General features: G+C 69.3%; 50 protein-coding genes. 23 read left to right on the forward strand and 27 right to left on the reverse strand.

Features of this window, described 5'->3' with window-relative positions; genetic code table 11:
• Positions 1 to 41: 41 nt before the first annotated feature.
• The 4 genes from acnB to BGO22_RS19420 are packed head-to-tail and all read right to left on the reverse strand — an operon-like array spanning position 42 to position 5,429.
• Positions 42 to 2,642 carry a bifunctional aconitate hydratase 2/2-methylisocitrate dehydratase gene (gene acnB, locus BGO22_RS19405; RefSeq protein ID WP_070397555.1) on the reverse strand — a complete coding sequence of 867 codons (2,601 nt, stop codon included), beginning with the start codon at positions 2,640 to 2,642 and terminating at the stop codon, positions 42 to 44.
• A gap of 34 nt (positions 2,643 to 2,676) precedes the next feature.
• Entirely contained in the window at positions 2,677 to 3,654 is a 978-nt protein-coding gene (locus BGO22_RS19410) for an HpcH/HpaI aldolase/citrate lyase family protein (protein WP_070397554.1), read from the reverse strand.
• Positions 3,651 to 4,427: a trans-aconitate 2-methyltransferase gene (tam, locus tag BGO22_RS19415; RefSeq protein ID WP_070397553.1), complete on the reverse strand. Its 777-nt coding sequence runs from the start codon at positions 4,425 to 4,427 to the stop codon at positions 3,651 to 3,653. Before tam ends, BGO22_RS19410 begins: the two co-directional genes overlap by 4 nt.
• Positions 4,428 to 4,442: 15 nt before the next feature.
• Positions 4,443 to 5,429, reverse strand: a complete 987-nt coding sequence (locus BGO22_RS19420; protein WP_070397552.1) for a malate dehydrogenase — start codon at positions 5,427 to 5,429, stop codon at positions 4,443 to 4,445.
• A 198-nt stretch (positions 5,430 to 5,627) separates the two neighbouring features.
• On the opposite strand from BGO22_RS19420, the gene BGO22_RS19425 reads away from it, so the two are divergent.
• The 19 genes from BGO22_RS19425 to BGO22_RS19515 all read left to right on the forward strand — a co-directional run bounded on the left by BGO22_RS19425 (position 5,628) and on the right by BGO22_RS19515 (position 24,575).
• A complete protein-coding gene (locus BGO22_RS19425; RefSeq protein ID WP_070397551.1) occupies positions 5,628 to 6,404 on the forward strand; it encodes a GntR family transcriptional regulator in 777 nt (258 codons plus the stop codon).
• A gap of 159 nt (positions 6,405 to 6,563) precedes the next feature.
• Positions 6,564 to 6,995 (forward strand): succinate dehydrogenase, cytochrome b556 subunit, encoded by a 432-nt coding sequence (gene sdhC, locus BGO22_RS19430; RefSeq protein ID WP_070397550.1) that lies wholly within the window; start codon positions 6,564 to 6,566, stop codon positions 6,993 to 6,995.
• Positions 6,996 to 7,015: 20 nt separating this feature from the next.
• Positions 7,016 to 7,381 (forward strand): succinate dehydrogenase, hydrophobic membrane anchor protein, encoded by a 366-nt coding sequence (gene sdhD, locus BGO22_RS19435; protein WP_070397549.1) that lies wholly within the window; start codon positions 7,016 to 7,018, stop codon positions 7,379 to 7,381.
• A gap of 4 nt (positions 7,382 to 7,385) precedes the next feature.
• Positions 7,386 to 9,191, forward strand: coding sequence for a succinate dehydrogenase flavoprotein subunit (gene sdhA / locus BGO22_RS19440; RefSeq protein ID WP_070397548.1), 1,806 nt, complete (start codon positions 7,386 to 7,388; stop codon positions 9,189 to 9,191).
• 22 nt (positions 9,192 to 9,213) lie between these two features.
• Complete coding sequence (locus BGO22_RS19445; protein WP_009518810.1) at positions 9,214 to 9,915, forward strand: succinate dehydrogenase iron-sulfur subunit; 702 nt, start codon at positions 9,214 to 9,216, stop codon at positions 9,913 to 9,915.
• A 23-nt stretch (positions 9,916 to 9,938) separates the two neighbouring features.
• Positions 9,939 to 10,250, forward strand: coding sequence for an FAD assembly factor SdhE (locus BGO22_RS19450; protein WP_070397547.1), 312 nt, complete (start codon positions 9,939 to 9,941; stop codon positions 10,248 to 10,250).
• On the forward strand, positions 10,247 to 11,554 hold the full coding sequence (locus BGO22_RS19455) for a citrate synthase (RefSeq protein ID WP_070397546.1): 1,308 nt from the start codon (positions 10,247 to 10,249) through the stop codon (positions 11,552 to 11,554). The genes BGO22_RS19450 and BGO22_RS19455 overlap by 4 nt, the downstream gene beginning before the upstream one ends.
• 124 nt (positions 11,555 to 11,678) lie before the next feature.
• Entirely contained in the window at positions 11,679 to 13,100 is a 1,422-nt protein-coding gene (gene leuC, locus BGO22_RS19460; protein ID WP_070397545.1) for a 3-isopropylmalate dehydratase large subunit, read from the forward strand.
• Positions 13,101 to 13,125: 25 nt separating this feature from the next.
• Entirely contained in the window at positions 13,126 to 13,320 is a 195-nt protein-coding gene (locus BGO22_RS19465) for an entericidin EcnAB (protein ID WP_070397544.1), read from the forward strand.
• Between the two features lie 11 nt (positions 13,321 to 13,331).
• Entirely contained in the window at positions 13,332 to 13,982 is a 651-nt protein-coding gene (leuD, locus tag BGO22_RS19470; RefSeq protein ID WP_070397543.1) for a 3-isopropylmalate dehydratase small subunit, read from the forward strand.
• Between the two features lie 10 nt (positions 13,983 to 13,992).
• Positions 13,993 to 15,063 (forward strand): 3-isopropylmalate dehydrogenase, encoded by a 1,071-nt coding sequence (gene leuB / locus BGO22_RS19475; protein ID WP_070397542.1) that lies wholly within the window; start codon positions 13,993 to 13,995, stop codon positions 15,061 to 15,063.
• A gap of 245 nt (positions 15,064 to 15,308) precedes the next feature.
• The gene (gene asd, locus BGO22_RS19480; protein WP_070397541.1) at positions 15,309 to 16,439 is read left to right on the forward strand and encodes an aspartate-semialdehyde dehydrogenase; all 1,131 of its coding nucleotides are present in this window, start codon (positions 15,309 to 15,311) and stop codon (positions 16,437 to 16,439) included.
• 204 nt (positions 16,440 to 16,643) lie between these two features.
• A complete protein-coding gene (locus BGO22_RS19485) occupies positions 16,644 to 19,307 on the forward strand; it encodes a FimV/HubP family polar landmark protein (protein ID WP_254668101.1) in 2,664 nt (887 codons plus the stop codon).
• A 51-nt stretch (positions 19,308 to 19,358) separates the two neighbouring features.
• Positions 19,359 to 20,147 carry a tRNA pseudouridine(38-40) synthase TruA gene (gene truA, locus BGO22_RS19490; RefSeq protein ID WP_070397540.1) on the forward strand — a complete coding sequence of 263 codons (789 nt, stop codon included), beginning with the start codon at positions 19,359 to 19,361 and terminating at the stop codon, positions 20,145 to 20,147.
• Positions 20,148 to 20,158: 11 nt separating this feature from the next.
• Entirely contained in the window at positions 20,159 to 20,857 is a 699-nt protein-coding gene (locus BGO22_RS19495) for a phosphoribosylanthranilate isomerase (protein ID WP_286852255.1), read from the forward strand.
• Between the two features lie 46 nt (positions 20,858 to 20,903).
• Entirely contained in the window at positions 20,904 to 22,175 is a 1,272-nt protein-coding gene (trpB, locus tag BGO22_RS19500; protein WP_070397538.1) for a tryptophan synthase subunit beta, read from the forward strand.
• A complete protein-coding gene (gene trpA, locus BGO22_RS19505; RefSeq protein WP_070397537.1) occupies positions 22,172 to 22,981 on the forward strand; it encodes a tryptophan synthase subunit alpha in 810 nt (269 codons plus the stop codon). Before trpB ends, trpA begins: the two co-directional genes overlap by 4 nt.
• A gap of 38 nt (positions 22,982 to 23,019) precedes the next feature.
• Positions 23,020 to 23,898 carry an acetyl-CoA carboxylase, carboxyltransferase subunit beta gene (gene accD / locus BGO22_RS19510; RefSeq protein WP_070397536.1) on the forward strand — a complete coding sequence of 293 codons (879 nt, stop codon included), beginning with the start codon at positions 23,020 to 23,022 and terminating at the stop codon, positions 23,896 to 23,898.
• The gene (locus BGO22_RS19515; protein ID WP_070397535.1) at positions 23,895 to 24,575 is read left to right on the forward strand and encodes an LON peptidase substrate-binding domain-containing protein; all 681 of its coding nucleotides are present in this window, start codon (positions 23,895 to 23,897) and stop codon (positions 24,573 to 24,575) included. Before accD ends, BGO22_RS19515 begins: the two co-directional genes overlap by 4 nt.
• Before the next feature lie 18 nt (positions 24,576 to 24,593).
• On the opposite strand, the gene nagZ is transcribed toward BGO22_RS19515, so the two are convergent.
• From nagZ to BGO22_RS19625, 22 genes are all read right to left on the reverse strand, one after another.
• Positions 24,594 to 25,673: a beta-N-acetylhexosaminidase gene (nagZ, locus tag BGO22_RS19520; protein ID WP_070397534.1), complete on the reverse strand. Its 1,080-nt coding sequence runs from the start codon at positions 25,671 to 25,673 to the stop codon at positions 24,594 to 24,596.
• Positions 25,670 to 26,080, reverse strand: a complete 411-nt coding sequence (acpS, locus tag BGO22_RS19525) for a holo-ACP synthase (RefSeq protein ID WP_070397533.1) — start codon at positions 26,078 to 26,080, stop codon at positions 25,670 to 25,672. Before acpS ends, nagZ begins: the two co-directional genes overlap by 4 nt.
• Positions 26,077 to 26,832: a pyridoxine 5'-phosphate synthase gene (locus BGO22_RS19530; protein ID WP_083292836.1), complete on the reverse strand. Its 756-nt coding sequence runs from the start codon at positions 26,830 to 26,832 to the stop codon at positions 26,077 to 26,079. Before BGO22_RS19530 ends, acpS begins: the two co-directional genes overlap by 4 nt.
• A 12-nt stretch (positions 26,833 to 26,844) precedes the next feature.
• Complete coding sequence (gene recO, locus BGO22_RS19535) at positions 26,845 to 27,642, reverse strand: DNA repair protein RecO (RefSeq protein WP_070397531.1); 798 nt, start codon at positions 27,640 to 27,642, stop codon at positions 26,845 to 26,847.
• Between the two features lie 90 nt (positions 27,643 to 27,732).
• Positions 27,733 to 28,731 (reverse strand): GTPase Era, encoded by a 999-nt coding sequence (gene era / locus BGO22_RS19540; RefSeq protein ID WP_070397530.1) that lies wholly within the window; start codon positions 28,729 to 28,731, stop codon positions 27,733 to 27,735.
• An 11-nt stretch (positions 28,732 to 28,742) separates the two neighbouring features.
• Complete coding sequence (rnc, locus tag BGO22_RS19545) at positions 28,743 to 29,426, reverse strand: ribonuclease III (protein WP_070397529.1); 684 nt, start codon at positions 29,424 to 29,426, stop codon at positions 28,743 to 28,745.
• Between the two features lie 19 nt (positions 29,427 to 29,445).
• On the reverse strand, positions 29,446 to 29,793 hold the full coding sequence (locus BGO22_RS19550) for a DUF4845 domain-containing protein (RefSeq protein ID WP_070397528.1): 348 nt from the start codon (positions 29,791 to 29,793) through the stop codon (positions 29,446 to 29,448).
• Between the two features lie 23 nt (positions 29,794 to 29,816).
• Positions 29,817 to 30,782 carry a signal peptidase I gene (gene lepB / locus BGO22_RS19555; RefSeq protein ID WP_175442789.1) on the reverse strand — a complete coding sequence of 322 codons (966 nt, stop codon included), beginning with the start codon at positions 30,780 to 30,782 and terminating at the stop codon, positions 29,817 to 29,819.
• Between the two features lie 11 nt (positions 30,783 to 30,793).
• Positions 30,794 to 32,602, reverse strand: a complete 1,809-nt coding sequence (lepA, locus tag BGO22_RS19560) for a translation elongation factor 4 (RefSeq protein WP_070397526.1) — start codon at positions 32,600 to 32,602, stop codon at positions 30,794 to 30,796.
• Positions 32,603 to 33,135: 533 nt separating this feature from the next.
• Positions 33,136 to 34,623, reverse strand: a complete 1,488-nt coding sequence (locus BGO22_RS19565; protein WP_070397525.1) for a Do family serine endopeptidase — start codon at positions 34,621 to 34,623, stop codon at positions 33,136 to 33,138.
• 35 nt (positions 34,624 to 34,658) lie between these two features.
• A complete protein-coding gene (locus tag BGO22_RS19570) occupies positions 34,659 to 35,735 on the reverse strand; it encodes a MucB/RseB C-terminal domain-containing protein (protein ID WP_239478162.1) in 1,077 nt (358 codons plus the stop codon).
• Between the two features lie 11 nt (positions 35,736 to 35,746).
• Positions 35,747 to 36,409 carry a sigma-E factor negative regulatory protein gene (locus tag BGO22_RS19575; RefSeq protein ID WP_070397523.1) on the reverse strand — a complete coding sequence of 221 codons (663 nt, stop codon included), beginning with the start codon at positions 36,407 to 36,409 and terminating at the stop codon, positions 35,747 to 35,749.
• Between the two features lie 27 nt (positions 36,410 to 36,436).
• Entirely contained in the window at positions 36,437 to 37,078 is a 642-nt protein-coding gene (gene rpoE / locus BGO22_RS19580; RefSeq protein ID WP_070397522.1) for an RNA polymerase sigma factor RpoE, read from the reverse strand.
• Between the two features lie 54 nt (positions 37,079 to 37,132).
• Positions 37,133 to 37,492: a hypothetical protein gene (locus tag BGO22_RS19585; RefSeq protein WP_139146924.1), complete on the reverse strand. Its 360-nt coding sequence runs from the start codon at positions 37,490 to 37,492 to the stop codon at positions 37,133 to 37,135.
• 94 nt (positions 37,493 to 37,586) lie between these two features.
• Positions 37,587 to 38,831: a beta-ketoacyl-ACP synthase II gene (gene fabF / locus BGO22_RS19590; protein ID WP_070397520.1), complete on the reverse strand. Its 1,245-nt coding sequence runs from the start codon at positions 38,829 to 38,831 to the stop codon at positions 37,587 to 37,589.
• Between the two features lie 7 nt (positions 38,832 to 38,838).
• Complete coding sequence (acpP, locus tag BGO22_RS19595; protein WP_070397519.1) at positions 38,839 to 39,078, reverse strand: acyl carrier protein; 240 nt, start codon at positions 39,076 to 39,078, stop codon at positions 38,839 to 38,841.
• A 75-nt stretch (positions 39,079 to 39,153) separates the two neighbouring features.
• The gene (gene fabG, locus BGO22_RS19600) at positions 39,154 to 39,915 is read right to left on the reverse strand and encodes a 3-oxoacyl-ACP reductase FabG (protein ID WP_070397518.1); all 762 of its coding nucleotides are present in this window, start codon (positions 39,913 to 39,915) and stop codon (positions 39,154 to 39,156) included.
• 25 nt (positions 39,916 to 39,940) lie between these two features.
• On the reverse strand, positions 39,941 to 40,891 hold the full coding sequence (fabD, locus tag BGO22_RS19605; protein WP_070397517.1) for an ACP S-malonyltransferase: 951 nt from the start codon (positions 40,889 to 40,891) through the stop codon (positions 39,941 to 39,943).
• A 49-nt stretch (positions 40,892 to 40,940) separates the two neighbouring features.
• Positions 40,941 to 41,918 carry a beta-ketoacyl-ACP synthase III gene (locus tag BGO22_RS19610; RefSeq protein WP_070397516.1) on the reverse strand — a complete coding sequence of 326 codons (978 nt, stop codon included), beginning with the start codon at positions 41,916 to 41,918 and terminating at the stop codon, positions 40,941 to 40,943.
• Positions 41,919 to 41,927: 9 nt separating this feature from the next.
• Complete coding sequence (plsX, locus tag BGO22_RS19615; protein WP_070397515.1) at positions 41,928 to 42,989, reverse strand: phosphate acyltransferase PlsX; 1,062 nt, start codon at positions 42,987 to 42,989, stop codon at positions 41,928 to 41,930.
• A gap of 128 nt (positions 42,990 to 43,117) precedes the next feature.
• Positions 43,118 to 43,300, reverse strand: coding sequence for a 50S ribosomal protein L32 (gene rpmF / locus BGO22_RS19620; RefSeq protein WP_009518787.1), 183 nt, complete (start codon positions 43,298 to 43,300; stop codon positions 43,118 to 43,120).
• A 150-nt stretch (positions 43,301 to 43,450) separates the two neighbouring features.
• Positions 43,451 to 44,017, reverse strand: a complete 567-nt coding sequence (locus BGO22_RS19625) for a YceD family protein (RefSeq protein ID WP_070397514.1) — start codon at positions 44,015 to 44,017, stop codon at positions 43,451 to 43,453.
• Positions 44,018 to 44,051: 34 nt separating this feature from the next.
• Between BGO22_RS19625 and BGO22_RS19630 the strand changes: the two genes are divergently transcribed.
• Together BGO22_RS19630 and BGO22_RS19635 are read left to right on the forward strand one after the other, a co-directional pair.
• Positions 44,052 to 44,651: a Maf family nucleotide pyrophosphatase gene (locus tag BGO22_RS19630; protein ID WP_070397513.1), complete on the forward strand. Its 600-nt coding sequence runs from the start codon at positions 44,052 to 44,054 to the stop codon at positions 44,649 to 44,651.
• On the forward strand, positions 44,648 to 45,421 hold the full coding sequence (locus BGO22_RS19635) for an SAM-dependent methyltransferase (RefSeq protein WP_070397512.1): 774 nt from the start codon (positions 44,648 to 44,650) through the stop codon (positions 45,419 to 45,421). The genes BGO22_RS19630 and BGO22_RS19635 overlap by 4 nt, the downstream gene beginning before the upstream one ends.
• Before the next feature lie 14 nt (positions 45,422 to 45,435).
• On the opposite strand, the gene galU is transcribed toward BGO22_RS19635, so the two are convergent.
• Positions 45,436 to 46,323: a UTP--glucose-1-phosphate uridylyltransferase GalU gene (galU, locus tag BGO22_RS19640; RefSeq protein WP_070397511.1), complete on the reverse strand. Its 888-nt coding sequence runs from the start codon at positions 46,321 to 46,323 to the stop codon at positions 45,436 to 45,438.
• 121 nt (positions 46,324 to 46,444) lie between these two features.
• Between galU and BGO22_RS19645 the strand changes: the two genes are divergently transcribed.
• Positions 46,445 to 47,875 (forward strand): mannose-1-phosphate guanylyltransferase/mannose-6-phosphate isomerase, encoded by a 1,431-nt coding sequence (locus BGO22_RS19645; protein ID WP_070397510.1) that lies wholly within the window; start codon positions 46,445 to 46,447, stop codon positions 47,873 to 47,875.
• 8 nt (positions 47,876 to 47,883) lie between these two features.
• Positions 47,884 to 48,568, forward strand: a 685-nt coding sequence (locus BGO22_RS19650; protein WP_286852256.1) for an NAD-dependent epimerase/dehydratase family protein, incomplete at its 3' end; no start/stop codon positions are given.

A 48,568-nucleotide genomic window follows, 5' to 3' on the forward strand; every position in this document is an offset into this window, starting at 1 on the left:
GCGCCATGGCCAATTCAGCGCGGCCGAGCGGCCGCCGCCATTCAGACGGTCACGCCCTTGGCCGTTTCCGCGTACTCCTCGATCTGGTCGAAGTTCATGTAGCGGTACACGCTGTCGGCGTCCTGGTTGATGATGCCCATCTCGGCGTGGTACTCGGCCACGGTCGGGATGCGGCCCAGCTTGGAGGCGATGGCCGCCAGCTCGGCCGAGGCCAGGAACACATTGGTGTTCTTGCCCAGGCGGTTCGGGAAGTTGCGCGTGCTGGTGGAGACCACCGTCGCGCCCTCACGCACCTGCGCCTGGTTGCCCATGCACAGGCTGCAGCCCGGCATCTCGGTGCGCGCGCCGGCCGTGCCGAAGGCAGCGTAGTGGCCTTCCTTGATGAGCTCGCTCTCATCCATCTTGGTGGGCGGCGCCACCCACAGCTTGACGGGGATGTCGCGCTGGCCGCCGAGCAGCTTGGCCGCGGCACGGAAGTGGCCGATGTTGGTCATGCACGAGCCGATGAAGGCCTCGTCGATCTTGGTGCCCGCCACGTCGGACAACAGCTTGGCGTCGTCCGGGTCGTTGGGGCAGCAGAGCACGGGCTCCTTGAGCTCGTTCAGGTCGATCTCGATGACCGCGGCGTACTCGGCGTCCTTGTCGGCCTCGAGCAGCTGCGGGTTCGCCAGCCACTCCTGCACCTTCTGGATGCGGCGCTCCAGCGTGCGCTTGTCCTGGTAGCCCTCGGCGATCATGTTCTTCATGAGCACGACGTTCGAGTTCAGGTACTCGATCACCGGCTCCTTGTTGAGCTTGATCGTGCAGCCGGCGGCCGAGCGCTCGGCCGAAGCGTCGGACAGCTCGAAAGCCTGTTCCACCTTCAGGTCCGGCAGGCCCTCGATCTCGAGGATGCGGCCCGAGAAGATGTTTTTCTTGCCGGCCTTGGCCACGGTCAGCAGGCCGGCCTTGATGGCGGCGTAGGGAATGGCGTGCACCAGGTCGCGCAGGGTCACGCCCGGCTGCATCTGGCCCTTGAAGCGCACCAGCACCGACTCGGGCATGTCCAGCGGCATCACGCCGGTGGCGGCGCCGAAGGCCACCAGGCCGGAGCCGGCCGGGAAGCTGATGCCGATGGGGAAGCGGGTGTGCGAGTCGCCGCCGGTGCCCACGGTGTCGGGCAGCAGCAGTCGGTTGAGCCAGCTGTGGATCACGCCGTCGCCGGGACGCAGGGCCACGCCGCCGCGGTTGCTGATGAAGGCCGGCAGCTCGCGGTGGGTCTTCACGTCCACCGGCTTGGGATAGGCGGCGGTGTGGCAGAAGGACTGCATCACCATGTCGGCGCTGAAGCCCAGGCAGGCCAGGTCCTTCAGTTCGTCGCGCGTCATGGGGCCGGTGGTGTCCTGGCTGCCCACGGTGGTCATGCGCGGCTCGCAGTAGGTGCCGGGGCGCACGCCCTGGCCTTCGGGCAGGCCGACGGCGCGGCCGACCATCTTCTGCGCCAGCGTGAAGCCGGCCTTGGTGGCCACGGGCGCCTGCGGCAGGCGGAACACGGTGGACGCCGGCAGGCCCAGGAACTCACGCGCCTTGGCGGTGAGGCTGCGGCCGATGATGAGGTTGATGCGGCCGCCGGCGCGCACCTCGTCGAACAGCACGTCGCTCTTGAGCTTGAACTCGGCCACGGTGCTGCCGTTCTTGGTGAGCTTGCCGTCGTAGGGCAGCACCTCGATCACGTCGCCCATCTCCAGTTGGGAGACGTCCACCTCGATCGGCAGCGAGCCCGAGTCTTCCTGCGTGTTGAAGAAGATCGGCGCGATCTTGCCGCCGAGCGTGACACCACCGAAGCGCTTGTTGGGCACGAAGGGGATGTCCTGGCCGGTGGCCCAGATCACCGAGTTGGTGGCCGACTTGCGGCTGGAGCCCGTGCCCACCACGTCGCCCACGTAAGCCACGAGGTGGCCCTTCTTCTTCAGGTCGTCGATGAACTGCATCGGGCCGCGCTTGCCGTCTTCCTCGGGCTTGAAGGCCGCGTCGGGGCGCGTGTTCTTCAGCATCGCCAGGTAGTGCAGCGGGATGTCGGGGCGGCTCCAGGCGTCGGGCGCGGGCGACAGGTCGTCGGTGTTGGTCTCGCCGGGCACCTTGAAGACGGTGACGGTGATGGACTTCGGCACCTCGGGGCGGCTGGTGAACCACTCGGCCTCGGCCCAGCTCTTCATCACCTCCTGCGCCTTGGCGTTGCCGGCCTTGGCCTTGGCCGCGACGTCGTTGAAGTAGTCGAACATCAGCAGCGTCTTTTTCAGGCCGTCGGCGGCCACGGCCGCCACCTCGGCGTCGTCGAGCAGCTCGATCAGCGGGTGCACGTTGTAGCCGCCCACCATGGTGCCCAGCAGCTCGGTGGCCTTGGCTTTGCTCACCAGTCCCACCTTCAGGTCGCCGTGCGCCACGGCGGCCAGGAAGCTGGCCTTGACCTTGGCGGCGTCGTCCACGCCCGGCGGCACGCGGTGGGTGAGCAGGTCCAGCAGGAAGGCGTCTTCACCGGCCGGCGGACTCTTGATCAGCTCGATCAGCTCGGCCACCTGCTGCGCGGACAGCGGCAGCGGCGGGATGCCCAGCGCGGCGCGTTCGGCGGCGTGGGCGCGGTAGTCGGCGAGGAAGTTGGACATCTCAGGTTCTCCGTGGGGACAGGCAAAAAAAGGATCAGGTGAACAGGGCGTGCACGGCCTCGGGCAGGCGGCGGCCGGTGCGCTGCGCGCGCTCCAGCACCTGCCAGAAGTAGCGGTAGCTGGCGCGGTCGTGCAGGCGGCCGGCCACCTGCACGGGGGCCCAGGCCGCGGCGGCGGCGCGCTCGATGACGGTGGCGGCCTCGTCCACCTCGTCGGCGGCGGGCGCGAAGGCCGCGACGATGGGGCGGATCTGGTCGGGGTGGATGCTCCACATGCGGGTGAAGCCGAGTTCGTGCGCGGCGCGGCGCGCGCTGTTTTGCAGCGCCGCGAGGTCCTTGAACTCGGTGACCACGCCGTGCGCGGGCACCTTGCCGTGCGCGTGGCAGGCGCTGGCGATCTCGACCTTGGCGCGCAGCACCAGCGGGTGGCTGAACTGGCCGGCGGAGGTCATGCCGGCCGAGGGAATGGCGCCGCCGTGGGCGGAGACGAAGTCCATCAGGCCGAAACTGAGGCTCTGCAGGCGCGGGTGCGCGGCGATGTCGAAGGCGCGGTGCACGGCCGCGGGCGACTCGATGAGCGCATGCAGCGGCAGCTGCGGTGCGCCGGCGGCGTCGAGCAGCGCGGCGGCGCGGTCGACGTCGGCCACGGTTTCGACCTTGGGCAGCATCACGTGCGCGAGCCGCGTGCCGGCGCGCCCGACGATGTGGGCGACGTCGGCCTCGAAGGCCGGGTGGTCGACCGCGTGCACGCGCACCGCGACGCGGGCGCCGGCGGGAGCCGACAGCGCCAGCTCGGTGACCAGCGCCGCGTGCTCGGCCTCGCCGCCGACCGGAGCGCCGTCCTCGCAGTCGAGGGTGACGTCGAACACGCAGGCGCCGAACTCGGCCGTGAGCTCGGCCTGCAGCGCCAGGCTCTTGCGCATGCGCGCCTCGACGCCGCTGTAGTGGTCACAGACCGGCAGCGCGATGGCGCCGGCCTGGGGCCCGAGCAGAACGTCGCGCGGGCGGCTCATGACGGGCGCTGCGCCACGACGAAGAGGCGCGGGAAGGCCAGCAGCCGTCGACCATCGGCGCGGGTGGGGTAGGCGGCGGCGATGCGGCCCTGGTAGTCGGCCAGGAAGTCCGACCGTTGGGCGGCGTCCAGCGGATCGATGAAAGGCCGCAGTCCCGTGGCGCTGACCCACTCGACGATGGCGGCGGCCGAGTCCATGCGGTGCTGGTAGACCGTGTGCCAGGCGTCCACCCGCTCGGCGTCCCCGGCGAGCAGGTCGTAGTAGGTGGTGATGGGCCGGCGCGGTTCGCGCACGCGGCTGGCGTCGCCGATGGCCGTGGCGAAGCGCGGCTGGGCCGCGGTCTCGCGCATCAGGCGGTGGCTGGGCTCGTCGAGGTTGTCCGGCATCTGCACCGCGAGCACGCCGCCCGGCGCCAGCAGCGCGAACAGGCGGGGAAACAGCGCCTCATGCCCCGGCACCCACTGCAGGGCGGCGTTGGCGTAGATGAGGTCGGGAGCGCCCTCGGGGCGCCAGCTGGCGATGTCGGCCAGGGAAAAGGCCACGCCCGGCAGGCGCTGGCGCGCGCTCTCGAGCATGGCCGGGGAATTGTCGATGCCCGTCACGCGGGCATCGGGGAAACGCTGCACCAGCAGCTCGGTGGAGTTGCCCGGGCCGCAGCCCAGGTCCACCACCCAACGCGGCGTGGCCAGCGGAACGCGCGCCAGCAGCTCGCGCGCGGGACGGGTGCGTTCGTCCTCGTAGCGGCTGTACAGCGCGGGGTTCCAGTCGGCCATCGTGTGCGGAGGGAATTACAGGAGGTGCTTGACGCCGTCCTGCTCGCCCTGCAGCTCGGCCAGGGTCTTGTCGATGCACTTCTGGCTGAATTCGTCGATGGCCAGGCCTTCGACGATCTTGTACTTGCCGCCTTCGGTGGTGACCGGGAAGCCGAACACCACGTCCTTGGGGATGCCGTATTCGCCGTTGGAGGGCACGCCCATGGTGACCCACTGGCCATTGGAGCCCAGGGCCCAGTCGCGCATGTGGTCGATGGCGGCGTTGGCGGCCGAGGCCGCCGAAGACAGGCCGCGCGCTTCGATGATGGCGGCGCCGCGCTTGCCCACGGTGGGCAGGAACACGGTTTCGTTCCAGACCTGGTCGTTGATCAGGTCCTTGACGGCCTTGCCGCCGATGGTGGCGAAGCGGTAGTCGGCGTACATGGTGGGCGAGTGGTTGCCCCACACGGTGAGCTTCTGGATCTCGCCGACCTTGCCACCGGTCTTGGCGGCGATCTGGCTGGCCGCGCGGTTGTGGTCCAGGCGCAGCATGGCGGTGAAGTTCTCGCGCGGCAGGTCCGGCGCGCTCTTCATGGCGATGTAGGCGTTGGTGTTGGCGGGGTTGCCGACCACCAGCACCTTCACGTTGCGGCTGGCCACGGCGTTCAGGGCCTTGCCCTGGGCGGTGAAGATCTGGGCGTTGGCGGCCAGCAGGTCGGCGCGCTCCATGCCGGGGCCACGCGGGCGGGCGCCCACGAGCAGGGCGTAGTCGGTGTCCTTGAAGGCGGTCATCGGGTCGCTGTGGGCTTCCATGCCGGCCAGCAGCGGGAAGGCGCAGTCTTCCAGTTCCATCATCACGCCCTTGAGCGCCTTCTGGGCCTTCTCGTCCGGGATCTCCAGCAGTTGCAGGATCACGGGCTGGTCCTTGCCGAGCATTTCGCCGGAGGCGATGCGAAACAGCAGGGCGTAGCCGATCTGGCCGGCGGCGCCGGTGACGGCGACGCGAACGGGCTTCTTGGTCATGGTGAAGACTCCAGGGATGGGGTTGGAAAGCGTGGCAGCCGCAGGCGCCGGTGCGCGCCAACAAGGCGTGGCGGGCGGGCTGGGCGGGTCGGGTGACGGTCGGCGAGTTTACCCGGGTGAACCCTAGGCGGTCAATTTGTCTTATGTCTTATATAAGATATGATTCGACGCCCCATGTTGGCGCCACCACGCCCTCCCATGGCCACCACGCCCACCTCCCCCGACCCCAGCCCGGACCCCGACGCCCTCGCGCCAGCGTTCAGCCCGCTGTACCAGCAGATCAAAGGGCTGATCCTGCGCAGCCTGCAGGCCGGCGAGTGGAAACCCGGCGACATGATCCCGAGCGAGTTCGACCTCGCGGCGCGTTTTCGCGTCAGCCAGGGCACGGTGCGCAAGGCCATCGACGAGCTCGCCACCGACAACCTGCTGGTGCGCCGCCAGGGCAAGGGCACCTTCGTCGCCACGCACGCCGAGCAGCACATCCAGTTCCGCTTCCTGCGCCTGCTGCCCGACCAGGGCACGCTGGACGACCAGGGCCCGGCCGAGCGCCGCATCATCGACTGCCGCCGCCTGCGCGCGCCCGCCGAGGTGGCGCGCCCGCTGGGCCTGCGCAGCGGCGACGCCGTGCTGCAGGTGCGCCGCGTGCTGGCCTTCGGCGGCACGCCGGCCATCCTGGAGGAAATCTGGCTGCCCGGCGGGCCGTTCAAGGGCCTCACGCTTGACACCCTGGCCAGCGACACCGGCCCGATGTACGCGCTGTTCGAATCGCGCTTCGGCGTGCGCATGGTGCGCGCGGCCGAAAAAATCAAGGCGGTGGCGGCCGACGCCGACGCCGCCCAGCGCCTGAGCGTCCCCGAGGGCCACCCGCTGCTCAGCGTGGAGCGCCTGTCCTACACCTACAACGACACGCCCATGGAACTGCGGCGCGGCCTGTACCGCACCGACGCCCGGCACTACCGCAATGAATTGAGCTGATTCCGCCGCGCACCACCACGGCGCAGTCGGACATAGCCGGCCCGGCATAGTCCATCGCTTGGTGCATTGCAATAGAATTTGCCCGCCCCGGTGACCCCGGTTACCAATGGGTTACATCCCTCTCCCCGCCCGAGAGCCTTCCCCACGAAAGCCCTTCCCATGCCCGAGTTGACCCGCAAGCGGCCTGAGTTCCGCAACATCAACGCGTTCAAGGACCTGACCACCTACCGCCTGCCCGCGGCCGGCTGGGTGTCGATCCTGCACCGCGTCAGCGGCCTGTTGATGTTCCTGCTCCTGCCCCTGATCGTCTGGCTGTTCGACACCTCGGTGTCGTCCGAGATTTCTTTCGAGCGCTTCACCAGCGCCTTCGCCGGCGGCGGCTGGCTGCCGGGCTGGCTGCTCAAGCTCGTGGTGCTGGCGCTCATCTGGGCCTACCTGCACCACTTCATCGCCGGCCTGCGCCACCTCTGGATGGACGTGAGCCACGACGCCGTGAGCAAGCAGTTCGGCAAGACCTCCGCCGTGGTCACCCTGGTGCTGAGCATCGGCCTGACCGTGGTGCTGGGCGCCAAGCTGTTCGGCCTGTACTGATCGCCGGGAGGTCCCACACCATGTCCGTCAACTACGGTTCCAAGCGCGTCGTCACCGGCGCCCACTATGGCGCGCGCGACTGGCTCGCCCAGCGCATCACCGCCGCCCTCATGGCCCTGTTCACCCTCGTGCTGCTGGTGAAGGTGCTGTTCACCAGCGGCCCGCTCGGCTACGACAGCTGGGCCGCGATCTTCGCCGCGCAGTGGATGAAGGCCCTGACCTTCGCCGTCTTCATCGCGCTGGCCTACCACGCCTGGGTCGGCGTGCGCGACATCTGGATGGACTACGTCAAGCCCGCCGGCCTGCGCCTGGTGCTGCACGTGTTCACCCTGGTCTGGCTCCTGGCTTGCCTGGGCTGGGCCGTTCAAGTTCTCTGGAGACTCTGACGCCATGACCGCCTCTGCATCCCTTCTCAAGCGCCAGTTCGACGTCGTCATCGTCGGCGCCGGCGGCTCCGGCATGCGCGCCTCGCTGCAACTGGCGCGCGCCGGCCTCAAGGTGGCCGTGCTGTCCAAGGTCTTCCCCACCCGCTCGCACACCGTGGCCGCGCAAGGCGGCATCGGCGCCTCGCTGGGCAACATGAGCGAGGACAACTGGCACTACCACTTCTACGACACGATCAAGGGCTCCGACTGGCTCGGCGACCAGGACGCGATCGAGTTCATGTGCCGCGAAGCGCCCAAGGTGGTGTACGAGCTCGAGCACATGGGCATGCCGTTCGACCGCAACCCCGACGGCACCATCTACCAGCGCCCCTTCGGCGGCCACACGGCCAACTACGGCGAGAAGGCCGTGCCGCGCGCCTGCGCCGCGGCCGACCGCACCGGCCACGCCATGCTGCACACCCTGTACCAGCAGAACGTGGCCGCTCGCACCACCTTCTTCGTGGAGTGGATGGCGCTTGACCTGGTGCGCGACGCCGAAGGCGACGTGGTGGGCGTGACCGCGCTCGAAATGGAAACGGGCGACGTCTACCTGCTCGAGGCCAAGACCACGCTGCTGGCCACCGGCGGCGCGGGCCGCATCTTCGCGGCCTCCACCAACGCCTTCATCAACACCGGCGACGGCCTGGGCATGGCCGCGCGCGCGGGCATCCCGCTGCAGGATATGGAGTTCTGGCAGTTCCACCCCACCGGCGTGGCCGGCGCGGGCGTGCTGCTGACCGAAGGCTGCCGCGGCGAAGGCGCCTTCCTGGTCAACTCCGAGGGCGAGCGCTTCATGGAGCGCTACGCCCCGACGCTCAAGGACCTGGCGCCGCGCGACTTCGTCTCGCGCTGCATGGACCAGGAAATCAAGGAAGGCCGTGGCTGTGGTCCCAACAAGGACTACGTCATGCTGAACTTCAGCTACCTCAGCGCCGACACCATCCACAAGCGCCTGCCGTCGGTCTATGAGATCGGCGTGAACTTCGCCAACGTGGACATCACGCGCGAGCCGATCCCGGTCGTGCCCACCATCCACTACCAGATGGGCGGTATCCCGACCAACGTCAATGGCCAGGTCGTCGTGCCCGACGGCACGGGCGGCCAAAAGGTGGTCAATGGCCTGTACGCGGTGGGCGAATGCTCCTGCGTGAGCGTGCACGGCGCCAACCGCCTGGGCACCAACTCGCTGCTCGACCTGCTGGTGTTCGGCCGCGCGGCCGGCAACCACATCGTCCAGTACAACGACAAGAACAAGAGCTTCAAGCCCGTGCCCAAGGACGGCGCCGACCTCACGCTGTCGCGCCTGGCCCGCCTGGACGCCACCACCAGTGGCGAGTACGCGCAGGACGTCGCCAACGACATGCGCTCGGCCATGCAGCAGCACGCCGGCGTGTTCCGCACCCAGGCCGGCATGGACGAAGGTGTGCAGAAGATCAACGCCATGCGCGAGCGCGTGGGCAAGATCGAGCTCAAGGACAAGTCCAAGGTCTTCAACACCGCGCGCATCGAAGCGCTGGAAGTGGAAAACCTGATCGAGTGCGCCCAGGCCACCATGACCTCGGCCGCCGCCCGCCGCGAATGCCGCGGCGCGCACACCGTGTACGACTACGAGCGCCCCGCCGACGACGCGCAGTTCCCGCTGGGCCGCAACGACGCCGAGTGGATGAAGCACACCCTGTGGCACAGCGCGGACAACTCGCTGAGCTACAAGCCGGTGAACCTCAAGCCGCTGACCGTCGAATCCGTGCCGCCCAAGGTCCGCACGTTCTGAGCACGCCCCCGGAGAGCCCCACATGCTTCGCACATTCAAGATCTACCGCTACGACCCCGAGAAGGACGCCAAGCCGTACATGCAGACCATCCAGGTCGAATTGGACGGCCACGAGCGCATGCTGCTCGACGCGCTGATGAAGCTCAAGGCCGTGGACCCGTCCATCTCGTTCCGCCGCTCCTGCCGCGAAGGCGTCTGCGGTTCGGACGCGATGAACATCAACGGCAAGAACGGCCTGGCCTGCCTGACCAACATGAACACGCTCAAGGGCGACATCGTGTTGAAGCCCCTGCCCGGCCTGCCGGTGGTGCGCGACCTCATCGTCGACATGACGCTGTTCTTCAAGCAGTACCACAGCATCAAGCCCTACCTGGTCAACGACAGCATCCCCCCGGAGAAGGAGCGCCTGCAGTCGCCCGAGGAGCGCGAGGAGCTCAACGGCCTGTACGAGTGCATCCTGTGCGCGAGCTGCTCCACGAGCTGCCCGAGCTTCTGGTGGAACCCGGACAAGTTCGTCGGCCCGGCCGGCCTGCTGCAGGCCTACCGCTTCATCGCCGACAGCCGCGACCAGGCCACGAGCGAGCGCCTCGACAACCTCGAGGACCCGTACCGCCTGTTCCGCTGCCACACCATCATGAACTGCGTCGATGTCTGCCCCAAGGGCCTGAACCCCACCAAGGCCATCGGCAAGATCAAGGAAATGATGGTGTTGCGCGCCGTCTGAGCGCGCCCGCCGTCCCACCCGCCATGCACGCCACCGCCGCCGTTGACGACCTGCTCGACGAGCGCAGCCTCAGCAAGCTGCGCTGGCGGTGCCGCCGTGGACTGCTCGAGAACGACCTGTTCATCGAGCGCTTTTTCGCCCGCCATGCCCACCGGCTGACGGTGCGACAGGCCGATGCCTTGGGCCAGCTGATGGAGCTGTCGGACAACGACCTGCTCGATCTGCTGCTCGGCCGCAAGCCCCCCGAAGGGGCCATCGACCGCGACGACGTGACGCAAGTGCTTGCCTTGCTGCGCGCCGCCCGCTCCACTCCATCACCCGAGGAATCTGCATGAAACTCGTCGACAACAAAGCCACCCTGACGTTCTCCAACGGCAGCCCCAGCGTCGAACTGCCGGTCTACGGCGGCAGCATCGGCCCGGACGTCATCGACATCCGCAAGCTGTACGCGCAGACGGGCATGTTCACGTATGACCCGGGTTTCCTGTCCACCGCCTCGTGCCAGTCGGCCATCACCTACATCGACGGCGACAAGGGCGAGCTGCTGTACCGCGGCTACCCCATCGAGCAGCTCGCCACCCACTGCGACTACCTCGACGTCTGCTTCCTGCTGCTCAACGGCGAGCTGCCCGACGACAAGCAGCGCACCGACTTCCACAAGCTCGTGACCAACCACACCATGGTCAACGAGCAGATGCAGTTCTTCCTGCGCGGCTTCCGCCGCGACGCCCACCCCATGGCCGTGCTCACGGGCCTGGTGGGCGGCCTGTCGGCCTTCTATCACGACAGCACCGACATCAACAACCCGCAGCACCGCGAGATCGCGGCCATCCGCCTGATCGCCAAGATGCCCACGCTGGTGGCCATGGCCTACAAGTACGGCGTCGGCCAGCCCTACATGTACCCGCGCAACGAGCTGTCCTACGCCGGCAACTTCCTGCGCATGATGTTCGGCGTGCCCTGCGAGGACTACAAGGTCAACCCGGTGCTCGAGCGCGCGCTCGACCGCATCTTCATCCTGCACGCCGACCACGAGCAGAACGCCTCCACCTCCACCGTGCGCCTGTGCGGCTCCTCGGGCACCAACCCGTTCGCCGCCATCGCGGCCGGCGTGGCCTGCCTCTGGGGCCCCGCCCACGGCGGCGCCAACGAGGCCTGCCTGAACATGCTGGAAGACATCCAGCGCAACGGCGGCGTGGCCAAGGTTGGCGAGTTCATGGAGAAGGTCAAGGACAAGAACTCCGGCGTCAAGCTCATGGGCTTTGGTCACCGCGTGTACAAGAACTACGACCCGCGCGCCAAGCTGATGCAGGAAACCTGCAACGAGGTGCTGGAAGAGCTGGGCCTGGGCAACGACCCGCTGTTCAAGCTGGCCAAGCAGCTGGAAAAGATCGCCCTGGAAGACGACTACTTCGTGCAGCGCAAGCTCTACCCCAACGTGGACTTCTACTCGGGCATCGTGCAGCGCGCCATCGGCATTCCGGTCAACCTGTTCACCGGCATCTTCGCGCTGGCCCGCACCGTGGGCTGGATCGCCCAGCTCAACGAAATGATCAGCGACCCCGAGTACAAGATCGGCCGCCCGCGCCAGCTGTTCACCGGCTCGCCGCGCCGCGACGTGCCCGGCGCCAAGAAGTGACGCGGCCCCCGCGCCCCTTCACCTGACCCTGCGCCCGCCGCGGCATCCAGCCGCGGCGGGCGTCTTTTTTCGCTCCGACGCCTAAAATGTTTGCCCGGCCCACAGAGGCCCTGTGAGACAAGCCATGGGACGCACGCTCTACGACAAGATCTGGGACGAACACGTCGTCCACACCGAGGAAGACGGCACCGCCGTCCTCTACATCGACCGCCACCTCGTGCACGAGGTGACCAGTCCGCAGGCCTACGAAGGCCTGCGCCAGGCCGGCCGCAAGGTCTGGCGCGTGAGCTCGGTCGTCGCCACGGCCGACCACAACACGCCCACCACCGGCTGGGAGCGCGGCTATGCCGGCATCGCCGACCCGATCAGCAAGGAACAGATCACCACGCTGGACGCCAACATCGCCGAATTCGGCGCCGCGGCCTTCTTCCCCTTCCTGTCGCAGCGGCAAGGCATCGTGCACGTGATCGGCCCCGAGAACGGCGCCACCCTGCCCGGCATGACGGTCGTCTGCGGCGACTCGCACACCAGCACGCACGGCGCCTTCGGCGCGCTGGCGCACGGCATCGGCACCAGCGAGGTCGAGCACGTGCTGGCCACGCAGACACTGCTGGCCAAGAAGGCCAAGAACCTGCTCATCAAGGTGGAAGGCCAGCTGGCCAAGGGCGTCACCGCCAAGGACATTGTGCTGGCCATCATCGGCCGCATCGGCACCGCGGGCGGCACGGGCTACACCATCGAGTTCGCCGGCAGCGCCATCCGCGCGCTGTCGATGGAAGGCCGCATGACCGTGTGCAACATGGCCATCGAGGCCGGCGCGCGCGCCGGCCTGGTGGCGGTGGACGACAAGACCATCGAGTACCTCAAGGGCCGCCCGCTCTCGCCCAATGGCGTGGAATGGGACCAGGCCGTCGCCTACTGGCGCGGCCTGCACTCCGACCCCGACGCAACGTTCGACTCCGTGGTCGAACTCGACGCCGCGAAGATCGTGCCTCAGGTCACCTGGGGCACCTCGCCCGAAATGGTGCTGGGCATCGACGCCCGCGTGCCCGACCCCGACAAGGAAAAGGACGCCAGCAAGCGCGGCGCCATCGAGCGCGCGCTGCAGTACATGGGTCTGGAGCCCGGCAAGCCCCTGAACGACATCTTCGTCGACAAGGTGTTCATCGGCTCGTGCACCAACAGCCGCATCGAGGACATGCGCGAGGCCGCGGCCATGGTCAAGAAGCTGGGCCAGAAGGTCGCCAAGAACGTGCGCCTGGCGATGGTGGTGCCGGGTTCCGGCCTGGTGAAGGCCCAGGCCGAGCGCGAAGGCCTGCACGAGATCTTCAAGGCCGCCGGCTTCGAGTGGCGCGAGCCAGGCTGCAGCATGTGCCTGGCCATGAACGCCGACCGCCTGGAGCCCGGCGAGCGCTGCGCCTCCACCAGCAACCGCAACTTCGAAGGCCGCCAGGGCGCTGGTGGTCGCACCCACCTCGTGTCGCCGGCCATGGCGGCCGCGGCCGCGGTGCACGGCCATTTCGTGGACGTGCGCACCCTCGCCTGACCCACCGCAACTTCAGGAGACCCGCATGAAATCCCCTCTCTGGATGGTCACCACGCTGACGCTGTCGCTCTCGCTGGCGGCGTGCAACACCTGGCAGGGCGTCAAGGCAGACGCCAAGGAAGCCGGCCAAGCGACCGGACGCGGCATTGAGAAAGCCGGTCAGGCCACGGGCCGCGGCATCGAAAAGGCCGGCGAAAAAATCCAGGACATCTCCAAGTAAGCGCCCTCGACATGCAGAAGTTCACCCTCCACAAGGGGCTGGTCGCCCCGATGGACCGCGAGAACGTCGACACCGACGCGATCATCCCCAAGCAGTTCCTCAAGTCGATCCGCAAGACGGGCTTCGGCCCCAACCTGTTCGATGAGTGGCGCTACCTCGACAAGGGCGAGCCCGGCCAGGACCCGGCCGTGCGCAAGCCCAACCCCGACTTCGTGCTCAACCAGCCGCGCTACGCGGGCGCTTCGGTGCTGTTGGCGCGCAAGAACTTCGGCTGCGGCTCCAGCCGCGAGCACGCGCCCTGGGCCATCGACCAGTACGGCTTTCGCGCACTGATCGCACCCAGCTACGCCGACATCTTCTTCAACAACTGCTTCAAGAACGGCCTGCTGCCCATCGTGCTGCCCGAGGCCACGGTCGCGCGCCTGTTCGACGAAGTCGCCGCCTTCCCCGGCTACGAACTCACGATCGACCTGGAGCGCCAGGTGGTCGTGGAGCCCAATGGCCAGGAAATCCCGTTCGAGGTGCAGCCCTTTCGCAAGTACTGCCTGCTCAACGGCCTGGACGACATCGGCCTGACCTTGCGCCACAAGGACAAGATCGCCGCCTACGAAGCGCAGCGCCTGGCCACCAAGCCCTGGCTGGCCCACACCCTCAACGGCTGACCCCTGATCCATGAAAATCGCAGTTCTCCCCGGTGACGGCATCGGCACCGAAATCGTCGCCGAAGCGGTGAAGGTCCTCCAGGCGCTCGACCTCTCCTTCGAAATGGAAACCGCCCTGGTCGGCGGCGCGGCCTATGAAGCCCATGGCCACCCGCTGCCCGAGGCCACGCTGCAACTGGCGCAGCAGGCCGACGCCGTGCTGTTCGGCGCCGTGGGCGACTGGAAGTACGACAAGCTCGACCGCCCGCTGCGCCCCGAGCAGGCCATCCTGGGCCTGCGCAAGCACCTGGGCCTGTTCGCCAACTTCCGCCCCGCCATCTGCTACCCCGAACTCGTGGGCGCCTCCACGCTCAAGCCCGAGGTCATCTCCGGGCTGGACATCCTCATCATCCGCGAGCTCACCGGCGACATCTATTTCGGCCAGCCGCGGGGCCGCCGCACTGCGGTCGACGGCCACTTCCCGGGTGCCGACGAAGCCTTCGACACCATGCGCTACAGCAGGCCGGAGATCGAGCGCATCGCGCACGTCGCCTTCCAGGCCGCGCGCAAGCGCCACAAGAAGGTCACCAGCGTCGACAAAGCCAACGTGCTCGAAACCTTCCAGTTCTGGAAGGACGTGGTCACCGAGGTTCATGCCCAGTACCCCGACGTGGAACTGGAGCACATGTACGTGGACAACGCCGCCATGCAGCTGGTGCGCGCGCCCAAGAAGTTCGACGTGGTCGTCACCGGCAACATGTTCGGCGACATCCTGTCCGACGAAGCCTCCATGCTCACCGGCTCCATCGGCATGCTGCCCTCGGCCAGCCTGAACGCGAAGAACCAGGGCCTGTACGAGCCCAGCCACGGCAGCGCGCCCGACATCGCGGGCCAGGGCGTGGCCAATCCGCTGGCCACCATCCTGAGCGCGGCCATGATGCTGCGCTTCAGCCTGAACCAGCCCGAGGCCGCCGACCGCATCGAGACCGCCGTGAAGGCGGTGCTCGCCCAGGGACTGCGCACGCCCGACATCCACAGCGACGGCACCACCCGTGTCGGCACCGCCGAGATGGGCGCCGCTGTGGTGAAGGCGCTGCGCTGAAGCGCGCCGGGGCCTTGCGCACCCGGCGATCCACTACAATCGCGCTCCATGTTTGCCGCCCGCCCGTTCGCCTTGAACATCGCATCCGCCGCCACGGCGGGTGTGGCCGTGCGCGCAATCTCCACCAAAACCACGACCATTAAGGGCTGATCCAGCCTGGTTCGTCGTGCGCCCTTCCCGGCCAGACGAGCCGGGCAAGTCGGTCTGGTCTGGACCCGATGACTTCAACGAAAGGGCGTATCTCAATGAGCAAGTTGGTTGGACTGGTTGGCTGGCGCGGCATGGTCGGGTCGGTCCTGATGGATCGCATGGTCGAGGAAAAAGACTTCGACCTGATCGAGCCCTTGTTCTTCTCCACCTCCAACGCGGGCGGCCAGGCCCCCGCGATGGCGAAGAACGAGAACAAGCTGCAGGACGCGAACGACATCCAGGCGCTCAAGCGCTGCGACATCGTCATCACCTGCCAGGGCGGCGACTACACGAACGAGGTTTATCCCCAGCTGCGCGCCGCCGGCTGGAAGGGCCATTGGATCGACGCCGCCTCCAGCCTGCGCATGAAGGACGACGCCGTGATCGTCCTCGACCCCGTCAACCTGTCGGTCATCCAGAACGCGCTCGCCAAGGGCGGGCGCGACTGGATCGGCGGCAACTGCACCGTGAGCTGCATGCTCATGGGCGTGGGCGCCCTCTACAAAGCCGGCCTGGTCGAGTGGATGAGCACCCAGACCTACCAGGCCGCCAGCGGCGGTGGCGCGCAGCACATGCGCGAGCTGCTCACGCAATACGGCACGCTCAACGCCGAGGTGAAGGCCCTGCTGGACGACCCCAAGAGCGCCATCCTCGAAATCGACCGCAAGGTCATCGCCAAGCAGCGCTCCCTCAGCGGCGCCGAGGTGGCCAACTTCGGCGTGCCCCTGGGCGGCTCGCTGATCCCCTGGATCGACAAGGACCTGGGCAACGGCATGTCCAAGGAAGAATGGAAGGGCATGGCCGAGACCAACAAGATCCTCGGCCAGGGCGAGGGCTTCGGTACCCCGGCCACGCCCGTGGACGGTTTCTGCGTGCGCGTCGGTGCCATGCGCTGCCACTCGCAGGCCCTGACCTTCAAGCTGAAGAAGGACGTGCCGCTGGCCGACATCGAGGCCATGATCGCGGCCGACAACGCCTGGGTGAAGGTGGTGCCCAACACCAAGGAAGACACCCTGCGCGACCTCACGCCCGTGGCCGTGACGGGCACCATGACCATTCCCGTGGGCCGCCTGCGCAAGATGGCGATGGGCCCGGAATACCTCGGCGCTTTCACCATCGGCGACCAGCTGCTCTGGGGCGCCGCGGAGCCGCTGCGCCGCATGCTGCGGATTCTGCTGCAGGCCTGAGCAGGGCCTCGGCCAGGCCTAGCGCCCCCTGGTCTCGTTGCACACCCGCAACGAGACCGGAGGGGCTCAGCGGGACGAACGGTAGGCTCACAAACTCAAGCGGATTCTCAGCTTGTAACCGTAATCCGTTGATGCTATGGTCATTTCTCGGTTTTTCCCATCGAGGTTCCAGTGCCATCCCACACCCGACACACCCCATTGCCCTTGACCTCGTCCGTGTCGGACCGCACAAGTCGGCGTGGCCTGGCCAACCTGCACGCCATCGCAGCCGCCGCGCTGGTCACCACGCTGGTGTTCAGCGCCCACGACGCCCAGGCACTGGCCCTCGGACGGGTCTCGGTGCAATCGGCCCTCGGCGAGCCCTTGCGCGCCGAGATCGACGTCCCTGAAATCAATGCCAACGAGGCGTCCAGCCTGCGCGTGACGCTCGCCCCCGGCGCCACCTACCGCGCCGCCGGCGTGGACGTGAACCCGGCCCTCAACGGCCTCGAAATCACCCTGCAGCGCCGCGCCGACGGCCGCGCCTACCTGCGCCTGCGCGGCCCGAACGCCGTCAACGAGCCCTTCGTCGACCTGATCCTCGAAGCCAACTGGGCCACCGGCCGCGTGGTGCGCGACTACACCCTGCTGTTCGACCCGCCGAACCTGCGTGCGTCGACGCCGCAGCCGGCGCCCATCGCACCACGCGCCAGCGCGCCGGCCCCGACGGCGCCCGCCCCTTCGGCCGCGGCACCCGCGCCCGTGCCTGCGCCCGCAGCTTCGGCGCCGGCCCCCGTGGCCAGCGCGCCGCGCCCGGCGCCCGCGCCTGCCGCCGCACCGGCCAGCGCCGCGCCGCGCCAGGTCACGGTACGGCGCGGCGACACGGCCGGCGCCATCGCCCAGGCCCACCGCCCGGCGAACGTCTCGCTCGACCAGATGCTGGTCGCCATGCTGCAGGCCAACCCCAGCGCCTTCATCGACAACAACGTCAACCGCGTCCGCGCGGGCGCCGTCATCGACCTGCCCTCGCAGGCCAGCGCCTCGGCCATCGACGCCGGTGAAGCCCGACAGACCATCGCCGCGCAAAGCCGCGACTTCGACGAGTACCGCCGTCGCCTGGCCGGCGCCGCCCCCGCCGCCCGGGTCGACACCGCCCAGCGCGAGGCCACTGGCCGCGTGCAAAGCGAGGTGCAGGACCGGAGCGCCCCGGCGCCGTCCAGCGACCGCCTGACGCTGAGCCGCCCCTCGGGCAGCACACCGGGCACCAGCAGCGAAGCCCAGATCGCGCAGCAGCGCCAGTCGTCCGACGCGGCCCAGCGCAGCGCCGAACTGCAACGCAACATCGAAGAGCTCGCCAAGCTTGGCGACCAGGCCAAGGCCCCTGCGGCGCCCGCTGCCCCCGCAGCGGCCCCCACCCCGGCGCCGGCGCCCGCCGCCGCTTCGCCCGCGCCGGCGGCACCCACCACCCCGGCCACGGCACCGGCCGCCGAGGCCCCTGCGCCCAGCACTGCCCCCGCGCCAGCCGCCGAAGCACCGGCCACGCCTGCACCCGCTCCCGCGCCGGCGCAAGCCACGGCCCCGGCGCCCGCGCCGGCCCCTGCCGTGAAGGTCCCGAGCCCGCCCGCCGTGCCGGCGCCCGCCGCCGATGAACCCAGCTTCCTCAGCAGCCTCACCGAGAACCCCCTGCTCCTGCCCGTGGTGGGCGGCGTGCTGGCGCTGCTGGCCGGCCTCGGTCTGTGGCGCGTGCGGCAGCGAAAGGCCAACGCCAACGTCGACAGCTCCTTCCTGGAAAGCCGCCTGCAGCCCGACTCCTTCTTCGGCTCCAGCGGCGGCCAGCGCATCGACACCGCCGAGGCCATGGCCTCGGGCTCGTCCATGGTCTATTCGCCCAGCCAGCTCGACGCCGCCGGCGACGTGGACCCGGTGGCCGAGGCCGACGTGTACCTCGCCTATGGCCGCGACCTGCAGGCCGAGGAAATCCTCAAGGAGGCCATGCGCAGCACCCCCACGCGCGTCGCCATTCACACCAAGCTGCTGGAGATCTACGCCAAGCGCCGCGACGCCCGCGCCTTCGAGGTGGTGGCGAGCGAGGCCTTCGGCCTCACGCAGGGCGAAGGCCCCGAGTGGGAGCGTGCCTGCGAACTCGGCCGCGAACTCGACCCCACCAACCCGCTCTACCACCCCGGCGGCAAGCCCTTGGCCAAAGCCGGCGCCGCCGCCGCCACCCTGGCCGGCGGGCTGCACGCCTTCAGTCCCAGCACGGTCAACCTCGATTCACAGGCCTCCACGGGCGCCGGTCCGCTGGACCTGGACCTCGATCTGCCCATGGACGACGCCCCGCCGTCCCGCCCGGCACCGGCCGAGCACCCCGACATGGTCGCCATGTCGGACCTGGACGACCTCGACGCCACCGACGCCCTCACCGCGCCCTCGGTGCAGCCCGCCAGTGCCGCGTCCTCGCACGCGATGGACTTCGATCTCGACCTGCCTTCGCCCGCCCACGAGACCGAGCGCTCGGCCACCACGCCGGCCGACATCGAGGTGCCCAGCCTGCGCGGCGCGCCCGACAGCATCAGCGCCCCCGGCTTCGACCTGGACCTGGCCAATGCCGCGGCACCCGCCCCCGCGCCCGCCGGCAACCTGATGGACTTCAACCTCGACGGGCTCAATCTCGACCTCGACAGCGGCCACAAGGAGCCCGTGACCATGGCACCCGCGGGCGAGCTCACGGAAGAAAACCCCCTGGAGACCAAGCTTTCGCTGGCCGAGGAATTCCGCGCCATTGGCGACTTCGAAGGCGCGCGCTCGCTCGCCGAGGAAGTGCTGGCCGAAGCGTCCGGCCCGCTCAAGGCCAAGGCCAGCACCTTCCTGGCCGACCTGACGACCTGACGCCATCGCTTGACCGACACCCCTGCCGATCCCGCCGCCACGCCCAGCCCGATGCCCCGCATCGCGCTGGGCGTGAGCTTTAACGGCCGCGCCTACGACGGCTGGCAGAGCCAGCCCAGCGGCAACACCGTCCAGGACAAGTTGGAGGCGGCGCTCAGCCAGTTCTGTGCCCTGCCCGCCGTGAGCACCCTGTGCGCGGGCCGCACCGACACCGGCGTGCACGGGCTCATGCAGGTGGTGCACTTCGACACCCCCCTGCAGCGCGACGAATACGCCTGGGTGCGAGGCACCAACAGCTTCCTGCCCCCCGACATCGCCGTGCAATGGGCGCGGGAAGTGCCCGCGGCCTTCCACGCCCGCGCCAGCGCCATCGCGCGGCGCTACGCCTACGTGCTGCTCGAATCGCCTGTGCGGCCCAGCGTGGAGCAAGGCCAGGTCGGCTGGGTGTTCCGGCCGCTCAGCCTCGACGCGATGCGCCAGGCCGCCGCCTCGCTCATCGGCGAGCACGACTTCACTTCTTTCCGCGCCTCGCAATGCCAGGCGCACACGCCGGTGAAGGCGCTGCGGCGCATCGACATCACCCGGCGCGGTGCCTACTGGCGCTTCGAGTTCGAGGCCAACGCCTTCCTGCACCACATGATCCGCAACATCATGGGCTGCCTCATCGCCATTGGCAGCGGCAACCGCCCGCCCGGGTGGATGGCCGAGGTGCTGGCCGCCCGCAGCCGCGACGCCGCGGCGCCCACCTTCTCCCCCGACGGCTTGTACTTTCTCGGCCCGGTCTACGATGCCGCCTGGGGCCTGCCCGAGCGCACGCCGGCCTTCGACTGGCTGCCCTAGCCCTTCCATCCATGTCCGCCCACCGCACCCGCATCAAGTTCTGCGGCTTCACGCGCGAAGCCGACGTGGACGCGGCCGTGCACACCGGGGCCGACGCCATCGGCTTTGTGCTCTACGAGCCCAGCCCGCGCTTCGTCTCGCCCGAGCGCGCCGGCGAACTGGCGCGCCGCCTGCCCGCCTTCGTCACGCCGGTGCTGCTGTTCGTCAACGCCAGCCCCGAGTGGATCGCGCGCGGCCTGCGCGCGGTGCCCAACGCCCTGCTGCAGCTGCACGGCGACGAAACGCCCACCGAGGCACAGGCCGCGGGCCGGCCCTACCTGCGCGCGGCACGCATTCCCGCCGGCGAGGCAGGCAAAGGCTTCGATCTCCTACAATTCGCCGATGATTTCGTCTCCGCCCAAGCCATCCTGCTCGACGCCCACGTCGAGGGTTTCGGTGGCGGCGGCCAATCCTTCGACTGGACGGCCTTCTCGTGGTCACACCCTCGACTAAACGCCAGCTCTCGCCTCGTTTTGTCTGGTGGACTCACGCCTGCAAACGTGACCGATGGCATTCGGCTCGTCCGGCCCTGGGCCGTTGACGTGAGCTCCGGCATCGAGGTGTCCAAGGGCATCAAGAGCGCCGACAAGATGCAGGCCTTCGTGGCCGCCGTGCGCGCCGCCGATGACCCGGTCGGTCCGGCGCCAGCACCCTCCCCGCAGCGATCCTGACCCGTTCCCGGGTCGCGCGGGGGCCATTCACCGCACAGGATTTCGCATGCAGACCCCCTACCAGCAACCCGACGCCCGCGGCCACTTCGGCATCTACGGCGGCAGCTTCGTGAGCGAGACGCTCACCCACGCCATCAATCAACTCCAAGCGGCCTACGAGAAGTACCAGCACGACCCGGACTTCCTGGCCGAATTCCGCTACGAGCTCGCCCACTTCGTGGGCCGGCCCAGCCCGGTCTACCACGCCGCGCGCATGAGCCGCGAGATGGGCGGCGCGCAGATCTTTCTCAAGCGCGAGGACCTCAACCACACCGGCGCGCACAAGGTGAACAACACCATCGGCCAGGCCATGCTGGCGCGCCGCATGGGCAAGCCGCGCATCATCGCCGAGACCGGCGCGGGCCAGCACGGCGTGGCCACCGCCACCATCTGCGCGCGCTACGGCCTGGAATGCGTGGTCTACATGGGCAGCGAGGACGTCAAGCGCCAGAGCCCCAACGTCTACCGCATGAAGCTGCTGGGCGCCACCGTGGTACCCGTGGAAAGCGGCAGCAAGACCCTGAAGGACGCGCTCAACGAGGCCATGCGCGACTGGGTCGCCAACGTGGACAACACCTTCTACATCATCGGCACCGTGGCCGGGCCGCACCCCTACCCGATGATGGTGCGCGACTTCCAGAGCGTCATCGGCAAGGAATGCCTGACGCAGATGCCCGAGATGCTGCGCGAGGCCGGCTGCGCGGGCGAGCAGCCCGACGCGGTGATCGCCTGTGTGGGCGGCGGCAGCAACGCCATGGGCATCTTCCACCCTTACATAGGGCATGCCAACACCCGCCTCATCGGCGTGGAGGCGGCCGGCGAAGGCCTGGACAGCGGCAAGCACTCGGCCTCGCTGCAGCGCGGCAGCGCCGGCGTGCTGCACGGCAACCGCACCTACGTGCTGCAGGACGACAACGGCCAGGTGACCGAAACGCACAGCATCAGCGCGGGCCTGGACTACCCTGGCGTCGGGCCGGAGCACGCCTTCCTCAAGGACATCGGCCGCGCCGAGTACGTGGGCATCACCGACACCGAGGCGCTGGAGGCCTTCCACTACCTCTGCCGCACCGAGGGCATCATCCCGGCGCTGGAGTCCAGCCACGCCGTGGCGCACGCCATGAAACTCGCCAAGACCCTGCAGCCCACGCAGTCCATCCTGGTCAACCTCTCGGGCCGAGGCGACAAGGACATCGGCACCGTGGCCGACCTCTCGGGCGTGGACTTCTACGACCGCCCTTCCCTGCGCGGCCACACCGTCAAGGGGGGCCAGAACAAATGAGCCGCATCGAAAAGACCCTGTCCGACCTCAAGGCCCAGGGCCGCAAGGCCCTGATCCCCTACGTGACCGCCGGCTTCCCCTTTGCCGACATCACACCCGAGCTGATGCTGGGCATGGCCGACGCGGGCGCCGACATCATCGAACTCGGCGTACCCTTCTCCGACCCCTCGGCCGACGGCCCCGTGATCCAGAAGGCGGGCGACCGCGCGCTGGCCGCCGGCATCGGCCTGGCGCAGGTGCTGGCCATGGTGAAGCGCTTCCGCGAGCGCAACACCACCACGCCCGTGGTGCTCATGGGCTATGCCAACCCGGTGGAGCGCTACGACCAGAAGCACGGCGCCGGCGCCTTCGTGAACGACGCGGCCGAGGCCGGCGTGGACGGCGTGCTGGTGGTGGACTACCCGCCCGAGGAATGCGAGGACTTCGCCCGCGCCCTGCGCGCGCGCGACATGGACCTGATCTTCCTGCTCGCCCCCACCTCCACCGACGAGCGCATGGCCCAGGTGGCGCGCGTGGCCAGCGGCTACGTGTACTACGTTTCACTGAAGGGCGTCACCGGCGCGGGCACGCTGGACGTCTCGCAGGTCGAGGCCATGCTGCCGCGCATCCGCGCGCACGTGAGCATCCCGGTCGGCGTGGGTTTCGGCATCCGGGACGCGGACACCGCCCGTGCCATCGGCCGCACCGCCGACGCGGTGGTGATCGGCAGCAAGCTCATCCAGCTCATAGAAGACGAACCGCACGAAAAAGTGGTGCCCGTGGCCGTCCAGTTCATGCGCACCATCCGAAAAGCGCTGGACGCATAATCCCGCCTCGCGCCCCTCACTCCCCCCTGGAGAACCGCATGTCCTGGCTCGAAAAGCTGCTCCCCCCCAAGATCACCCCGACCGACCCCACCGAGCGCCGCAGCGTGCCCGAGGGCCTGTGGGTGAAGTGCCCCAGCTGCGAGGCCGTGCTCTACAAGAACGACCTCGAGAAGAACCAGAACGTCTGCCCGCACTGCTCGCACCACCACCGCATCGGTGCACGCGCGCGCCTCAACGCCTTCCTCGACGCCGAGGGCCGCTACGAGATCGGGCAGGAGGTGCTGCCGGTCGACGCGCTCAAGTTCAAGGACAGCCGCAAGTACCCCGAGCGGCTGAAGGAAGCGCTGGAGAGCACCAGCGAGACCGATGCCCTCATCGTCATGGGCGGCGCCGTCAAGGGCATCAGCCTGATCGCGGCCTGCTTCGAGTTCGACTTCATGGGCGGCTCCATGGGCTCGGTGGTCGGCGAGCGCTTCGTGCGCGGCGTCGAAGAGGCCATCGCGCAGAAGGTGCCCTTCGTCTGCTTCACCGCCACCGGCGGCGCGCGCATGCAGGAGGGCCTGCTGTCGCTGATGCAGATGGCCAAGACCAACGCCTCCCTCACGCGCCTGGCCAAGAAGGGCCTGCCCTACATCAGCGTGCTCACCGACCCCACCATGGGCGGCGTCAGCGCGGGCTTCGCCTTCGTGGGCGACGTGGTGATCGCCGAACCCAAGGCGCTGATCGGCTTCGCCGGCCCGCGCGTGATCGAGAACACCGTGCGCGTGAAGCTGCCCGAGGGCTTCCAGCGCGCCGAGTTCCTGCAGACCAAGGGCGCGGTCGACTTCATCTGCGACCGCCGCGAACTGCGCGCCACCGTGGCCAGCCTGCTGGCCATGATGCAGCGCCAGAGCGCCGACGCGGTGGTCGAGGATTGAGCGACGGCCCGGCGGCTGAGGCACTCAAGCTCGCCCAGCTGCCCCTCTTCCCGCTGCAGACCGTCCTGTTCCCAGGCGGCTGGCTGCCGCTTCGCATCTTCGAGGTGCGCTACCTCGACATGATCGGCCGCTGTCACAAGGCCGGCGCGCCCTTCGGCGTGGTGAGCCTGAGCGAAGGCAGCGAGGTGCGCCGGCCCGACCCCAAGGCCCCGCCCGGCGGCGACGGCTTCGCCAAGGAAGATTTCCACCCGATCGGCGTGCTCGCGCGCATCGAATCGCTGGAAAAACCCCAGCCAGGGCTTTACATGATCCGCTGCCAGGGCTTGCAGCGCTTCAACGTCACGCGCCGCACGCGGCTGCCGCATGGCCTGTGGGTGGCCGACGTCGAACTGCTGCCGGCCGACCTCCCCGCGCCCGTGCCGGACGAACTGGCCTCGGTGGCCACCGGCCTCAAGCGCGTGCTGGAGAACCTGCGCGAGCGCCAGCCCGGCGCCGAGGACCAGTTGCCGATCCAGCCACCGTACCACTGGGACGACGCCGGCTGGGTGGCCAACCGCTGGTGCGAACTGGTGCCGGCCCCGCTGGCGCTCAAGCAGCGGCTGATGGCGCTGGACAACCCGCTGCTGCGCCTCGAACTCGTGGCCGACCTGCTCGACAAGCTCGGACTGGACCGCTGAGCGCCCGCCCGGGGCGCCTCAGGGCAGCAGCGACAGCGCACGCATGTAGCGCGGATCCACCATCAGATCGTCCCAGGCCATGGCCTGGCCCTGAGGCAGCAGGGTGCGGCGGCGCTCCTCGCTCGCGGGCGACGGCGTCCAGCCGCCCTGCAGCGCGGCGCGCGAAAGCTCGTCGATCGCCTCGTCGATCGGCGCGCCGCCGTCCACCACGCTCTGGTTGCACAGCAGCACCATGTCGCAGCCCGCCTGCAGCGCCGCCGTGGCGGCCTCGGCGAAGCGCACCGCGCGGCCTTCGATCTGGCGCGCCGCGGCCATGCCCAGGTCGTCGCTGAACACCGCGCCGGTGAAGCCCAGGCGCGCGCGCAGCACGTCCTGCAGCCAGCGCGCCGAGAAACCGGCGGGCCGGGCGTCCACCTTGGGGTAGACCACGTGCGCGGGCATGACCGCGCTGAGCGAGGCGCTGAGCCAGCCGTAGGGCAATGCGTCGTCGGCCAGGATGGCCTTGAGCGAACGCGGATCGCGCGGGATCTCGTGGTGCGTGTCGCCGCGCACGTAGCCGTGTCCGGGAAAGTGCTTGCCGCAGTTGGCCATGCCGCTCTGGCGCAGGCCATGCATCAGCGCCTGCGCCAGCACCGTGACCACGCGCGGGTCGCGCGCGAAGGCGCGGTCGCCGATGACCGAGCTGTCCCCGTGGTCGAGGTCGAGCACGGGGGTGAAGCTCAGGTCCACGCCGCAGGCGCGCAGCTCGGCGCCGAGCACGAAGCCGGCCGCCGTGGCGGCGTCGGCCGCGCGCATCGCGCCGTCGCCGTCGGCGCCGCCGGCCATCCAGCGCTCGCCGAAGGCGGCCATCGGCGGCAGCGCGGTGAACCCGTCGGTGCGGAAGCGCTGCACACGGCCGCCCTCGTGGTCGACCGCGATCAGCAGGTCGTCGCGCACCGCCTTGATCTCGGCGCACAACCGCGTGAGCTGCGCGCGGTCGCGCCAGTTGCGGGCAAACAGGATGGCGCCGCCCACCAGGGGGTGGTCCAGGCGCTGGCGGTCGTTGTCGGTCAGGCTCAGGCCGGCGACGTCGATGATCAGGGGGGCGTGGTGGTTCATGGCGAAGGGGGGGCTGTGCGTTCGACGACCACGAAGCTGGCCGCGTAGTCGGTTTCGTCGGTCACGGTCACGTGGGCGCGCAGGCCGCGCGCCTCGAACCAGGTCTTGAGCTCGCCGTGCAGCACGATCACGGGCTGGCCGCTGGGCAGGTTGGCGATCTCGCAGCGGCGCCAGCTCATGGGCATGCGCATGCCCAGGCCGATGGCCTTGGAAAAAGCCTCCTTGGCCGAGAAGCGCGTGGCCAGGTAGCGCAGGCCGCGCTGCGGCCAGCGCGCGCTGCGGCGCTGCCAGACGGCGAACTCGGCCTCGCTGAGCACCTTGCCGGCGAACCGTTCGCCCTGGCGCTCCAGCGTGGCCGCGATGCGGCGCACGTCGCAGATGTCGGTGCCGATGCCGTAAATGCTCATGCGTCGAACGCGCCGTCGATGCAGCGCTTGTAGGCCTGGACGGTGGCCGCGTAGCCCAGCTCCAGCGCGTCGGCGATCAGCGCGTGGCCGATGGAGACTTCGCTGACGGCCGGCACCTGGCGCAGGAAGGGCGTGAGGTTGTCGCGGTTGAGGTCGTGCCCGGCGTTGACCGCCAGGCCAGCGTCCAGCGCGGCCTGCGCGGCGCGGGCGAAGCGGCGCAGCTGCTCGTCCTGCGCCGGCGTGCCGAAGGCGGCGGCGTAGGGTTCGGTGTAGAGCTCGACCCGGTCGGCACCGACCGCCCGGGCCGCCGCCATCTGGTCGGCCTCGGCGTCCATGAACAGGCTCACGCGCACGCCCAGCGCGTGGCATTCGGCGATCAGGGGGCGCAGGCGCTCGGCGTCGGCGGGAAAGCGCCAGCCGTGGTCGCTGGTGAACTGGCCTTCGGCATCGGGCACGAAGGTGGCCTGGTGCGGGCGCACCGCGCGCACGAAGTCCATGAGGTTGTGGAAGGGGTTGCCCTCGATGTTGTATTCGCGATCGGGCCAGGCCTTGAGCGCGGCGGCCAGCTCGTGCACGTCGTGCGCGCGGATGTGGCGCTCGTCGGGCCGCGGGTGCACGGTGATGCCGGCGGCGCCGGCCCGCAGGCACAGCTCGGCCGCGCGCACGACCGAGGGAATGCCCAGGTGGCGGGTGTTGCGCACCAGCGCGACCTTGTTGAGGTTGACCGACAGCGCGGTCCGGTTGTGCACCATGCTCAGGCCCAGTCAGGAGTCGGTGGGGTCGGTGGAAGGGGCATCGGCGGCATGCCCGCGACGGCGGCGCAGGGCCTGCACATCGAGCAGCAGCTGGCGCGTGCCGAACACGCGCACATTGCCATGGTAGAGCAGCAGGTTGCGCAGGGGGATGCGCAGGGTCGGCGCAATCTCGGCGCAGGCGCGCAACACGGGCACGAAGGGGGCGGGCCCGTCCAGCGCCTGCTGCAGCCCGCGCCAGCGCGCCGCGTCCAGCGCGTGGTGGTCCTCATCGTGCGCCAGGCGCAGGCCGGACTCGGGCTGCAGCACGTAGCGCCCGGCCTCGCTCAAGGGGGCCAGCGTCGCGCCCTCGCGCAGCAGGTCGGGCAGCAGGCCGGTCTCGCGCAGCAGCAACAGCTCGAAGGCGCGCAGCACCACGCTGCGCGCGTCGGGCTGCTCGGCCAGGGTGTGCACGGCGGTGGCGAACCAGTCGAACAGGCGCGGGTAAGGGTCTTCGCGCGCCAGCAGGCGCATCAGCAGTTCATTCAGGTAGCTGCCCGCGATGAGCGCCTCGCCGGTGGGCATGACGTGTCCCCCCACCCAATGCGCGGCCTTGAGCGTGCGGACCTCGGCATCGCCGCTCCAGCTCAGCTGCAGCGGCTGCAGCGGCAGCAGCACGGGGCGGAACTGTGAGGTGGGCCGCTTCACACCCTTGGCCACCAGGGCGATGCGGCCGTGGTAGCGCGTGAACACCTCCAGCACGAGGCTGGTCTCGCTCCAGTCGTAGCGGTGCAGGACGAACGCGGACTCGTCGGCTACCCGGGCCTTCATCGATAGGCATCGGCCTGCCGCCGGGCCGCCCCACGGCAGGCCAGCCCCCGCGGGGGGCAGCGACGCGCGCAGCGGTGGAGCGCGGAGGCCTCATTCATATCCGAAGGAGCGCACGCGGGCCTCGTCGTCGGCCCAGCCGGAGCGAACCTTGACCCACAGTTCCAGGAACACCTTGCCGCCCCAGAGCTTTTCCAGTTCCATGCGGGCCTCGGTGCCGATGCGCTTGAGCTTCTCGCCCTTGTCGCCGATCACCATGCCCTTGTGCCCTTCGCGCTCGACCACGATGGTGGCGGCGATGCGGCGCAGCTGTCCCTCTTCCTCGAAGCGGTCGATGATCACCGTGGAGGTGTACGGCAACTCGTCGCCGGTGAGGCGGAACAGCTTCTCACGCACCATCTCGGCGGCCATGAAGCGCTCGCTGCGGTCGGTCAGGTCCTCGGCGTCGTGGATCCAGGGCTGCTGTGGGAGGTACTTCTCGCAGATGGTGAACAGGCGCTGGATGTCCTTGGCGGCCTTGGCCGACATGGGCACGAACTCGGCGAAAGCGTGGCGCTCCTGCATGGAGCGCAGCCAGGGCGCCAGGTCGCCGCGGCGGTGCACCTCGTCCAGCTTGTTGGCCAGCAGGATCACCGGCACGTCCGGCGGCAGCAGCGACAGCACCTTGGCGTCGGCCAGGTTGAATCGACCGGCCTCCACCACGAAGAGGATCAGGTCGACGTCGGCCACGGCACCCAGCACGGTCTTGTTGAGCGAGCGGTTGAGCGCGTTGCCATGGCGGGTCTGGAAACCCGGGGTATCGACGAAGATGTACTGAGACGCGCCTTCGGTGCGGATGCCGGTGATGCGGTGCCGCGTGGTCTGGGCCTTGCGCGAGGTGATGCTGACTTTCTGTCCCACCAGCGCGTTGAGCAGGGTGGACTTGCCCACGTTGGGCTTGCCCACGATGGCGACGTAGCCGCAGCGCTTATCGGCCTCGGCCACCTCGGGTCTCGGCTCAGGGGCCTCGGCCGCGCCGGGCTTGCCCAGGGCGCGCGCCAGCATGGCCTCGAGGTTGTCGGCGGGCGGGGGGGCGGGTGTCTTCTGGCTCATGGATCGGTTCGTCAGCGCGCGCTGGCCATCAGGTGCTGCAGCATGGCCGCGGCGGCGGCCTGCTCGCCCGCGCGCCGCGAGGCGCCAATGCCACGCTCGCTGTGGCCGGACTCCTGCACGGTGCACTCCACGTCGAAGGTCTGCTTGTGGGCTTCGCCCAGCGTGGCCACCACGCGGTAGACGGGCAGCTTCATTTTGCGGCCCTGCAGCCACTCCTGCAATTCGGTTTTTGGGTCCTTGCCCAGGGCCGTCATGGTGTGGCTCAGCTCCACGCCGCTGTACAGCCGCCGCACCAGGGCCGATGCGGTCTCGAAACCGGCGTCGAGGTAGACGGCGCCGATCACGGCCTCCAGGGCGTCGGCCAGGATGGAGGGGCGCTTGTGCCCGCCCGAGCGCTTCTCGCCGTCGCCCAGCCGCAGGCCGGACGACAGGCCCAGCGCCTGGGCGAGCCCGAACAAGGTGTCCTGCTTGACCAGGTTGGCGCGGATGCGGGACAGATCGCCCTCGGGCAGGGCGTCCAGCTTCTCGAACAGCAAGCCGGAAATGGCCAGGTTGAGCACGGAGTCGCCGAGGAATTCCAGGCGCTCGTTGTGGTCGGCGCCGAAGCTGCGGTGGGTCAGCGCCCGCTCCAGCAGGCGTGGGTTGGCGAAGCGGTGCTGCAGCCGGCCCTGCAGCGCGGTGAGATCGGGGCTCAAACCATCAACCGGGCCGCGCTCATTGCGAGCTGCCCTTGTACTTCATCACCAGCCAGGCCGGCCCGGCCAGGTGGATTTCGCGGACGTAGTCGTAGGACACCACCACGCGGTCGCCCTGCTTGCCCACGGTGAGGTCCTTGCCCGAGATGGTGCGGATGTCGTCGATCGTGGCCGCCTTGTCGAAGATGTCGCGCACCTCGGCCACCGTGCTGCCCGCCGAGGCCTTCTGCACCGCCTTCTGCACGGCCATGTACTCGAGGTAGGTGGGGAACACCTGGGCCGCCACGATGCCCGCGAGCGCCAGCAGGGTGCCGACGATGATCAGGCCGACGAAGGTCAGGCCCCGTTGTTGCCGCTTCAGCTTCATGCGCTCCTCCTCAGGGTTCGCTCTTACTCGAATCGTCCGATGCGACCGAGGTCGCCGAAATTCATCCAGACCAGGAAGGCCTTGCCCACGATATTCGCTTCGGGCACAAAGCCCCAATACCGCGAGTCGAGCGAATTGTCGCGATTGTCGCCCATCATGAAGTAATGCCCGGCCGGCACCTTGCAGACCGCGCCCTCCACGCTGTAGCGGCAGTTCTCGGCGAAGGGGAACTGGGTGGCACCGTCGACGAAGGCCGGGCGGTTGTCCTCGTTGAGGGTGTTGTACTGCTTGCCGCCCAGGCTTTCCTGCCATTGCTTGGCGTAGCGCATCGAGTCCTTGTCGAAGAAGTCGGGCTGCGCCACCCGCGGCACGGGCTGGCCGTTCACCGTGAGCTGCTTGTTCAGGTAGGCCACCTCGTCACCGGGCAGGCCGATCACGCGCTTGATGTAGTCCAGGCTGGGCTTGGGCGGGTAGCGGAAGACGACCACGTCGCCGCGCTGCGGCGCCTGGTTGTCCCAGACCTTGGTGTTGACCACGGGCAGGCGGATGCCGTAGTGGTACTTGTTCACCAGGATCAGGTCGCCCACGCGCAGGGTGGGGATCATGGAGCCCGAGGGAATCTTGAAGGGCTCGAACAGGAAGGAGCGCAGCACGAAAACGGCCAGGATCACCGGGAACAGGCCCGCCGTCCAATCCAGCCACCAGGGCTGGGCCAGCGCCCGCTGCCGCGCCGGTTCGATGTCGCCCTCGATCTGGCTGAAGCCCTGCTTGGCCAGGGCCTCCTTGCGCTGGTGGTGCTCCACCACGAGCTGGTCGGCCGCACGGCGGCGCTGCGGCAGGAAGACCAACTTGTCGATCACCCAGTAGACGCCGGTGACGAGCGTCGCCAGCAGCAGCAGCAGGGAGAAATTGCCCTCGACCGCGCCCATGTACCAGGCCACGGCATAGAGCCCGAACGCCGCGAGGATGATCCCCGTGACCGCACCCATCGCGGACTTCATCAATCTTGCACCTGCAGGATGGCCAGGAACGCTTCCTGGGGCACTTCGACGGAGCCGATCTGTTTCATGCGTTTTTTGCCAGCTTTCTGTTTTTCGAGCAGTTTGCGTTTGCGGGTGATGTCACCACCGTAGCATTTTGCCAGCACGTTCTTGCGCAGCGCCTTGATGGTTTCGCGCGCGATGACGTTGCCCCCGATGGCCGCCTGGATCGCCACGTCGAACATCTGTCGGCTGATGATCTCGCGCATCTTGGCTGCCACCGCGCGGCCACGGTACTGCGCCTGGCTGCGGTGCACGATGATCGACAGGGCATCGACCTTCTCGCCGTTGAGCAGGATGTCGACCTTGACCACGTCGGAGCGGCGGTACTCCTTGAACTCGTAGTCCATGCTGGCGTAGCCGCGGCTGACGGATTTGAGTTTGTCGAAGAAGTCCAGCACGATCTCGCCCAGCGGCAGTTCGTAGGTCAGCATGACCTGCTTGCCGTGGTAGGCCATGTTGATCTGCACGCCGCGCTTCTGATTGGCCAGGGTCATGACCGGACCCACGTACTCCTGCGGCATGTACAGGTGCACGGTGACGATGGGCTCGCGGATCTCTTCGATGCGGCCGGGGTCGGGCATCTTGGAGGGGTTCTCCACCATCAGCACCTCGCCGTCGCCCTTGACCACCTGGTAGACCACGCTGGGCGCGGTGGTGATGAGGTCCTGGTCGAACTCGCGCTCCAGGCGCTCCTGCACGATCTCCATGTGCAGCAGGCCCAGGAAGCCGCAGCGGAAGCCGAAACCCAGGGCCTGCGACACCTCGGGCTCGTAGTGCAGCGAGGCGTCGTTGAGCTTGAGCTTCTCCAGGGCGTCGCGCAGGGCGTCGTACTGGTTGGCCTCGGTGGGGTACAGGCCGGCGAACACCTGCGGCTGCACCTCCTTGAAGCCGGGCAGCGGTCGCTCCGCCGGGCCGGCGTTGTTGGGCAGCTTCTTTTCCAGCGTCACGGTGTCGCCCACCTTGGCGGCCGCGAGCTCCTTGATGCCGGCGATGATGTAGCCCACCTCCCCCGCTTCCAGCGAGTCGCGGGGCTGGGTGGCCGGCGTGAATACGCCCAGGTTGTCGGCGTTGTAGGCCGCGTTGGTGGCCATGAGCTTGAAGCGCTCGCCCTTGAGCAGGCGACCATCCACCACCCGGACCAGCATCACCACGCCCACGTAGGCGTCGTACCAGCTGTCGATGATCATGGCGCGCAGAGGGGCGTCCGGGTTGCCGCGCGGCGCCGGCACCTTGGCCACCACGGCCTCCAGGATGTCCTCGACCCCCATGCCCGTCTTGGCCGAACACGGGATGGCGTCGCTCGCGTCGATGCCGATCACGTCCTCGATTTCGCTCTTGGCGTTCTCGGGGTCGGCGTTCGGCAGGTCCATCTTGTTCAGGACTGGCAGCACCTCCACGCCGAGGTCGAGAGCGGTGTAGCAGTTGGCCACCGTCTGGGCCTCCACGCCCTGGCTGGCGTCCACCACCAGCAAGGCGCCCTCGCAGGCCGACAGGGAACGCGAGACCTCATACGAGAAGTCCACGTGGCCTGGGGTGTCGATCAGGTTCAGGTTGTAGACGCGGCCGTCGCGCGCCTTGTACTGCAGCGCGGCCGTCTGCGCCTTGATGGTGATGCCGCGCTCCTTCTCGATGTCCATGGAGTCGAGCACCTGCTCGCTCATCTCACGATCGGAGAGGCCGCCGCAGCGGGAGATGATGCGATCCGCGAGCGTCGATTTGCCGTGATCGATGTGCGCGATGATCGAGAAATTGCGGATGTGGTTCATCGGAAGGCCGGGCCAGGGACCATGTTCATCGCGCGCCGGGCCAGGGCGCGCGACCATAAAAAAGGGCGCGTCAGCTGCTGACGCGCCCGTAACCAACAATCAATGGCAACTGCGATAGTTGGGGTTTCATTGTAGGCAAAAAGCCCCCCGCAGACAGCCGCCACCAAGCTTCCCGACCCTGTCGCCGGGCCGCAACAGGGCAGTTGTTTACAGCTTATCCACAAGCTCTGGGTACAAGCTGTGCAACGGCTGTGGATCAAGGACCACCGGGAGCGACTGGGCTCCCGCATCGTGAATTGGGTGCTCGCGCGCCGGCTTCAATCCGTCAACAACGCGCGGGATTTTATCGAATCCGGTCAAGACTGGCCGAATTCCTGTTGGTGCTCACTAACTTATCTATTAACCGACCCGCCGGACGGGCTCGGGAGGGCGTCGCATCCCCGAAACACCCGGCGACGGACGGCGCCGATGCCCGGGGACGGGCGGGGGTTATTGGCCCAAGCCACCCGAAAGGCGTTCCACACCCGGGCCCGTCACCGGGCCTGCGGCCGCACCACCGCGTATTGGGCCCATTCGCCCCGGCGCAGCAGCAGATTCACCGGCTTGGACTTGTCCAGCTTGGCGAGCACCGCCTCCACGTCCTTGACCGAAGACACTTCGGTGTTGGCCACCGCCACGATCACGTCGCCTTCGCGCAGGCCGGCCCGGGTGGCGGGCCCGGCGACACCGATCACGCGAACGCCGCCCTTGACCTTGAGCGCCTTGGCGTCGTCCGCGCCGAGTTCGGCCAGCGTCAGGCCCAGCGACTGCGTCGCGTTGTTGCTCGGCACCGGCTTGGGCTCGGGGGCGGCGGCACGCGCCTCGGGGCGCTCAGGCTCGAGTTCGGCGATGACCACATTCAGCTCGCGCTGGCTGCCCCGGCGCAACACCGTCATGGTGCTGCGCGTGCCCGGCTTGGTGTTGCCCACCAGGCGCGGCAGGTCAACCGACTTGTCGATCTCCTTGCCATCGAACTTGAGGATGATGTCGCCCGGCTCGACGCCCGCCTTCGCGGCCGGCGAATCGGGCTCAACGCCACGCACCAGCGCGCCCTTGGGCTGCGCCATGCCCAGCGACTCGGCCACCTCCTTGCCCACCTGGTCGATGCGCACGCCGATGCGCCCGCGCGTGACGCGCCCGCTGGCGCGCAGCTCGTTGGACACGCGCACGGCCTCGTCGATGGGAATGGCGAAGGAAATGCCCTGGAAGCCGCCCGAGCGCGAGTAGATCTGGCTGTTGATGCCCACGACCTCGCCGCGCATGTTGATCAGCGGCCCACCCGAGTTGCCCGGGTTGATGGCCACGTCGGTCTGGATGAAGGGCAGGTAGTCGCCCGTGTCGCGCTGCTTGGCGCTCACGATGCCGGCCGTGACGGTGTTCTCCAGGCCAAAGGGCGAGCCGATCGCCATCACCCATTCGCCCACGCGCAGGCGGTTGATGTCGCCCACCTTCACCGGCACCAGACCGGTGGCCTCGATCTTCACCACCGCCACGTCGGTGCGCGCATCGGCACCGACGATGCGCGCCTTGAATTCGCGCTTGTCCGCCAGCGTGACGATCAGCTCATCGGCGCCGTCCACGACATGGGCGTTGGTCATGATGAAGCCGTCGGCGCTGAGCACGAAGCCCGAACCCACGCCGCGCGGACGCGCCTCGTCGGACGGCGGGCCCTGCCGCGGGCCGCGCGGCGTCACGCCCGGCGGGATGGGGATGCCGAAGCGGCGGAAGAACTCCAGCATCTCCTCGTCGGGGCCGCCCTCGGCATTGCCGCGCGCCGCGGCGCGCTCGAGCGTGCGGATGTTGACCACCGACGGGCCGACCAGGTCGACGAGGTCGGTGAAATCCGGCAGGCCGCGCGCATTGGTCGCGGCCGCCTGGGCGAGCGAGGGGGTGGGCGTGAACAAAGCCAGGGATCCGGCCGCACCGAAGGCGGCGGCCAGGGCCAGGGCTTGCAGGGAAGGACGGAGTCGGGCAGCGGACATCGGCGGCTTTCTTCGGTGGTCGATCAAGGGCGGTCTCAGCGGATGCGCTCCAAGGCGTCGGCGAAACGTTTCAGGGTGGCGGGAGGCACCTCGCCCAGGGCGGTCACCCAATGGTCGCCGACACGGCGGCTGACGGAGTGGGTGGCCCCCATGGCCACCTGCTGCTCCTCGTTGCCGTGGCGCTGCGGGTCGAAGGGCTCGACGAACAGCGACACGGACGCCAACCCATCGGAGAACACCCACTGCATGGGGGCCTGGCCCGCCGGCAGGGGGCCGCCGGGCACTTCGCGCGTGTGGCAGCTCATGGCGGTGAAGCCCGGGATGGACTCCTTCAACTGCCAGCCCTCGGCCTGCGGCGTGGTCTTGCGCAGCGCGGGCTTGATCACCTCGTAGCCGCGCGTGTCCTTCATGAGGCGCGCGAGTTTGTCCATGCTCACGGGGGCGTCGAGCTGCAGTTCGGAGAACGCCACCTGCTCCAGCACCTGGCCCTGGGCGCCCAGCGTCTGCAGCTTCACGATCAGGCCACTCTTTTTCTCGGACCAGATCCGGTAGCCGAAGCGCCACTCATCGCGAGGCACGATCTCCACCATGTCGGCCATGTGGCCCGCCACGCGCTGGTAGCCCACTTCGCGGGCACCGTAGAACTGCGCGATGGCGCTGGCCGGCGTGCGCAGCATGTCGGGAAAGACGCCGAGCGATTCGCGCTTCTCGACCATGGCGGTGCGCGTTTCCGGCTCGAAGGTGATGACCTCGCTGTTGCGGCGGATGGTGGTGCGCGGCGCGCCGGTGAGCGTCTCCACACGCTCCATCTGCTGCGTGCCGTCGCACACATGCCAGATCTTGGAGGCCGACATCGCGCTGCCGGAGCTGACGACCAGCGTGCCGGTGTACGAGCGCTGGAGCGAGGCCTGGTGCATGCGCGAGAGCCATTCGGTGACGCTGCGTGCGGAACCCGCGCCCGGCGACACGCTGGTCCCCTGGGCCAGCACCGGCGCGCTCCAGCCACCGGCACAGGCCCAGACGATCAGGGCGGCCCCGAAGCGGCGCAGCCGCGGCGCGCCAAGCCGACGGGCGCAGGGCAGAACGGCGGGGGGAAAAACGGCGGTCGTCATGGGCGCGGCCATCAGCGGGCGTCGGCGTCGTAGGTGGCGTTGCGGATGAAGCCGGTCGAGGTCTGGAAGGCCGACATGCCGCCGTGCTGGCGGTGCTCGGACAGCAGGCGCTCCAGCGCCGGGTCGCGGATCAGCTGGCCCTGCGAGGTGGACACCACCACCGGCCGCGTGGACGGGACCCCGGCCGACGCGGCCGGCGGCGGCGCCGAAGCCAGGGTGGCGGGCGGCAGCGCCACCCGCTCCTGGGCCAGCACCGGCGCCTGCGGGCCACTGGGCGCGGAGGCCAGCACGGTCCAGCCGACGGCGGCGACCGCCACCACGCTGGCCAGGCCCGACACCATCTTCCAGCGGAACAAGGCGTCGTTCGCCGCCGCGCCACGCACCGCGCGCACGGGCCGAGACCCGGCGTCCGCGGCGGGCTGGTGCTCGGCGTCGAGCCGCTGGTTCAGCTCGGCCAGGAAATCCATGGGGGATCGGGCCGGCAGGGCCGCGCCATCGCCTCGCAGCACCTCGCCGATGAGCTGGTAGCCGCGCCACTGCGCCAGGGCCTCGTCGCCCAGGCGACAGCGCGCGAACAGGGCGTCGCTTTCGCGCTCGTCCAGGTAGCCATCGCACAGGGCCGACACCTGGTCGGCGCCCGGGTGGGCCGAATCGAAGGAAGTGGGCTGGTTCATGGCGGCGACCTCAGCGTGGCAGGCCTCTTACCAGCGCTTGCCCGACTGCCGGTCGAGCAAGGGCTTGATGCGGGCCGAAATGGCTTCGCGCGCCCGGAAGATGCGGGAACGCACGGTGCCAATGGGGCATTCGAGTGCTTGGGCGATCTCTTCGTAACTCAGGCCCTCGATTTCGCGCAGGGTGATGGCCATGCGCAGTTCCTCGGGCAAGGCTTCCATCGCGGCGTTGACCGCGTTGGCGATTTCCTTGCTGGCCAGCACCGCCTCGGGCGTCTCGGTGTCGGCTACGTTGGCGTTTAGTTCGCGCTCCGGAGCGGAAGTTTCATCGTCCTCCCCCCCCTTGAGCTGCGATTGGAAGACCAGCGGATCGCGTTTCAGTTCCATCAGCTGCTTCTTCGCCGTATTGACGGCGATGCGGTACAGCCAGGTGTAGAACTGGGCATCGCCCCGGAACTGGGCCAGCGCGCGGTAGGCGCGAATGAAGGTTTCCTGGGCGATGTCCTGGACCAGGTCGCTGTCGCGCACCATGCGTCCGATGAGGCGCTCGACGCGCCGTTGGTACTTCAGGACCAGCAGATCGTAGGCGCGGCGCTCGCCGGCCAGGGTGCGTTGCACCAGCATGACGTCGCTGTCGGGCGGCGGCGGAGCGGTGTGGTCTTCCGTTGTCATGCGCGCGGGACTATACCCCATGCCCCCACCGCCTCCAGGGGCGCGGACGGGGCGTCAAACCGGCCGATCGGACACCAGGGCGCGGCGCAGCGCCAGCCAGTCGGCGGGTGCCCGGTCGCGCTCCACCCACACCCAGACCGGCGCGCCGGCAGAGCCCCTCAGTTGCAAGAGGACGCGGCTTTGCAGGTCCAGCGCCACCCGCACGGCATCGAGCGCGAGGCCGTCGCTGCAGCCGTCCGGCGACCAGCGCCAGGCCGCCCCCTGCCCCGGCGCACCGCTGAAACGCAGCACGCCCACGACCAGGCGGCGCTCGACGCGCGCGGCCCAGCCCATCCAGGCCAGGCCCGCCACGGCCAGCGCCAGCCAGGTACTCAGCGCCAGGGACGCCGCCATCCAGGCCGCCAAGAGGGCCACGGCCAGCGCCAGGACCGCCAGCGACAGCCCCCAGAAACGGCAACGCCCCACCGGATAGGCAACCGATGGGGCGCCGGGCCGGGTGGTCAAACGATCAGACCCGCTTGAACACCAGGGTACCGTTGGTGCCGCCGAAGCCGAAGTTGTTCTTCAGCGCCACGTTCACCTGGCGGTCGCGCGCCGTGTTGGCGCAGTAGTCGAGATCGCACTCGGGATCCTGGTTGACGATGTTGATCGTCGGCGGGATCTGCTGCTGATGGATGGCCATCACCGTGAAGACGCTCTCGATGCCACCGGCGCCACCGAGCAGGTGACCGGTCATGGACTTGGTGGAGCTCACGACCATGCGCTTGGCGTGGTCGCCCAGCGCGGCCTTGATGGCGTTCGACTCGTTGATGTCGCCCAGCGGCGTGGAAGTGCCGTGCGCGTTGAGGTAGTCGACCTCGTCGGCGTTCACGCCGGCGTTGCGCAGGGCGTTCAGCATGGCGCGGCGCGGGCCGTCCATGTTGGGTGCGGTCATGTGGCCGGCGTCGGCGCTCATGCCGTAGCCCGCCACCTCGGCGTAGATCTTCGCGCCGCGCGCCTTGGCGTGTTCGTACTCTTCGAGCACCATGACGCCAGCGCCCTCGCCGAGCACGAAGCCGTCGCGGTCCTTGTCCCAAGGTCGCGAGGCGGCGGTGGGGTCGTCGTTGCGGGTCGACAGGGCGCGCATCGCGGCAAAGCCGCCCACGCCCAGTGGCGACACCGTGGCCTCCGAGCCGCCCGCCACCATCACGTCGGCGTCGCCGTACTCGATCTTGCGGGCCGCCTCGCCGATGCTGTGCAGGCCCGTGGTGCAGGCCGTCACGATGGCGATGTTGGGGCCCTTGAAGCCGAAGCGCATCGACACGTGGCCCGAGATCATGTTGATGATCGAGGCCGGCACGAAGAACGGCGAGATGCGGCGGGGCCCGCGGTTGGTCAGCTCGGTATGGGTTTCTTCGATCAGCGGCAAGCCACCGATGCCCGAGCCGATGATGCAGCCGATCCGCGTGGCGGCCTCCTCACCCAATGCCTCGCCCGTGGGCAGGCCGGAATCGATCACGGCCTGGTGGGCCGCGGCGATGCCGTAATGGATGAAGGTGTCCATCGTGCGCGCCTCCTTGGCGCTCATGTAGGACTCCAGCTCGAACCCCTTGACCTCTCCCGCGATGCGGCACGCGAAGTTCGACGGGTCGAACTTGGTGATCGTGGAGATGCCGGAGCGCCCGGCCAACAGATTGGCCCAGGAGTCGGCCACCGTGTTGCCCACGGGGCTGATGCAACCCAGGCCGGTCACGACGACGCGACGACGGCTCATGGGGCGATCAGGCTTTCTGGTGCTTCAGCGCGTAATCGATGGCGTGCTGCACCGTGGTGATCTTCTCGGCTTCTTCGTCGGGGATCTCGATGCCGAACTCGTCTTCGAGGGCCATCACGAGTTCCACCGTGTCCAGCGAGTCGGCGCCCAAGTCGGCCACGAAGGCTTTTTCGCTGGTGACCTGACCTTCTTCCACGCCGAGTTGTTCGGCAATGATTTTCTTGACGCGTGCTTCGATATCGCTCATAGGTCCCTCAAAGGGTGGGTTGGAATGCAGGGCGGCATTTTAGCCGGGGGGACGGGGCCGGGACCCCGAGGGACATCAGGCCATGAACATGCCGCCGTTGACGTGCAGTTCCTGGCCGGTGATGTAGGCCGCGCGCGGGCTGGCCACGAAGGCCACGGCGTGCGCGATGTCGGCGGGTTTGCCGAGGTGGCCCAGGGGAATCTGCGACAGCAGGGCCTTCTGCTGCTCTTCGGGCAGCGAAGCGGTCATGTCGGTCTCGATGAAGCCCGGCGCGACGCAGTTGACGGTGATGTTGCGGCTGCCCAGCTCGCGCGCCAGCGCGCGCGTCATGCCGGCCAGGCCGGCCTTGGCGGCGGCGTAGTTGGCCTGACCCGGGTTGCCCGAGGCGCCAACGACGCTGGTGATGCTGATGATGCGGCCATAGCGCTGCTTCATCATGGGACGGATGACCGCGCGGCTGAGACGGAACACGGCCTTGAGGTTGGTGTCGAGCACGGCGTCCCAGTCCTCGTCCTTCAGGCGCATGGCCAGCATGTCGCGCGTGATGCCCGCGTTGTTGACCAGGACATGCAGCGCACCGTGCGCCTTGACGATCTCGTCGATGAGGGCTTCGGCGGCCTTGGCGTCGTTGACGTCGAGCACCGCGCCGCGGCTGCCGGCGCCGGCCCCGCCCACCGCCTTCAGTGCGGCGTCGATCTTGGCCGCGCCATCGCCGCTGGTGGCGGTGCCGATGACGATCAGCCCCTGTTGCGCGAGCTCGTGCGCGATGGCCGCGCCGATGCCGCGCGAGGCGCCAGTGACCAGGGCCACCTGGCCCGCGAATTTCACATCCGTCATATCGACCTCTTTGGAATGGGCGGGTTCAGGCCAGCAGGGCCTTGGCCTCGGCCAGCGTGGCCGGGTCGTACAGGGCGGCGCCCTGGATGCTGGCGTCGATGCGTTTGGTCATGCCGGCCAGCACCTTGCCAGGGCCGCATTCGATCAGGGTACCGATGCCGCGCGCCTGCATGGCCTGCACGCACTCGACCCAGCGCACCGGCCCGAAGGCCTGGCGGTACAGCGCGTCGCGGATGCGGTCGGCATCGGACTCGACCGCCACGTCGATGTTGTTGATGAGCGGAAAACGCGGCACCGCCAGCGCCACGCTGGCCAGCTTCTCGCGCAGGCGCTCGGCGGCCGGCTTCATGAGGCTGGAGTGGAACGGCGCCGACACCGGCAGCGGCAGCGCGCGCTTGGCGCCGTTGGCCTTGAGCACCTCGCAGGCCTTGTCGACGGCGGCTTTGCTGCCCGCGATCACGGTTTGTGCCGGGTCGTTGAAGTTCACGGCCTCCACCACCTCGGCGCTGCCCGCGCCGAACGTGGCCTGCGCCTCGGCGCAGCCGGCCTTCACGCGCTCGGCGTCCATGCCCAGGATCGCGGCCATCGCCCCGACGCCGACGGGCACCGCCTCCTGCATGGCCGCGGCGCGAAAGCGCACCAGCGGCGCGGCGTCCGCCAGCGTGAGCACCTCGGCGGCGACCAGCGCGCTGTACTCGCCCAGCGAATGGCCGGCCACGGCGGCGGGCAGCTCGCCGCCCTCGGCGCGCCAGGCGCGCCAGGCAGCGACGCCAGCCACCAGCATCACAGGCTGGGTGTTGGTCGTCAGGCCCAAAGCCTCCTTGGGGCCTTCCTTGATGAGCCGGCCGACGTCCTCGCCCAGGGCATCCGACGCTTCGCGCAGGGTGTCGACGACGGCGGGGTGGTCACCCCAGGCGTCGAGCATGCCCACGGACTGGGAACCCTGGCCGGGAAAGACAAAGGCAAACGGTTTCATTCTGTTCAGCTGTCTGCGACGGCGCGCGGCGGCGGCGCCGTCCGTTCGTTCAAAAATCGAGCAGCACCGCACCCCAGGTGAAGCCACCGCCCACCCCTTCGAGCAGCACGGTGTCGCCCGGGCGCACGCGGCCGCCACGCACTGCGTGATCGAGGGCGAGCGGAATGGAGGCCGCCGAGGTGTTGCCGTGTTCGTCCACGGTGGCGACGAGCTTTTCCAGCGGCAGGTGCAGCTTCTTCGCCGTGCCCTGCATGATGCGGATGTTGGCCTGGTGCGGAATCAGCCAGTCGATGTCGGTGTCCACGCGGCCGGCCTTGTGCAGCACGGTGCGCGCGGCGCGCTCCAGCACCGTGACCGCGAGCCGGAAGACCGCCTGGCCATCCATTTTGAGCAGCGGCTGGCCCGTGACCTGGCCGCCCGACACGTGCCCCGGCACGCACAGGATGCCCACGTGCTTGCCGTCGGCGTGCAGGTCACTCGCCAGGATGCCGGGCGTGTCGGAGGCCTCGAGCACCACGGCGCCCGCGCCGTCGCCGAACAGCACGCAGGTGGTGCGGTCGTTGAAGTCGAGCAGGCGCGAGAACACTTCGGTGCCAATGACCAGGGCCTTGCGCGCCGTGCCGGCGCGGATCATCGCGTCGGCCACGGTGAGGGCATAGACGAAGCCGCTGCACACGGCCTGCAGGTCGAAAGCCGGGCAACCCGCGATGCCCAGCTTGTGCTGGACGATGGCGGCGGTGGACGGAAACACCATGTCCGGCGTGGACGTGGCGACGATGATGAGGTCGATGTCCTTGGCCGTGCGGCCGGCCGCTTCCAGCGCGGCCTGCGCCGCCAGCACACCCATGTCGCTGGCGAACACGCCGTCGTCGGCGAAGTGCCGCGCGCGGATGCCGGTGCGCTCGATGATCCACTGGTCGCTGGTCTCAATGCCCTTGGGCGCCAGCATGGCCACCATGTCGTCGTTGGTCAGGCGGCGCGGCGGCAGATGGCTGCCCGTGCCGGTGATGCGGGAATAAGCGCTCATGCGGAGGAATCAGATGGTCGGAATGCCGCCACGCTCGCTGATGGTCGTCTCGGGCGACAGCAGCGGCTGCGCACGCGCAATGCGTTGTCTCACGTTGTCCAGCAAGCCGCGGGAGGCGGCATCATACGCGCGGGCCAGCGCTTGCTCGAAGGCGAAGGCGTCGGCCGAGCCGTGGCTCTTGAACACCAGGCCCTGCAGGCCCAGCAGGGCCGCGCCGTTGTAGACGCGGTGGTCGGCGCGCTGGCGGATGGCGTTGAGCACCGGCATGGCCACCACGGCCGCCAGCTTGCGCCACAGGCCGCGCGTGAACTCCTCGCGGATGAAGCCTCCGATCATCGAGGCCACGCCCTCGCTCGCCTTGAGCGCCACGTTGCCCACGAAGCCGTCGCACACCACGATGTCGGTGGTGCCCTTGAAGATGTCGTTGCCCTCCACGTTGCCGTGGAAGTTCAGGTCGCCCGCCGTGGCGGCGTGGCGCAGCAACTGGCCCGCCTGCTTGATCACGTCGCTGCCCTTGATGACCTCCTCGCCGACGTTGAGCAGGCCCACCGAAGGGTCGTCGCGCCCGGTGACGGCGGCCACCAGGGCCGAGCCCATCACCGCGAACTGCAGCAGGTGCTCGGCGGAGCAGTCGACATTGGCGCCGAGGTCGAGCACGGTGGTGGCGCCGCCGCGCGCATTGGGCATCTGGGTGGCGATGGCGGGGCGCTCGATGCCGTCCAGCGTCTTGAGCAGGTAGCGCGAGATCGCCATCAGCGCACCGGTGTTGCCGGCCGAGACCGCGGCCTGCGCATGGCCGTCCTTGACCTGCTGGACCGCCACGCGCATGGACGAATCCTTTTTGCGGCGCAGCGCGACCTCGATCGGGTCGCTCATGTCCACGACCTCGCTGGCCGGCACCACGGTGCAGCGCTCATGCGCCGTGAGACGGGACCAGTCGCGCAGGTCCTCGGCGCGCCCCACCAGCAGCAGGCGCGCCTGGGGGTGGCTGGCCAGAAAGGCCTCGGCCGCGGGCATGGTCACGGCCGGCCCGACGTCTCCCCCCATGCAATCCACGGCGATGGTGATCATCTCGACATCCTGCGGGACGCTCGCGGCGACCTCGTCGTTCTAATGAAAAAGGCCCGCATGCGGCATGCGGGCCCGTGTCTCCGTGGCCAGCGGACGCGCGCGCGCACGCCCGGCGGGCAGCCCGTGGATCAGGCTTCGGATTTGTTCTTGAGCACCTGGCGGCCGCGGTAGAAGCCGTTGGGGCTGATGTGGTGGCGCAGATGCACTTCGCCCGTGGTGGGCTCGACGGCGGTGCCCGGGGTGGTCAGTGCGTTGTGCGAACGGTGCATGCCCCGCTTGGAGGGCGATTTCTTGTTTTGCTGGACAGCCATGTTGGGCTCCTGGAAGGCGTTGGTGAGGACTCGAGGGCGTCATCGGCTGGGACACGGGGTGGAAACCGCACGCTGCCCGGCCTTTCAGGCCCGCCCTGGCGCAAAGCCAAGCATTATAGCCCGAGTTATCCGGATGCGGATGGCCTCCCCTCACGGCCGGCCCTTGAGCTTGGCCAGCGCCGCGAAGGGGTGCGGGCGCTCACTGCCCGGCGCCTTTTCGCCACCGGCGGGCCCGTCGGCCGCCGACAGGGGCTGCGGGCAGCGCTCGTGCAGGGGCACCAGCGGCAGGGACAGGATCAGTTCGTCCTCGACCAGCTCGACCAGGCTGGGCCGTGGCTCCAAGGCGAGCAGGTCCTCTTCGCTGTCGTCGTCCAGCGCCTCGGCCGTGGCCTCGTCGGCCACGAAACGGAACCAGCGGTCCACCTCCACCGGGGTCTGCACCGGCGCCAGGCAGCGCTGGCAGGTCAGGGGCACGAGGGCGCGTGCCTCCAGATGCAGCCAGGCCTGCGGGGCACCGCCGGTCGGCCCGTCGCGCATCTCACCCCGGGCCTGCCAGCGCACGCGCTCGCTCGGGTCGACGGGCGGGTGCAGGTCACCGGCGAGGCGCGCGAAACCGGTGAGCGGCGGATCGCCTTCGAGCCGGGCGCCGGCCTGGGCGAAGCGCAGCGCGTCCAGGCGCTGCGGATTGAAAACGGAAGCGGGGGGCTTGCTGGCCATCGGGCGATTCTAGGCAGGCCCCGACAATACGCCCATGAGCAACACCCCCTCCCCCGCCCGGGCCGTGGTCCTGGGATCGACGTCCCGCTACCGACGCGAGCTGCTGCAGCGCCTGGGCCTGCCGTTCGAGGTGGCCGCGCCCGAGGTCGATGAAACGCCGCGGCCCGGCGAGGCCCCCGCCGCCCTCGCCCAACGCCTGGCCCTGGCCAAGGCACGCGCCGTGGCCGAACGCTTTCCCGAGGCCGTGGTCATCGGCAGCGACCAGGTGGCCGATCTGACCGGCGAGCCGCTGGGCAAACCCGGCACCCACGAACGCGCCGTGCTGCAGCTGCGCCGCATGCGCGGGCAGACCGTGGTCTTCCAGACCGCCCTGGCCGTGGTCTGCCGCGCCAGCGGCTTCGAGCGCCAGGACATCGCTCCCGTGCGCGTGGCGTTCCGCGAGCTGGACGACGGCGAGATCGAGCGCTACCTGCTCGCCGAACAGCCCTACGACTGCGCCGGCAGCGCCAAGAGCGAAGGCCTGGGCATCGCCCTGCTCGAGCGCATCGACAGCGACGACCCCACCGCCCTGGTGGGGCTGCCGCTGATTCGCACCTGCCAGATGCTGCGCGCCGCCGGCGTGCGCCTGCCATGACGCCGGGCGCGCTCTACCTGGTGCCCACGCCGCTGGACTTCGGCGTGTCCGAGGCCGTGGACCCGCTGGGGGCGCTGCTGCCGGGAGAGACCCTGGCCGTGGCCGGCCGGCTCACCCACTGGATCGCCGAGAACGCCAAGAGCGCGCGCGCCTTCCTCAAGCGCGTGGACGCCGCCGTGGGCCTGGCCGCGCCGCTGCAGGAGCAGCAGATCCTGGAGTTGCCCCGGCAAACGCACAAGCGCGGCGACCACACGCAGGACGACCGGGCGGCGCGCGACTGGCTCGCGCCCGCGCTGCAGGGCCATGGCATCGGCCTGCTCAGCGAGGCCGGCATGCCCGCCATCGCCGACCCCGGCAGCGGCGTGGTGCGCGCGGCGCACGCCCTGGGCCTGCGGGTGTGCCCACTGGTGGGGCCGGTGTCGCTGATGCTCGCGCTCGCGGGCAGCGGGCTCAATGGCCAGCACTTCGCCTTCGTGGGCTACGTGGCGCAGGACCCGCCCACGCGCACCAAGCGCCTGCGCGAACTCGACGCCCTGGCCACGCGCAGCGGCCAGGCGCAGATCCTGATCGAGACGCCCTACCGCAACGCGGCCTTGCTGCGCGCGCTGATCGACACCCTGCAACCGGGCACGCGCCTGGCCGTGGCCTGCGGGCTGGCGCTGCCCACACAAGCCATCCACAGCGCGCGCGTGGCGGATTGGCGGCGCGAGCCCGCGCTGGCGGCCGACCTGCCACTGGATCTGCCCGCCGTGTTTCTCTTCGGCCCCTGAACGGGCGACGGGCCTCAGCCCATCACGCGCTGCAGGTGCGCGCGCACCGAGCCACTCAGCTCGGGATTGGCCAGGGCGAGGTCGATGGTGGCTTCCAGGAAGCCTTCCTTGCTGCCGCAGTCGTAGCGCCGGCCTTCGTAGCGGTAGGCCTGCACGCGCTCCTTGCCGATCAGCGCGGCGATGCCGTCGGTGAGCTGGATCTCGCCCCCCGCGCCGCGCGGCTGCTGGCGGATGCTCTCAAACACCGCCGGCGTGAGGATGTAGCGCCCGGCCACCGCCAGGGTGGACGGTGCCTTCTCGGGCGCGGGCTTTTCCACCATGGCGAAGACCTCGGCCAGCGCGGCGTTCGCGCCGTGCACGTCGACCACGCCATAGCGCTTGGTCTCGGCGCGCGGCACGTCCTGCACGGCCAGCACGGCGCCCGGGCTGCGCTCGTAGGCCTTGACCATCTGCGCCAGCACGGTGGCACCGCCGCTGAGCTGGTCCTTGCCCAGCATCAGGTCGTCGGCCAGCAGCACGGCGAAGGGCTCGTCGCCCACCAGGCGCTCGGCGCACAACACCGCATGGCCCAGGCCCAGCGCGCGCGGCTGGCGCACGTAGAAGCAGTCCATGTCGTCGGGCTTGATGGACGTCACCAGGTTGAGCAGCGCGCCCTTGCCCGCCGCCTCCAGCTCGGTCTCCAGTTCGTAGGCGACGTCGAAATGGTCCTCGATGGCCCGCTTGTTGCGGCCGGTGACGAAGATCATTTCGCGGATGCCGGCCGCGTAGGCCTCTTCCACGGCGTACTGCATCAGCGGCTTGTCCACCACGGGCAGCATCTCCTTGGGAATGGCCTTGGTGGCGGGCAGGAACCGGGTGCCCAGGCCACCCACGGGAAATACGGCTTTACGAATCGTCGTCATGTCGTGCACTGCTCCCGAGCGATTTGACAAACAAGCTGACCATAATACCCACGGCCCGTGCCCGCGACCCGGCACGCCACCGCACCGCAGCATCACGCGCGGTCTTCCCGGATACACACGAATGCAGATCACTCCCGTCATCCTGTGTGGCGGCTCGGGCACCCGCCTGTGGCCCCTGTCGCGCCAGAGTTTTCCCAAGCAGTTCGTCCCGCTGGTGGGCAACAAATCTTTACTTCGCCTTACCTTGGACCGTGTGGCCTGGAGCGCACAGCCGCCCCTGTGCGTAGCCGCCGACGAGCACCGCTTCCTGGTGGCCGACGCCATCGAGTCGGGCGGCCAGGGCGGCACGCTGCTGCTGGAGCCCGCCGCGCGCAACACCGCGGCCGCCATGGCTCTGGCCACGCTGCAGGCCCTGCGCGATGGCGACGGCAGCGGGCTGCTGCTGTTCTGCCCGGCGGACCACCACATCCCCGACGCCGTGGCCTTCGCCGACACCGTGCGGCAAGGCGCGGCCGCGGCGCAGGCTGGCGCCATCGTCACCTTCGGCGTGATGCCCACCTTCCCCAGCACGGCCTACGGCTACATCGCCCAGGGTGAGCCGCGCCCCGACGGCAGCCGCCGCGTGGCCCGCTTCATCGAAAAGCCCGCTGCCGAGGCCGCGCAGGCGCTTCTGCTGCAAGGCGGCGTGCTGTGGAACGCGGGCATCTTCCTGGCCAGCGCGGCCACCCTGCGGGCCGCGCTGCAGCGCCACGCGAACGACATCTGGGTCGCCTGCGAGCAGGCCATGGCCGCGCCCAAGGAAGAGTCCGTGGGCCGCTGCCGCTTCGTGCGCCCGGTGGCCGAGCCTTTCCTGGCGTGCCGCTCGCAGAGCATCGACTACGCCGTGATGGAGCCGCACGACGACGTGGCCGTGGTGCCCTTCCAGGGCCAGTGGAGCGACGTGGGCAGCTGGAACGCCGTGGCCGACCTCGCGCCCGCCGACGGCAACGGCAACCGCGTGCAGGGCCAGGGCCATGCCCTGCGCGCGGCCAACACCTTCATCCACGCGCCGCACCGGCCCGTGGTGGCGCTGGGTACGCACGACCTGCTCATCGTCGACACACCCGACGCCCTGCTCGTGGCCCAGCGCGACCACGCCGAACAGGTGAAGGACGTGGTGGCCCATCTGGCCAAGAGCGACGTGCCGCAGGCCGCCGCGCACCGCCGCGTGGCGCGACCCTGGGGCTGGTACGACAGCATCGATACGGGGGCACGCTTCCAGGTCAAGCGCATCGGCGTCAAACCCGGCGCCTCGCTGAGCCTGCAGAAGCACCACCACCGCGCCGAGCACTGGATCGTGGTCAAGGGCACGGCCGAGGTCACGCGCGGCCAGGAGGTGTTCCTGTTGTCGGAGAACCAGTCCACCTACATCCCCATCGGCGAGGTGCACCGCCTGCACAACCCCGGCAAGATGGAACTGGAGATGATCGAGGTGCAATCCGGCGCCTACCTCGGCGAGGACGACATCGTGCGCCTCGAGGACGTCTACGGCCGCGAGCCCAAACCCCAATAGGCACCCGCATGAAGATCCTGCTCACCGGCGGCGCCGGCTACATCGGCAGCCACACCGCCGTGGCCCTGGTCGAGGCTGGCTACGCGCCCATCGTGCTCGACAACTTCGCCAACAGCCACCCGGTGGTGATGGAGCGCCTGCAACGCATCACCGGCCAAGCCCTGCCACTGGAGCGCGGCGACGTGCTGGACACGCCCTGGCTCACCGAGGTGCTGCGCCGCCACCGCCCGGCGGGCGTCGTGCACTTCGCGGGCGACAAGGCTGTGGGCGAGAGCGTGGCCGATCCGCTCAAGTACTACCGCAACAACCTGGGCGGCGCCACCAGCCTGCTGCAGGCCATGTCGGCGCTGGCCGCCGAAGACCCCTCGCAGCCACCCACACTGGTGTTCTCCAGCAGCGCCACGGTCTATGGCGACCCGGTGCGCGTGCCCATCACCGAAGACTTCGCGCGCAGCCACACCAACCCCTACGGCCACACCAAGCTGGTCATCGAGGACATGCTTCAGGCGCTGCAGACCGCGCAGCCGCACTGGCGCATCGGCACGCTGCGCTACTTCAACCCGGTGGGCGCGCACGAAAGCGGCCTGATCGGCGAGGACCCGGCCGGCATCCCCAACAACCTGATGCCCTTCGTGGCCCAGGTGGCCGTGGGCGCGCGCGAGCACCTCAACGTCTTCGGCGGCGACTACCCCA

The sequence above is a fragment of the Hydrogenophaga sp. 70-12 genome (genome assembly GCF_001897365.1).
Taxonomy (GTDB): domain Bacteria; phylum Pseudomonadota; class Gammaproteobacteria; order Burkholderiales; family Burkholderiaceae_C; genus Hydrogenophaga; species Hydrogenophaga borbori.

What these genes read in the sequence shown, in the direction of transcription:
- BGO22_RS19410 (WP_070397554.1), bottom strand. Translation starts at nt 3,654, where the DNA reads ATGAGCCGCCCGCGCGACGTTCTGCTCGGGCCCCAGGCCGGCGCCATC.
- sdhD (WP_070397549.1), top strand. Translation starts at nt 7,016, where the DNA reads ATGTCCGTCAACTACGGTTCCAAGCGCGTCGTCACCGGCGCCCACTAT.
- rpoE (WP_070397522.1), bottom strand. Translation starts at nt 37,078, where the DNA reads ATGACAACGGAAGACCACACCGCTCCGCCGCCGCCCGACAGCGACGTC.
- BGO22_RS19635 (WP_070397512.1), top strand. Translation starts at nt 44,648, where the DNA reads ATGACGCCGGGCGCGCTCTACCTGGTGCCCACGCCGCTGGACTTCGGC.
- leuC (WP_070397545.1), top strand. Translation starts at nt 11,679, where the DNA reads ATGGGACGCACGCTCTACGACAAGATCTGGGACGAACACGTCGTCCAC.
- rpmF (WP_009518787.1), bottom strand. Translation starts at nt 43,300, where the DNA reads ATGGCTGTCCAGCAAAACAAGAAATCGCCCTCCAAGCGGGGCATGCAC.
- era (WP_070397530.1), bottom strand. Translation starts at nt 28,731, where the DNA reads ATGAGCCAGAAGACACCCGCCCCCCCGCCCGCCGACAACCTCGAGGCC.
- BGO22_RS19550 (WP_070397528.1), bottom strand. Translation starts at nt 29,793, where the DNA reads ATGAAGCTGAAGCGGCAACAACGGGGCCTGACCTTCGTCGGCCTGATC.
- trpA (WP_070397537.1), top strand. Translation starts at nt 22,172, where the DNA reads ATGAGCCGCATCGAAAAGACCCTGTCCGACCTCAAGGCCCAGGGCCGC.
- recO (WP_070397531.1), bottom strand. Translation starts at nt 27,642, where the DNA reads ATGAAGGCCCGGGTAGCCGACGAGTCCGCGTTCGTCCTGCACCGCTAC.
- BGO22_RS19450 (WP_070397547.1), top strand. Translation starts at nt 9,939, where the DNA reads ATGCACGCCACCGCCGCCGTTGACGACCTGCTCGACGAGCGCAGCCTC.
- BGO22_RS19445 (WP_009518810.1), top strand. Translation starts at nt 9,214, where the DNA reads ATGCTTCGCACATTCAAGATCTACCGCTACGACCCCGAGAAGGACGCC.
- BGO22_RS19625 (WP_070397514.1), bottom strand. Translation starts at nt 44,017, where the DNA reads ATGGCCAGCAAGCCCCCCGCTTCCGTTTTCAATCCGCAGCGCCTGGAC.
- plsX (WP_070397515.1), bottom strand. Translation starts at nt 42,989, where the DNA reads ATGATCACCATCGCCGTGGATTGCATGGGGGGAGACGTCGGGCCGGCC.
- BGO22_RS19570 (WP_239478162.1), bottom strand. Translation starts at nt 35,735, where the DNA reads ATGACGACCGCCGTTTTTCCCCCCGCCGTTCTGCCCTGCGCCCGTCGG.
- fabF (WP_070397520.1), bottom strand. Translation starts at nt 38,831, where the DNA reads ATGAGCCGTCGTCGCGTCGTCGTGACCGGCCTGGGTTGCATCAGCCCC.
- BGO22_RS19645 (WP_070397510.1), top strand. Translation starts at nt 46,445, where the DNA reads ATGCAGATCACTCCCGTCATCCTGTGTGGCGGCTCGGGCACCCGCCTG.
- leuB (WP_070397542.1), top strand. Translation starts at nt 13,993, where the DNA reads ATGAAAATCGCAGTTCTCCCCGGTGACGGCATCGGCACCGAAATCGTC.
- sdhA (WP_070397548.1), top strand. Translation starts at nt 7,386, where the DNA reads ATGACCGCCTCTGCATCCCTTCTCAAGCGCCAGTTCGACGTCGTCATC.
- asd (WP_070397541.1), top strand. Translation starts at nt 15,309, where the DNA reads ATGAGCAAGTTGGTTGGACTGGTTGGCTGGCGCGGCATGGTCGGGTCG.
- acpS (WP_070397533.1), bottom strand. Translation starts at nt 26,080, where the DNA reads ATGAGCATTTACGGCATCGGCACCGACATCTGCGACGTGCGCCGCATC.
- BGO22_RS19610 (WP_070397516.1), bottom strand. Translation starts at nt 41,918, where the DNA reads ATGAGCGCTTATTCCCGCATCACCGGCACGGGCAGCCATCTGCCGCCG.
- acpP (WP_070397519.1), bottom strand. Translation starts at nt 39,078, where the DNA reads ATGAGCGATATCGAAGCACGCGTCAAGAAAATCATTGCCGAACAACTC.
- trpB (WP_070397538.1), top strand. Translation starts at nt 20,904, where the DNA reads ATGCAGACCCCCTACCAGCAACCCGACGCCCGCGGCCACTTCGGCATC.
- lepA (WP_070397526.1), bottom strand. Translation starts at nt 32,602, where the DNA reads ATGAACCACATCCGCAATTTCTCGATCATCGCGCACATCGATCACGGC.
- BGO22_RS19495 (WP_286852255.1), top strand. Translation starts at nt 20,159, where the DNA reads ATGTCCGCCCACCGCACCCGCATCAAGTTCTGCGGCTTCACGCGCGAA.
- BGO22_RS19565 (WP_070397525.1), bottom strand. Translation starts at nt 34,623, where the DNA reads ATGTCCGCTGCCCGACTCCGTCCTTCCCTGCAAGCCCTGGCCCTGGCC.
- accD (WP_070397536.1), top strand. Translation starts at nt 23,020, where the DNA reads ATGTCCTGGCTCGAAAAGCTGCTCCCCCCCAAGATCACCCCGACCGAC.
- BGO22_RS19465 (WP_070397544.1), top strand. Translation starts at nt 13,126, where the DNA reads ATGAAATCCCCTCTCTGGATGGTCACCACGCTGACGCTGTCGCTCTCG.
- BGO22_RS19425 (WP_070397551.1), top strand. Translation starts at nt 5,628, where the DNA reads ATGGCCACCACGCCCACCTCCCCCGACCCCAGCCCGGACCCCGACGCC.
- truA (WP_070397540.1), top strand. Translation starts at nt 19,359, where the DNA reads ATGCCCCGCATCGCGCTGGGCGTGAGCTTTAACGGCCGCGCCTACGAC.
- nagZ (WP_070397534.1), bottom strand. Translation starts at nt 25,673, where the DNA reads ATGAACCACCACGCCCCCCTGATCATCGACGTCGCCGGCCTGAGCCTG.
- fabD (WP_070397517.1), bottom strand. Translation starts at nt 40,891, where the DNA reads ATGAAACCGTTTGCCTTTGTCTTTCCCGGCCAGGGTTCCCAGTCCGTG.
- BGO22_RS19455 (WP_070397546.1), top strand. Translation starts at nt 10,247, where the DNA reads ATGAAACTCGTCGACAACAAAGCCACCCTGACGTTCTCCAACGGCAGC.
- leuD (WP_070397543.1), top strand. Translation starts at nt 13,332, where the DNA reads ATGCAGAAGTTCACCCTCCACAAGGGGCTGGTCGCCCCGATGGACCGC.
- BGO22_RS19530 (WP_083292836.1), bottom strand. Translation starts at nt 26,832, where the DNA reads ATGGTGCACAACCGGACCGCGCTGTCGGTCAACCTCAACAAGGTCGCG.
- acnB (WP_070397555.1), bottom strand. Translation starts at nt 2,642, where the DNA reads ATGTCCAACTTCCTCGCCGACTACCGCGCCCACGCCGCCGAACGCGCC.
- galU (WP_070397511.1), bottom strand. Translation starts at nt 46,323, where the DNA reads ATGACGACGATTCGTAAAGCCGTATTTCCCGTGGGTGGCCTGGGCACC.
- BGO22_RS19630 (WP_070397513.1), top strand. Translation starts at nt 44,052, where the DNA reads ATGAGCAACACCCCCTCCCCCGCCCGGGCCGTGGTCCTGGGATCGACG.
- BGO22_RS19420 (WP_070397552.1), bottom strand. Translation starts at nt 5,429, where the DNA reads ATGACCAAGAAGCCCGTTCGCGTCGCCGTCACCGGCGCCGCCGGCCAG.
- fabG (WP_070397518.1), bottom strand. Translation starts at nt 39,915, where the DNA reads ATGACGGATGTGAAATTCGCGGGCCAGGTGGCCCTGGTCACTGGCGCC.
- tam (WP_070397553.1), bottom strand. Translation starts at nt 4,427, where the DNA reads ATGGCCGACTGGAACCCCGCGCTGTACAGCCGCTACGAGGACGAACGC.
- BGO22_RS19575 (WP_070397523.1), bottom strand. Translation starts at nt 36,409, where the DNA reads ATGAACCAGCCCACTTCCTTCGATTCGGCCCACCCGGGCGCCGACCAG.
- lepB (WP_175442789.1), bottom strand. Translation starts at nt 30,782, where the DNA reads ATGGGTGCGGTCACGGGGATCATCCTCGCGGCGTTCGGGCTCTATGCC.
- sdhC (WP_070397550.1), top strand. Translation starts at nt 6,564, where the DNA reads ATGCCCGAGTTGACCCGCAAGCGGCCTGAGTTCCGCAACATCAACGCG.